Source organism: Kineococcus gynurae (genome assembly GCF_042433995.1).
In the GTDB taxonomy this organism is placed as follows: Bacteria; Actinomycetota; Actinomycetes; order Actinomycetales; family Kineococcaceae; genus Kineococcus; species Kineococcus gynurae.
Genome location: NZ_JBHLUI010000003.1, coordinates 452565 through 508727 on the forward strand (window position 1 = coordinate 452565; position 56163 = coordinate 508727).

The 56163-nt window shown below is 73.3% G+C and carries 53 protein-coding genes, 3 tRNA genes and 1 riboswitch (2 of these 57 running past the window's edge); of the genes, 29 read left to right on the forward strand and 27 right to left on the reverse strand.

Going from position 1 to position 56163, the window contains the following annotated elements:
• Both ACFFKU_RS03525 and ACFFKU_RS03530 read right to left on the reverse strand, forming a co-directional pair.
• On the reverse strand, positions 1 to 896 hold the 5' portion of the coding sequence (locus ACFFKU_RS03525; protein ID WP_380135690.1) for an AtzH-like domain-containing protein. 724 nt of this gene lie to the left of the window's left edge; only the first 896 of its 1620 coding nucleotides appear in the window; its start codon is at positions 894 to 896; the stop codon falls past the left edge of the window.
• A complete protein-coding gene (locus tag ACFFKU_RS03530; RefSeq protein ID WP_380135691.1) occupies positions 893 to 1978 on the reverse strand; it encodes an acetamidase/formamidase family protein in 1086 nt (361 codons plus the stop codon). The genes ACFFKU_RS03525 and ACFFKU_RS03530 overlap by 4 nt, the downstream gene beginning before the upstream one ends.
• A 129-nt stretch (positions 1979 to 2107) precedes the next feature.
• On the opposite strand from ACFFKU_RS03530, the gene ACFFKU_RS03535 reads away from it, so the two are divergent.
• The 6 genes from ACFFKU_RS03535 (at position 2108) to purL (ending at position 8730) form a co-directional block, all read left to right on the forward strand.
• Positions 2108 to 3298 (forward strand): (S)-ureidoglycine--glyoxylate transaminase, encoded by a 1191-nt coding sequence (locus ACFFKU_RS03535; RefSeq protein ID WP_380136110.1) that lies wholly within the window; start codon positions 2108 to 2110, stop codon positions 3296 to 3298.
• Complete coding sequence (locus tag ACFFKU_RS03540) at positions 3295 to 4554, forward strand: allantoate amidohydrolase (protein WP_380135694.1); 1260 nt, start codon at positions 3295 to 3297, stop codon at positions 4552 to 4554. The genes ACFFKU_RS03535 and ACFFKU_RS03540 overlap by 4 nt, the downstream gene beginning before the upstream one ends.
• Positions 4555 to 4556: 2 nt before the next feature.
• Positions 4557 to 5396, forward strand: a complete 840-nt coding sequence (locus tag ACFFKU_RS03545; protein WP_380135696.1) for a MurR/RpiR family transcriptional regulator — start codon at positions 4557 to 4559, stop codon at positions 5394 to 5396.
• An 81-nt stretch (positions 5397 to 5477) separates the two neighbouring features.
• Positions 5478 to 5735 carry a phosphoribosylformylglycinamidine synthase subunit PurS gene (purS, locus tag ACFFKU_RS03550; RefSeq protein ID WP_380135699.1) on the forward strand — a complete coding sequence of 86 codons (258 nt, stop codon included), beginning with the start codon at positions 5478 to 5480 and terminating at the stop codon, positions 5733 to 5735.
• Positions 5732 to 6409: a phosphoribosylformylglycinamidine synthase subunit PurQ gene (gene purQ / locus ACFFKU_RS03555; RefSeq protein ID WP_380135701.1), complete on the forward strand. Its 678-nt coding sequence runs from the start codon at positions 5732 to 5734 to the stop codon at positions 6407 to 6409. Before purS ends, purQ begins: the two co-directional genes overlap by 4 nt.
• Complete coding sequence (gene purL / locus ACFFKU_RS03560; protein WP_380135704.1) at positions 6406 to 8730, forward strand: phosphoribosylformylglycinamidine synthase subunit PurL; 2325 nt, start codon at positions 6406 to 6408, stop codon at positions 8728 to 8730. The genes purQ and purL overlap by 4 nt, the downstream gene beginning before the upstream one ends.
• A 75-nt stretch (positions 8731 to 8805) precedes the next feature.
• On the opposite strand, the gene ACFFKU_RS03565 is transcribed toward purL, so the two are convergent.
• Positions 8806 to 10200: a GntP family permease gene (locus ACFFKU_RS03565; protein ID WP_380135706.1), complete on the reverse strand. Its 1395-nt coding sequence runs from the start codon at positions 10198 to 10200 to the stop codon at positions 8806 to 8808.
• Complete coding sequence (locus tag ACFFKU_RS03570) at positions 10197 to 10745, reverse strand: gluconokinase (protein ID WP_380135708.1); 549 nt, start codon at positions 10743 to 10745, stop codon at positions 10197 to 10199. The genes ACFFKU_RS03565 and ACFFKU_RS03570 overlap by 4 nt, the downstream gene beginning before the upstream one ends.
• 147 nt (positions 10746 to 10892) lie before the next feature.
• On the opposite strand from ACFFKU_RS03570, the gene ACFFKU_RS03575 reads away from it, so the two are divergent.
• Positions 10893 to 11606, forward strand: a complete 714-nt coding sequence (locus ACFFKU_RS03575) for a FadR/GntR family transcriptional regulator (protein WP_380135711.1) — start codon at positions 10893 to 10895, stop codon at positions 11604 to 11606.
• A 34-nt stretch (positions 11607 to 11640) separates the two neighbouring features.
• On the forward strand, positions 11641 to 13242 hold the full coding sequence (locus ACFFKU_RS03580) for a gamma-glutamyltransferase (protein ID WP_380135714.1): 1602 nt from the start codon (positions 11641 to 11643) through the stop codon (positions 13240 to 13242).
• Here the strand turns inward: ACFFKU_RS03580 and ACFFKU_RS03585 are convergent.
• The 3 genes from ACFFKU_RS03585 to ACFFKU_RS03595 are packed head-to-tail and all read right to left on the reverse strand — an operon-like array spanning position 13224 to position 15548.
• Positions 13224 to 13718: a GNAT family N-acetyltransferase gene (locus tag ACFFKU_RS03585; protein WP_380135717.1), complete on the reverse strand. Its 495-nt coding sequence runs from the start codon at positions 13716 to 13718 to the stop codon at positions 13224 to 13226. The two genes, ACFFKU_RS03580 and ACFFKU_RS03585, sit on opposite strands and share 19 nt — an antisense overlap.
• A gap of 13 nt (positions 13719 to 13731) precedes the next feature.
• Positions 13732 to 14751, reverse strand: a complete 1020-nt coding sequence (locus ACFFKU_RS03590; protein ID WP_380135719.1) for a Gfo/Idh/MocA family protein — start codon at positions 14749 to 14751, stop codon at positions 13732 to 13734.
• Positions 14752 to 14810: 59 nt separating this feature from the next.
• Positions 14811 to 15548, reverse strand: coding sequence for a GntR family transcriptional regulator (locus tag ACFFKU_RS03595; RefSeq protein WP_380135722.1), 738 nt, complete (start codon positions 15546 to 15548; stop codon positions 14811 to 14813).
• Positions 15549 to 15785: 237 nt separating this feature from the next.
• Here ACFFKU_RS03595 and iolC point away from each other — a divergent pair, with 237 nt between their 5' ends.
• The 8 genes from iolC to ACFFKU_RS03635 all read left to right on the forward strand — a co-directional run bounded on the left by iolC (position 15786) and on the right by ACFFKU_RS03635 (position 25022).
• Positions 15786 to 16715, forward strand: coding sequence for a 5-dehydro-2-deoxygluconokinase (iolC, locus tag ACFFKU_RS03600; RefSeq protein WP_380136111.1), 930 nt, complete (start codon positions 15786 to 15788; stop codon positions 16713 to 16715).
• Complete coding sequence (locus ACFFKU_RS03605) at positions 16708 to 17601, forward strand: Cgl0159 family (beta/alpha)8-fold protein (protein ID WP_380135725.1); 894 nt, start codon at positions 16708 to 16710, stop codon at positions 17599 to 17601. The genes iolC and ACFFKU_RS03605 overlap by 8 nt, the downstream gene beginning before the upstream one ends.
• 38 nt (positions 17602 to 17639) lie before the next feature.
• Positions 17640 to 18539, forward strand: a complete 900-nt coding sequence (gene iolB, locus ACFFKU_RS03610; protein WP_380135727.1) for a 5-deoxy-glucuronate isomerase — start codon at positions 17640 to 17642, stop codon at positions 18537 to 18539.
• A gap of 40 nt (positions 18540 to 18579) precedes the next feature.
• Positions 18580 to 20514 (forward strand): 3D-(3,5/4)-trihydroxycyclohexane-1,2-dione acylhydrolase (decyclizing), encoded by a 1935-nt coding sequence (gene iolD / locus ACFFKU_RS03615; RefSeq protein ID WP_380135730.1) that lies wholly within the window; start codon positions 18580 to 18582, stop codon positions 20512 to 20514.
• A 493-nt stretch (positions 20515 to 21007) separates the two neighbouring features.
• Entirely contained in the window at positions 21008 to 21991 is a 984-nt protein-coding gene (locus ACFFKU_RS03620; protein WP_380136112.1) for an ABC transporter permease, read from the forward strand.
• 14 nt (positions 21992 to 22005) lie between these two features.
• Positions 22006 to 22860, forward strand: a complete 855-nt coding sequence (locus ACFFKU_RS03625) for an ATP-binding cassette domain-containing protein (protein ID WP_380136113.1) — start codon at positions 22006 to 22008, stop codon at positions 22858 to 22860.
• A 4-nt stretch (positions 22861 to 22864) separates the two neighbouring features.
• The gene (locus ACFFKU_RS03630; protein WP_380135733.1) at positions 22865 to 23884 is read left to right on the forward strand and encodes a Gfo/Idh/MocA family protein; all 1020 of its coding nucleotides are present in this window, start codon (positions 22865 to 22867) and stop codon (positions 23882 to 23884) included.
• Positions 23885 to 24014: 130 nt separating this feature from the next.
• Positions 24015 to 25022: a substrate-binding domain-containing protein gene (locus tag ACFFKU_RS03635; protein WP_380135735.1), complete on the forward strand. Its 1008-nt coding sequence runs from the start codon at positions 24015 to 24017 to the stop codon at positions 25020 to 25022.
• 76 nt (positions 25023 to 25098) lie between these two features.
• Here ACFFKU_RS03635 and ACFFKU_RS03640 read toward each other — a convergent pair whose 3' ends face one another.
• Positions 25099 to 26139 (reverse strand): FAD-dependent monooxygenase, encoded by a 1041-nt coding sequence (locus tag ACFFKU_RS03640; protein ID WP_380135738.1) that lies wholly within the window; start codon positions 26137 to 26139, stop codon positions 25099 to 25101.
• 17 nt (positions 26140 to 26156) lie between these two features.
• Here ACFFKU_RS03640 and ACFFKU_RS03645 point away from each other — a divergent pair, with 17 nt between their 5' ends.
• The gene (locus tag ACFFKU_RS03645) at positions 26157 to 27173 is read left to right on the forward strand and encodes a DUF2332 domain-containing protein (RefSeq protein WP_380135740.1); all 1017 of its coding nucleotides are present in this window, start codon (positions 26157 to 26159) and stop codon (positions 27171 to 27173) included.
• 176 nt (positions 27174 to 27349) lie between these two features.
• On the opposite strand, the gene ACFFKU_RS03650 is transcribed toward ACFFKU_RS03645, so the two are convergent.
• The gene (locus tag ACFFKU_RS03650) at positions 27350 to 28348 is read right to left on the reverse strand and encodes a sugar phosphate isomerase/epimerase family protein (protein WP_380135742.1); all 999 of its coding nucleotides are present in this window, start codon (positions 28346 to 28348) and stop codon (positions 27350 to 27352) included.
• Between the two features lie 39 nt (positions 28349 to 28387).
• Positions 28388 to 29596, reverse strand: a complete 1209-nt coding sequence (locus ACFFKU_RS03655; RefSeq protein ID WP_380135744.1) for a Gfo/Idh/MocA family protein — start codon at positions 29594 to 29596, stop codon at positions 28388 to 28390.
• 107 nt (positions 29597 to 29703) lie between these two features.
• Here ACFFKU_RS03655 and ACFFKU_RS03660 point away from each other — a divergent pair, with 107 nt between their 5' ends.
• The 6 genes from ACFFKU_RS03660 to purM all read left to right on the forward strand — a co-directional run bounded on the left by ACFFKU_RS03660 (position 29704) and on the right by purM (position 35488).
• Entirely contained in the window at positions 29704 to 30741 is a 1038-nt protein-coding gene (locus tag ACFFKU_RS03660; RefSeq protein WP_380135747.1) for a LacI family DNA-binding transcriptional regulator, read from the forward strand.
• 31 nt (positions 30742 to 30772) lie between these two features.
• Positions 30773 to 30879: riboswitch (glycine riboswitch) on the forward strand.
• 85 nt (positions 30880 to 30964) lie between these two features.
• Complete coding sequence (gene gcvT, locus ACFFKU_RS03665; RefSeq protein WP_380135749.1) at positions 30965 to 32071, forward strand: glycine cleavage system aminomethyltransferase GcvT; 1107 nt, start codon at positions 30965 to 30967, stop codon at positions 32069 to 32071.
• Positions 32071 to 32481: a sterol carrier family protein gene (locus tag ACFFKU_RS03670; RefSeq protein ID WP_380135750.1), complete on the forward strand. Its 411-nt coding sequence runs from the start codon at positions 32071 to 32073 to the stop codon at positions 32479 to 32481. Before gcvT ends, ACFFKU_RS03670 begins: the two co-directional genes overlap by 1 nt.
• Positions 32478 to 32828 (forward strand): hypothetical protein, encoded by a 351-nt coding sequence (locus tag ACFFKU_RS03675; protein ID WP_380135752.1) that lies wholly within the window; start codon positions 32478 to 32480, stop codon positions 32826 to 32828. Before ACFFKU_RS03670 ends, ACFFKU_RS03675 begins: the two co-directional genes overlap by 4 nt.
• Before the next feature lie 48 nt (positions 32829 to 32876).
• Positions 32877 to 34358, forward strand: a complete 1482-nt coding sequence (purF, locus tag ACFFKU_RS03680) for an amidophosphoribosyltransferase (protein WP_380136114.1) — start codon at positions 32877 to 32879, stop codon at positions 34356 to 34358.
• Positions 34359 to 34366: 8 nt separating this feature from the next.
• Entirely contained in the window at positions 34367 to 35488 is a 1122-nt protein-coding gene (purM, locus tag ACFFKU_RS03685; protein WP_380135754.1) for a phosphoribosylformylglycinamidine cyclo-ligase, read from the forward strand.
• A 64-nt stretch (positions 35489 to 35552) separates the two neighbouring features.
• On the opposite strand, the gene ACFFKU_RS03690 is transcribed toward purM, so the two are convergent.
• Positions 35553 to 35789 carry a DUF3073 domain-containing protein gene (locus ACFFKU_RS03690; RefSeq protein ID WP_380135756.1) on the reverse strand — a complete coding sequence of 79 codons (237 nt, stop codon included), beginning with the start codon at positions 35787 to 35789 and terminating at the stop codon, positions 35553 to 35555.
• 166 nt (positions 35790 to 35955) lie between these two features.
• Here ACFFKU_RS03690 and xylB point away from each other — a divergent pair, with 166 nt between their 5' ends.
• Entirely contained in the window at positions 35956 to 37362 is a 1407-nt protein-coding gene (xylB, locus tag ACFFKU_RS03695) for a xylulokinase (RefSeq protein ID WP_380135757.1), read from the forward strand.
• 33 nt (positions 37363 to 37395) lie between these two features.
• On the opposite strand, the gene ACFFKU_RS03700 is transcribed toward xylB, so the two are convergent.
• The 7 genes from ACFFKU_RS03700 to ACFFKU_RS03730 form a co-directional block, all read right to left on the reverse strand.
• Positions 37396 to 38277, reverse strand: coding sequence for a GGDEF domain-containing protein (locus ACFFKU_RS03700; protein WP_380135758.1), 882 nt, complete (start codon positions 38275 to 38277; stop codon positions 37396 to 37398).
• Complete coding sequence (locus tag ACFFKU_RS03705) at positions 38270 to 39031, reverse strand: GAF and ANTAR domain-containing protein (protein WP_380135759.1); 762 nt, start codon at positions 39029 to 39031, stop codon at positions 38270 to 38272. The genes ACFFKU_RS03700 and ACFFKU_RS03705 overlap by 8 nt, the downstream gene beginning before the upstream one ends.
• 225 nt (positions 39032 to 39256) lie before the next feature.
• Positions 39257 to 39775, reverse strand: a complete 519-nt coding sequence (locus tag ACFFKU_RS03710; RefSeq protein WP_380135761.1) for a hypothetical protein — start codon at positions 39773 to 39775, stop codon at positions 39257 to 39259.
• The gene (locus ACFFKU_RS03715) at positions 39772 to 40806 is read right to left on the reverse strand and encodes an iron-containing redox enzyme family protein (RefSeq protein ID WP_380135763.1); all 1035 of its coding nucleotides are present in this window, start codon (positions 40804 to 40806) and stop codon (positions 39772 to 39774) included. The genes ACFFKU_RS03710 and ACFFKU_RS03715 overlap by 4 nt, the downstream gene beginning before the upstream one ends.
• Positions 40803 to 41009: a CDGSH iron-sulfur domain-containing protein gene (locus ACFFKU_RS03720; protein ID WP_380135764.1), complete on the reverse strand. Its 207-nt coding sequence runs from the start codon at positions 41007 to 41009 to the stop codon at positions 40803 to 40805. Before ACFFKU_RS03720 ends, ACFFKU_RS03715 begins: the two co-directional genes overlap by 4 nt.
• On the reverse strand, positions 41006 to 41650 hold the full coding sequence (locus tag ACFFKU_RS03725; RefSeq protein ID WP_380136115.1) for a HemK2/MTQ2 family protein methyltransferase: 645 nt from the start codon (positions 41648 to 41650) through the stop codon (positions 41006 to 41008). The genes ACFFKU_RS03720 and ACFFKU_RS03725 overlap by 4 nt, the downstream gene beginning before the upstream one ends.
• A gap of 151 nt (positions 41651 to 41801) precedes the next feature.
• Positions 41802 to 42875: a LacI family DNA-binding transcriptional regulator gene (locus ACFFKU_RS03730; RefSeq protein ID WP_380135765.1), complete on the reverse strand. Its 1074-nt coding sequence runs from the start codon at positions 42873 to 42875 to the stop codon at positions 41802 to 41804.
• A 231-nt stretch (positions 42876 to 43106) separates the two neighbouring features.
• Between ACFFKU_RS03730 and ACFFKU_RS03735 the strand changes: the two genes are divergently transcribed.
• From ACFFKU_RS03735 to ACFFKU_RS03750, 4 genes are all read left to right on the forward strand, one after another.
• Positions 43107 to 44354 carry a sugar ABC transporter substrate-binding protein gene (locus tag ACFFKU_RS03735; protein ID WP_380135766.1) on the forward strand — a complete coding sequence of 416 codons (1248 nt, stop codon included), beginning with the start codon at positions 43107 to 43109 and terminating at the stop codon, positions 44352 to 44354.
• Positions 44355 to 44376: 22 nt separating this feature from the next.
• Positions 44377 to 45483: a carbohydrate ABC transporter permease gene (locus tag ACFFKU_RS03740; protein ID WP_380135768.1), complete on the forward strand. Its 1107-nt coding sequence runs from the start codon at positions 44377 to 44379 to the stop codon at positions 45481 to 45483.
• Complete coding sequence (locus ACFFKU_RS03745; RefSeq protein ID WP_380135769.1) at positions 45480 to 46370, forward strand: carbohydrate ABC transporter permease; 891 nt, start codon at positions 45480 to 45482, stop codon at positions 46368 to 46370. Before ACFFKU_RS03740 ends, ACFFKU_RS03745 begins: the two co-directional genes overlap by 4 nt.
• A gap of 70 nt (positions 46371 to 46440) precedes the next feature.
• A complete protein-coding gene (locus ACFFKU_RS03750) occupies positions 46441 to 48402 on the forward strand; it encodes a glycogen debranching N-terminal domain-containing protein (protein WP_380135771.1) in 1962 nt (653 codons plus the stop codon).
• Here the strand turns inward: ACFFKU_RS03750 and ACFFKU_RS03755 are convergent.
• The 5 genes from ACFFKU_RS03755 to ACFFKU_RS03775 all read right to left on the reverse strand — a co-directional run bounded on the left by ACFFKU_RS03755 (position 48374) and on the right by ACFFKU_RS03775 (position 51175).
• Positions 48374 to 49438 carry a GGDEF domain-containing protein gene (locus ACFFKU_RS03755; protein ID WP_380135773.1) on the reverse strand — a complete coding sequence of 355 codons (1065 nt, stop codon included), beginning with the start codon at positions 49436 to 49438 and terminating at the stop codon, positions 48374 to 48376. The two genes, ACFFKU_RS03750 and ACFFKU_RS03755, sit on opposite strands and share 29 nt — an antisense overlap.
• A gap of 76 nt (positions 49439 to 49514) precedes the next feature.
• On the reverse strand, positions 49515 to 50705 hold the full coding sequence (locus tag ACFFKU_RS03760; RefSeq protein ID WP_380135774.1) for an MFS transporter: 1191 nt from the start codon (positions 50703 to 50705) through the stop codon (positions 49515 to 49517).
• A gap of 73 nt (positions 50706 to 50778) precedes the next feature.
• Positions 50779 to 50854, reverse strand: a tRNA-Phe gene (locus tag ACFFKU_RS03765).
• 30 nt (positions 50855 to 50884) lie between these two features.
• A tRNA-Asp gene (locus ACFFKU_RS03770) sits at positions 50885 to 50958 on the reverse strand.
• A 144-nt stretch (positions 50959 to 51102) separates the two neighbouring features.
• A tRNA-Glu gene (locus ACFFKU_RS03775) sits at positions 51103 to 51175 on the reverse strand.
• A gap of 92 nt (positions 51176 to 51267) precedes the next feature.
• Here ACFFKU_RS03775 and ACFFKU_RS03780 point away from each other — a divergent pair.
• Positions 51268 to 52302, forward strand: coding sequence for a PHP domain-containing protein (locus ACFFKU_RS03780; protein WP_380135776.1), 1035 nt, complete (start codon positions 51268 to 51270; stop codon positions 52300 to 52302).
• A 19-nt stretch (positions 52303 to 52321) separates the two neighbouring features.
• Here the strand turns inward: ACFFKU_RS03780 and ACFFKU_RS03785 are convergent, their stop codons facing one another.
• From ACFFKU_RS03785 to ACFFKU_RS03800, 4 genes are all read right to left on the reverse strand, one after another.
• On the reverse strand, positions 52322 to 52582 hold the full coding sequence (locus ACFFKU_RS03785; protein ID WP_380135778.1) for a hypothetical protein: 261 nt from the start codon (positions 52580 to 52582) through the stop codon (positions 52322 to 52324).
• Positions 52583 to 52654: 72 nt separating this feature from the next.
• Positions 52655 to 53704 carry a lipoate-protein ligase LplAB gene (lplAB, locus tag ACFFKU_RS03790; RefSeq protein ID WP_380135780.1) on the reverse strand — a complete coding sequence of 350 codons (1050 nt, stop codon included), beginning with the start codon at positions 53702 to 53704 and terminating at the stop codon, positions 52655 to 52657.
• A gap of 12 nt (positions 53705 to 53716) precedes the next feature.
• Positions 53717 to 55714 carry an acyl-CoA dehydrogenase family protein gene (locus ACFFKU_RS03795; protein ID WP_380135783.1) on the reverse strand — a complete coding sequence of 666 codons (1998 nt, stop codon included), beginning with the start codon at positions 55712 to 55714 and terminating at the stop codon, positions 53717 to 53719.
• A protein-coding gene (locus tag ACFFKU_RS03800; protein ID WP_380135785.1) for a TetR/AcrR family transcriptional regulator crosses the window boundary here: on the reverse strand, positions 55711 to 56163 show its 3' portion. The gene runs 219 nt beyond the window's last position; only the last 453 of its 672 coding nucleotides appear in the window; its start codon lies beyond the right edge, outside the window — the gene reads right to left on this strand; the stop codon is at positions 55711 to 55713. The genes ACFFKU_RS03795 and ACFFKU_RS03800 overlap by 4 nt, the downstream gene beginning before the upstream one ends.

Consider the following 56163-nt stretch of genomic DNA (forward strand, 5'->3'; position numbering starts at 1 on the left):
GCGAGCAGGCCGACCGTGTCGAAACTCGGCGCGAGCGGGAGGACCCCCTCGACGTCCACCGCCCCGTGGGTCGGCCGCCAGGCGTAGAGGCCGCAGAACGACCCCGGCACCCGCAGCGACCCGGCGGTGTCGGTGCCGATCCCCAGGTCGGCCGCCCCGACCGCCACGGCTGCGGCCGGTCCGCTGGTGGAACCCCCGGTCGTCCGCCCGGGGGCCGCGACGTTCGCCGGCGTCCCGTAGTGCGCGTTCGTCCCCATCAGGGAGAACGCGAACTCGTCGGTCTGCGCGATCCCCGTCACGTCGGCCCCCGCGTCGAGCAGGGCCCGCAGGGCGGGAGCGGTGCGCGTGGCCGGGACCGCCCGCTCCAGGTGGGCGGGGACCCCGGCCCCGACCCGGTGGCCGGTCAGGTCCACGAGATCCTTGACCGCGACGCGCACCCCGGCGAGCTCGCCGTGCCCGGAGCCGCGGACCAGCGCCCCTCCGTCGGGGCCGCGCTCCCGCCACGTCGCCCGGTCCGGTCCCGGGGCGACGGTCGGCACGGGGGCCGCGGGTGCCCCGGAGACGTGGGCCGCGATGATGCGCCATCCCTCGCCGCGTCGTTCCCAGACCTGGGTCTGCAACCCGGACCCGCCGTCGACGCGTTCGGTCTCCGAGACGGTGACGGCGTGCCCGGGGGCCGGTTCGCGGACGTGGACCCGGCGCAGGTGGCGCACCGGGGCCCCACCCCGGCGGGCCCGGTAGTCCGAGATCTCCCCGTGCCCCACCAGGGCGGTTCCCCCCTCCGCCCGCACCGTCGCGAGGCCGTCGGCGAACCAGGTGTCGAGGGCAGCGAGGTCGTTGTCGCGCAACGCGTTCTCGTACTCGTGCGCGGCGCGGAGCAGTTCGGCGTCGGTCACGAGCCCACCCCTCGGAGTTCGTGCAGGTCGGCCTTGCGGATGAGTCCGTGCACCCCGCACGTGCGGTCGACCACCTGGGAGACGGCGAAGTTCCCGGCCGCGGAGAGGTAGGCGTAGGCGTGCGCCCGCTCCATCCCCGCGTCCTGCAGCAGGTCCAGCGCCGTCCGGACCGCCTGGCGCATCGCCTCGTCGAGGTCCGGGTCCAGGCCGATGGGCACCAGCAGTTCCGGGGTCTCCGCCCAGATCCGGTCGCGCAGCCGCACCGCCGCCGCCGGGACGAGGTCGAGGCGCAACCGGGCCCGCAACGGGGCCTCGAACGCCGTCAGCGCGACCTCGCCGTCGCCCTGGGCGAAGTGCGGGTCACCGGTGTAGACGAGGGCGCCCTCGACCTGGACGGGCAGGTGCAGCGTGGACCCGATGCCGAGGACGGAGACGTCGATGTTGCCCCCGTGCGCCCCCGGTGGGACGGAGTGCTGCCGCCCGGGCCCCGGGGTCGCGACGCCGACCAGACCCAGGAACGGATTCAGCGGGAACCGGACGCGGGCGTCGCTGCCCGGCCGGGCCGGCAGGGAACCGCGCAGCTCGACCGGGTCCCCGTCGACGCGGGCCAGGATGGAGACCGGACCCACCCCGTCGAGGGGGAACTCCCCGGGCAACGCCCCGCGGCCGTGCCGGTTGGAGACGATCCCGTAGTCGGTGCGGAGGTCGAGCGCCTCGACCGTGACGCTCACGACGTCCCCGGGGCGGGCGCCGCGGACCGCGACGGGGCCGGTCACCACGTGCGGCCCGACCCGGGCCGGGTCGTGCTCGACGTCGCGGGCGACGCGCACCGCGTCGGTGAGCACCTCCGCGGCGCCGAACCCGTGCCCGGCGAAGAAGGTGACGGGGTCGCGGCCCTGGTCCTCGAGGATCCCCTCGTGGCTGACGGTGTCGACGAGCACGCTCGCGCCCGGGTCGACCTCCAGGACCGGGGTGTCCGTGCCCACGGGCAGGTCTCCCCAGCGCACCGTCCCCGGCCCGGCCGGGACGTAGGCGGCTCCGGCGACGGGGGCGCCGAGGGGGATGGAGAGGGGTTGCAGCACGGGCACTCGCGGACCTCCACGCCTGAGGGCTTCACGGATGGAACGATCGTTGCATAGAATGAAGCCGTGGAACAGTCGATTCATCAGCGGTCCGTCCTCGCCCCGTTGTCGCCGCCGCCGCGCCTGCTCATGGGCCCCGGGCCGATCACGGTCGACCCCCGGGTCCTGGCCGCGATGTCGACGCAGCTCGTGGGCCAGTACGACCCCGTGATGACGGGCTGGATGAACGAGACGATGGCCCTCTACCGCGAGGTGTTCCGCACGGACAACCGGCAGACGTTCCTGGTGGACGGGACGTCGCGCGCGGGGATCGAGGCGGCCCTGGTGTCCCTCGTGAAGCCGGGCCAGCGGGTGCTCGTGCCCGTGTTCGGTCGGTTCGGGCACCTGCTGCGCGAGATCGCCGAGCGCTGCGGGGCCGAGGTCCACGTGCGCGAGGTCCCCTGGGGCGAGGTGTTCACGCCCGAGCAGATCGAGGACGCCGTGCGCGAGGTCCGCCCGGCCGTCGTCGCTATGGTCCAGGGCGACACCTCCACGACCATGAACCAGCCGCTGGAGGGGATCGGGGAGGTCTGCCACCGCCACGGCGCGCTGCTCTACGTCGACTGCACCGCCTCCATCGCCGGGAACACCTTCGAGGTCGACGCCTGGGGCGTCGACGCGGCCACCGCGGGGTTGCAGAAGTGCCTCGGCGGGCCGTCAGGAAGCTCTCCGATCACGCTGTCACCCGCGGCGGTCGCGGTGATCGACGGGCGGCGCGCCATCGAGGCGGGGCTGCGTCCCGACCCGGACGCCGACGAGGACGAGGCGGACCTCCCCGACCGCATCCGCTCGAACTACTTCGACCTGGCGATGGTCATGGACTACTGGTCGGAGAAGCGGCTCAACCACCACACCGAGGCGGCCACCATGCTCTACTGCGCGCGCGAGTGCGCCCGGCTCCTGCTGGAGGAGGGTGTGGACGTCGCCGTGGAACGTCACCGTCTGCACGGGGCCGCCATGCTCGCCGGGGTGCAGGCCCTGGGCCTGACCGTGTTCGGCGACGTCGCGCACAAGATGAACAACGTCGTGGCCGTCCGGATCCCCGAGGGGATCGACGGCGAGGCGGTGCGGTCCATCCTGCTGCACGAGTGGAACATCGAGATCGGTACCTCCTTCGGCCCGCTGGCCGGCAAGGTCTGGCGGATCGGCACCATGGGCTACAACGCCCGCCGCGACGCGGTGCTCGTCACGCTCGCGGCGCTGGAGAGCGTGCTGCGGCAGTTCGGGGTCGCGGTGGAACCGGGTGGCGGGGTGACGGCGGCCCAGGAGGTCTACCGGTGAGCGCGACCCCTGCCGCGCAGACGCTCGTCGACGCGCGTCGGGTCATGGACCGGTGCGACGCCCTGGCCCGGGTCAGCGCCTCCGCCACGGCGCTGCAGCGGTTCCACCTCACCCCCGAGCACGACCGGGTGAACCAGCTCGCGGCGCGGTGGATGGTCGAGGCGGGGCTGCGGACCTGGCGCGACCAGGCCGGGAACCAGTGGGGGCGGCTGGAGGGCCGGGAACCGGGATTGCCGGCGCTGGTGCTCGGTTCGCACCTGGACACGGTGTCCGACGCAGGCCGCTACGACGGGATGCTGGGGGTGCTCTCGGCCGTCGAGGTGGTGCGGCGCATCCGGTCCCGGGGAGTTGCGCTGCCGTTCGCGCTCGAGGTCGTGGCCTTCGGCGACGAGGAGGGCGCCCGGTTCGGGACGGCGCTGCTGGGGTCGTTCGCGGTGGCCGGGCTCTGGCGCGAGGAGTTCTGGTCGCGCACCGACGAGGCCGGGGTCAGCGTCGCCCAGGCCCACGAGTCGTTCGGTCTGCGCCCCGAGCGCATCGCCGAGGCCGCCCGCCGTCCGGAGGAGCTGGTGGGCTACCTGGAGCTGCACATCGAGCAGGGCCCCTACCTGGAACGCGCCGACCGCCCGCTGGGGCTGGTCACGTCCATCGCCGGGGCCCGGCGGTTCACGGGCCGGGTGGTGGGGGAGGCCCGGCACGCCGGGGGGACCCCGTACGCCTCGCGCCGCGACGCACTGGTCGGGGCGGCCGACATCGTCCTCGCGGCCGAGCGGATCGCGGTCGAGACCGGGGGGATCGCCACCGTCGGCCGGTTGCAGGCCTACCCGGGCGCGGTGAACGTCGTCCCGGGTCTGGTGGAGTTCACCCTCGACACGAGGGCCGAGCTCGACAGCACCCGCGACGACCTCCTGGCCAGGCTGCTCGAGCACGGCCGGCAGTTCTGCGCCGAGCGCGACATGACGTTCGAGCTGACCGAGACCCACCGCGCCGACGCCTCGTTCTTCGCCGGTGATCTGATGGAGAGCGTGCAGACGGGAATCGGTCGGGCGACCGGCGACACGGATCCGCTGCGCCTGTGGAGCCGGGCGGGTCACGACGCCATGGCGCTGTCGGCGGTCACCGACGTCGGCATGCTCTTCGTCCGCTGCCACGACGGGATCAGCCACCATCCGGGGGAGTCGGTCCTCCTGGAGGACGTCGCCCGCGGCCTCGACGCCTTCGAGACCACCGTGCTCGAGGTCGCCCGGCGGCGGTCCTGATGGTGAGGGTCGACCTGTCGCTGCCCGGCCGCGTCGAGGCGGTCTACGCCGACCTCGGCCCGGCCGAACGGCACATCGCCGACCTGCTGCTGCAGGACCCGCTCGGGCTCGCCACCACCACCACCACGGAGCTCGCCGCGGGGTCGGGGTCCTCCAAGGCGACGGTCAGCCGGTTCTTCCGCCGGCTGGGCTTCGACTCCTTCGCCGAGGCCCGGGCCAGCGTGCGCGACCTGCGCACCTCGGGGGTCCCGATCGGTTCCCGGTCCGGCCGGGACGGGCTGTGGGCCCGGCACCGGGCCGCGGAGGAGCGCAACCTGCGACGGACGGCCGAGGCCGTGCCGGAGGAGCTGCTGGCGGCCGTGGGGGCGGTCGTCGCCGACGCCCGGGACGTCCTGGTGCTGGGCTTCCGCAACTCCTACCCGGTGGCCCTGCACCTGCGGGAGCAGCTCGTCCAGGCCCGTCCCCGGGTCCAGCTCGCGCCGCTGCCGGGGCAGAGCCTGGCCGAGGAGCTCGCCGCGCTCGGTCCCGGCGACGTCGCCCTGACGGTGGGCTTCCGCCGCCGCCCGGCCGCGTTCGGGGAGGTGGTCCGGGCGTGCGCCGGCACGGGGGCCGACGTCGTGCTGCTCGCCGACCCGGGGGTGCGGCGTCTGCGCCTGCCCGTCACCCACCGCCTCGAGGTCCCGGTCGACGGCGTGGGGGCCTTCGACAGCTACGCCGCCGCCCACACCGTCGTCTGCCTGCTGGCCGAGGCCGTGCTGGAGCGCCGGGGGGCGGCCGGACGCGAGCGGGTCCTGCGCCTCGCGGCCCGGGCCGAGGAGCTGGGGGAGCTCGAGGCCCGCTGACGTCCAGGGGGGCGGGCCGCGCCCGGTAACCTGACCCTGCTGGAACTCCCGCCCGCCCCCCTCTTCGAAGGAGCGCCGCGCATGGGTCGCGTCGTCATCGACGTCATGCCGAAACCCGAGATCCTCGACCCCCAGGGCAAGGCCGTCGTCGGCGCCCTGCCGCGGCTGGGCTTCGACGCCTTCGTCGGCGTCCGCCAGGGCAAGCGGTTCGAGCTCGAGGTCGAGGGGGAGGTGACCCCCGAGGTGCTGGACCAGGCCCGCGCCGCGGCCGAGAAGCTGCTGTCCAACCCCGTGATCGAGGACGTCGTCTCCGTCCGGGCCGCCGAGGCCCAGGCGTGAGGGTCGGGGTCGTCACCTTCCCGGGTTCCCTCGACGACGGCGACGCGCGCCGCGCGGTGCGCCTGGCCGGGGCCGAGCCGGTCGCCCTCTGGCACGCCGACGCCGACCTGCACGGGGTCGACGCGGTCGTCCTGCCCGGCGGCTTCTCCTACGGCGACTACCTGCGCTGCGGCGCCATCGCCCGGTTCGCCCCCGTGATGATTGAGGTCGTCGCCGGCGCCGAGCGGGGGATGCCGGTCCTCGGCATCTGCAACGGGTTCCAGGTGCTCTGCGAGTCGCACCTGCTGCCCGGCGCCCTGGTCCGCAACGACCACCAGAAGTTCGTCTGCAAGGACCAGCGGTTGCGGGTCGAGAACGCGTCGACCGCCTGGACCTCGCAGTTCGCCGCGGGGGACGAGATCGTCGTGCCGCTGAAGAACGGTGAGGGCGGTTTCGTCGCCGACACCGAGACGCTCGACCGCCTCGAGGGCGAGGGGCGCGTCGTCTTCCGCTACCTCGACGGCAACCCCAACGGCTCGCTGCGCGACATCGCGGGCATCACCAACGAACGTGGGAACGTCGTGGGGCTGATGCCCCACCCGGAGCACGCCGTCGAGGAGCTGTTCGGCCCCGGCCTGGACGGTCTCGGCCTGTTCACCTCCGTGCTGAGCGCCGGACTGGAGGCCCTCCGATGAGCACGACCACCCCCACCTCGCTCGACACCGTCGAGCGGGCGGTGCAGACCCCCGAGCAGGAGCAGCCCTGGGCCGAGCTCGGCCTGAAGGCCGACGAGTACCAGCGCATCCGCGAGATCCTCGGCCGCCGCCCGACCGGCGCCGAACTCGCGATGTACTCGGTGATGTGGAGCGAGCACTGCTCCTACAAGAGTTCCAAGGTCCACCTGCGCACGTTCGGGAACCACCTCACCGAGGAGATGAAGCAGCACCTGATGGTCGGCATCGGCGAGAACGCCGGCGTCGTCGACATCGGGAACGGGTGGGCCGTCACCTTCAAGGTGGAGAGCCACAACCACCCCTCCTACATCGAGCCCTACCAGGGGGCGGCGACCGGTGTCGGCGGGATCATCCGCGACATCATGGCGATGGGCGCGCGTCCGATCGCGGTCATGGACTCGTTGCGCTTCGGGGCGATCGACCACCCCGACACCGCCCGTGTGGTCCCGGGCGTGGTGTCCGGCGTCGGTGGGTACGGCAACTGCATCGGCCTGCCCAACATCGGCGGGGAGGTCGTGTTCGACCCCTCCTACCAGGGCAACCCGCTCGTCAACGCGCTCTGCGTGGGCGCGCTCAAGCACGAGGACCTGCACCTGGCCAACGCCCGCGGGGTGGGGAACCTCGTGGTGCTGTTCGGCGCCCGCACCGGCGGCGACGGCATCGGCGGGGTCTCGGTCCTGGCCAGCGAGACGTTCGACGACGAGGGCCCGACCAAGCGTCCGGCCGTGCAGGTGGGGGACCCGTTCGCGGAGAAGATCCTCATCGAGTGCTGCCTGGAACTGTTCCACGCGGGCCTCGTCGAAGGGATCCAGGACCTCGGCGGCGCCGGGTTGTCCTGCGCCACCAGCGAACTCGCCTCGGCCGGGGACGGCGGGATGCTCGTCCACCTGGACCGCGTCCCGTTGCGCGACCCCTCGCTGCGGGCCGAGGAGATCCTCATGAGCGAGTCGCAGGAACGCATGATGGCGGTCGTCACCCCGGCCAACATCGACGCGTTCCTCGCGGTGACGGCCAAGTGGGACGTCGAGACCGCGGTGCTCGGCGAGGTCACCGACGGCGAGCACCTCGTCGTGCAGTGGCACGGGGAGACCGTCGTGGACGTCCCCCCGCGCACGGTGGCCCACGACGGCCCGGTCTACCAGCGCCCGTTCGCCCGACCGGAGTCCCAGGACGCCCTGCAGGCCGACGTCCCGACCGCGCAGCGGCTGGCCCGACCCGACGGGGCCGACGCCCTGCGCGCCACCCTGCTGCGGATGGTCGCGAGCCCGAACCTCTGCTCGCGGGCGTGGGTCACCGACCAGTACGACCGCTACGTCATGGGCGGCACCGCGCTCGCCACCCCGGACGACGCCGGCGTGGTCCGCGTCGACGAGGAGACCGGTCTGGGGGTGGCGCTCAGCCTCGACGGCAACGGTCGCTACACCAAGCTCGACCCGCGCACGGGGGCCCAGCTCTCCCTGGCCGAGGCGTACCGCAACGTGGCCGCGGCCGGGGCGAAACCCCTCGCCGTCACCGACTGCCTGAACTTCGGCTCGCCCGAGGACTCCGGGGTCATGTGGCAGTTCGCCGAGGCCGTCCAGGGCCTGGCCGTGGCCTGCGAGCAGCTCGGGGTCCCGGTCACCGGGGGCAACGTCTCCCTCTACAACCAGACGGGTGACCGCGGTCTGGACTCGGCGGTGCTCCCCACCCCGGTCATCGGGGTCCTCGGGGTGCTGGACGACGTCACCCGGCGCACCCCGTCGGGATGGCGGGAGTCCGGGCAGAACATCTACCTGCTCGGGACCACGGCCGAGGAGTTCGGCGGCTCGGAGTGGGCCTGGGCCGAGCACGGTCACCTCGGCGGGCTCCCGCCGAAGCTGGACCTGGAGCGCGAGAAGCTGCTGGCCGACATCCTGGTCCAGAGTTCGCGCGACGGTCTGGTCGACGCCGCTCACGACCTCTCCGACGGCGGTCTGGCCCAGGGGCTGGTCGAGTCGGGTCTGCGCTTCGGTGTCGGTGCCCGGGTGTGGCTCGGTGAGCTGTGCGACCGTGACGGCGTCGACGTGTTCACCGCGCTGTTCGCCGAGTCGGCCGGCCGCGCGATCGTCAGCGTCCCGCGCGAGGAGGAGGTGCGGTTCACCGACATGTGCACCGCCCGCGGCCTGCCGCACGTCCGCATCGGGGTCACCGACGACGCGGCCGGGGGACCGGCCCAGCTGGAGGTCCAGGAGCTGTTCTCGGTGCCGCTGGACGAGCTGCGCGCGGCGCACACCGCGACCCTGCCGCGGCACTTTGCCCACTGAGCGGGCCGCAGCGACGACGAACCCCCGTCGGATCCTCGGATCCGGCGGGGGTTCGTCGTGCGGCGGGGATCCGGGTCAGAGCACCAGCGAGAGCAGCAGGACGCAGACCAGCGAGACCACGGACAGGACGGTCTCCATCAGCGACCACGTCTTGAACGTCTGCCCCACGGTCATCCCGAAGAACTCTTTGACCAACCAGAACCCCGCGTCGTTCACGTGGGACAGGAACACCGACCCGGCCCCGATCGCCAGGACCAGCAGCGCGGTGTGGGTGTCGGTCAGGCCGCCGGCCAGCGGGACCATGATCCCCGCCGCGGTCGTCGTGGCCACGGTCGCGGAACCGGTGGCCAGGCGGATGAGGACCGCGACCAGCCATCCGGCGACGAGGGTCGGGATGCCGGCCTGCGTGATGCCGTCGGCGATCACGTCACCGATGCCGGAGAGCACCAGGGTCTCCTTGAACCCGCCACCCGCCCCGACGATGAGCAGGATCCCGGCGATCGGGCCGAACGACGATCCGACCCGGTCGCCGATCGCGGAGCGGTCCAGGCCCAGCTGCGAGCCGAGGACGACGAGGGCCAGCAGGGTGGTGATGAGCAGCGCCACCAGGGGGGTCCCGACGAACACCAGGGCCTGCCCGAGCCCGGACTCCTCGAAACCGAGGGTCTCCGCCAGGGTGCGGGCGAGCATGAGGGCGACGGGCAGCAGCACGACGACGAGGGAGATCCCCACCCCGGGCCGACGCGTTCCCGGGGCCAGCTCCGGGCCACGGTCGAAGGTGTCCGGCGCCGGGATCGGCACCCACCGGCGCATCGGGATCGCCAGCAGCGGACCGGACACGATCACGGTCGGGATCGCGACCAGCAGCCCCAGGCCGAGGGTGAGGCCGAGGTTCGCCCCGAGGGCCTCGATGGCGATGAGCGGGCCGGGGTGCGGCGGGACCAGGGCGTGCAGGGCCGAGAGCCCGGCCAGCGCCGGGATGCCGAGGGCGATGACGGGCAGCCGGGCGCGGCGCGCGGCGATCATCACGACGGGGATGAGGATGACGACCCCGACCTCGAAGAACAGCGGGATGCCGATGACGAACGCGACGAGCGCCAGGGCCCACGGCAGCCACCGCGTCGGGGTGCGGGCCAGGACGAAGTCGACGATCGCGTCGGCCCCGCCCGAGGCGATGAGGAACGTCCCGATGACGGCGCCGAGGGCGACGAGCAGCCCGACCCCGGACATGGTCTTGCCGAAACCGGAGGTGAAGGCGTCGAACGACTCCAGCAGCGGCAGTCCCGAGACCAGCGCCATCGTGACCGACCCGAGGGTCAGGGCCAGGAACGGGTGGATCTTCAGCCAGCTGATGAGCACGACGATGGCCGCGATGCCGAGGACGGCGGCGACGACGAGCTGTCCGGTCCCGGCCGTCGGGGCGACCACGTCGGCGCTCGCGAGGGCCGCGGGGGCCAGGGTGGGGATCACCGGGTGCTCCTGCTCGGGGTCGGGGTGAGGGCGAAGCGGTCGAGGACCGCGGTCGCCAGGTCGTCGGGGGTGGCGCCGATGTCGAGCGTGGCACCGTCCTCGTCGTCCGCCAGCGGTTCCAGCGTCGAGAACTGCGATGGCAGCAGCGCGGGCGGCATGAAGTGCCCGGTGCGCCCGGCCATCCGCTCGGCCACGAGGTCGCGCGACCCGGAGAGGTGCACGAAGACGACGCGCCCGCCGGCCTGCCGCAGGGCGTCGCGGTAGCGCCGGCGCAGGGCCGAGCAGGTCAGCACGGTCGTGTCCCCGGCCGCGTGCCGGTCGTCCATCCAGGTGCGGATCGACGCGAGCCAGGGTTCCCGGTCGTCGTCGTCGAGCGGGGTGCCCGCCGCCATCTTGGCGACGTTGGCGGCGGGGTGGAACTCGTCGGCCTCGGCGACGGTCCAGCCGAGGCGCTCGGCGAGGACCCCGGCGAGCGTGGTCTTCCCCGAGCCGGCCACCCCCATCAGGACGAGGTGGTCCGGTGAATGGTCCCTGTGGTGCGTCATCGCTGACCCTCCGAGTTCCGACAGCCGTGTCGAGGGGCGGGTGCCCCGGTCGGGTCGAGGGTGACACAAAGGAAGTATCTTTGACAAGCATTGAGATGACCTTTGCCGTCCGGAGGCGGCCCCGGGTGGGCCGGTAGCCTCGGCGGGATGAACCTCGAACCCGCGCCCGTGCTGCACACGGGCGTCGCCGAGGTGCTCGGTCGGGAGATCGTCGACGGTGTCGTCCCGCCCGGTTCGGCGTTGACCCTGGAATCGCTGCAGGAGCGGTTCGGGGTGTCCAGAACCGTTGCCCGCGAGGTGGTCCGAGCCCTCGAGGCGATGGGTCTGGTGAGTTCCAAGCGCCGGGTCGGCATCCTGGTGCGGCCGGTGCAGGACTGGGACGTGCTCGACCCCACGGTGATCACCTGGCGGCTCCTCGGACCCGGTCGGGCGGCCCAGCTGCGGTCGTTGACCGAGCTCCGGGCCGCGGTCGAGCCGTTCGCGGCGGGGTGGGCCGCCCGCCGCGCGAGCGAGGAGGTGCGCGCGTCCTTCGTCCCCCTCGCGCAGGAGATGCGCGCGCTGGGGGAGGCGGGGCGGCTGCACGAGTTCCTGGCCCTCGACCAGGAGTTCCACGACCGCCTGCTCCGGGCCTCGGGGAACGAGATGTTCGCCGCGCTCACCGACGCCGTCGCCGCCGTGCTCGCCGGGCGCACCGGGTTGGGACTCATGCCGCCGCAGCCCGTGCCCGAGGCGTTGGACGCCCACGAGGCCGTGGCCCGGGCCATCGCCGCGGGCGACCCCGCGGGAGCGGAGGCGGCGATGGGTCGCATCACCAGCGAGGTGCGGGCCGCGTTCTCCCACCTCGCCGCGACCTCGGACTGAGTGCTCGCGCGTCATCGGTGCCACCATGGCGCGCATGACCGTCGTGCGGACCCTCGCCGGTGAGGACGTCCCCCTCGTCGCGCCGGGGTGCGCCGTGGCCGGGCCGAACCTCGCGAGCGCGGAGGCCGGCGAGGAGCTGGCCGAGGCGGGCGGCAACGCCGTCGACTGCGCTCTCGCCGCCATCGTGGCCGCGCTGGTCAGCGAGCCCGGCATCGCCTCCCTGGGCGGTGGCGCGTTCGTCACCGTGACCGGCCCGGGCATCGAGCCCGTCACCGTCGACGGCTCCGTGGCCATGCCGGGGCTCGGCCTGCCGCCCGAGGCGTTCGGGCACGGTCTCGATCCCGTGCACCTGCCCGGTTACGGGGACACCCGCACCGAGGTCGGCCCCGGTTCGGTCGCGACCCCGGGGACGCTGCGGGCCCTGGAGCTCGCCTCGCACCGCTTCGGGCGGCTCCCGTTCGCGTCCGTCCTGCGCCCCGCGGCCCGCATCGCCCGCGAGGGGTTCACCTTCGGGCGGGCGGCCGACTACTACCTCGGGCACGCCCGGGAGTCGATCTTCGAGCGCGACCCGGCGGTCCGCGCGGTCCTCACGGGGGAGGACGGGCCGGCGGCCGCCGGCGACCGGCTGCGCCTGCCGGAGCTGGGGGACTTCCTGGACGAGGTGGCCCGGGAGGGGTCCCGGGTCCTGCACGAGGGGGAGGTGGCCGTCCGGCTGGTCGAGGGGCTGCGGGCCGGCGGCGGGATCCTGACCCTGGAGGACCTGAGCGCGTACACGCCGGTCCTCCGGCCCGCCCTGCGCATCCGCACCGGGGGGTGGGAGTGGGCGACGAACCCCCCGCCCTCGGTGGGCGGGACCATGCTCGCGGCGATGCTGCTGCTGGCCGACGGGGTGGACCGGGACGCCGGCTGGGACGACCGGGACCTCGTCGCGGTCGAACGGGCCGTCCTGGCCCGGCGGATCCCCGAGCTGGACCTCGCCCGGGACCGGACCGCGGCCGCGCAGGCCCTCATCGACGACATCGCCGCGCACGGCCCGGAGTGGCTGCACACCTCGCCCTCGACCGTTCACGTGTCGGCGGTGGACAGCGACGGGACGGCCTGCGCGGTCACCGCCTCCAGCGGCTACGGCTGCGGACTCGCCGTGCCCGGCACCGGGATCTGGTTGAACAACTGCCTGGGCGAGCGGGAACTGAACCGGCGCGGGGTGCACGCGCTCGCCCCGGGGGAACGCCTGGTCTCGAACATGACCCCGACGGTCGGGCGGCGCGCGGACGGGACCGTCCTGGCGATCGGCAGCCCGGGCGCCGACCGGATCGCCACGGCGGTCTTCCAGACGTTGCTGGCCCTGGGGTCCGGGGCCGACCTCGACGCCGCGATCGGCCGCCCCCGGGTGCACGTGACCTGCACCGAGGACGGAACCCCGCAGTTCCTGGAGGCGGAGGCCGACGTGAGCCTGGCTCCCGAGGACGCCGACGGTCTGCCGGTCCGGCGGCACGCCCCGCACTCGATGTTCTTCGGCGGCGTCGCCGCGGCGCGCCGCGGTCCCGACGGGAGGATCGGTGCGGCCGCCGACCCGCGCCGCGAGGGGGCCGTGGCGGTCGCCGGTCCGGGCGGGGTTCAGAACTCCCCGACGTAGCAGAGCATCCGGTCGGTCCGTCCGGCCTCGACGTTCACGAAACCGTGCCTCTCGTAGAAGCGTCGGGCGTCCACGTCGACCTCGTCGACGTTGATCTGCATCTCCGGCCCACCCCGTCGGCGCAACTCCTCGACGGCCCGGACCAGCAGCGCGGAACCGGAACCGGCCCCGCGCCGGTCCGGGGCCACCCACAGTTCCTCCAGCTGGGCGATCGGCCCGTCGGAGTAGGGCGTGGGCCGGAAGGTCAGGAACGCGAAACCGTGCGGGTCGTCGCGGCCGTCCGGACCTTGAGGATCGGCCGGTCCGGTGGCCAGCAGGACGAGCACGTCGTCCCGCTCCAGCAGGACACCGAACCGACGGCCGAACTCCGCGGCCGTCGGGCCCGGGGTGTCGAACTCGTCGTCGAACCGGCGCAGCAGCCGTCCCACCACCTCGCCCTGGAGCGGGGTGGCCGGGACGACCACGACGCCGGTCACGTCCGGGGGTCCCTCAGGACAGGTCGACCGCGATCGCACGACCCTCGGCCGCCGAGCGGGTCGCGGCATCGGCCAGCAGCAGCGCGGCGCGTCCGTCCTCGAAGTCCGGGGAACCCGCGTCCTCGCCGCGGACGGTGGCGACGAAGGCGGCCAGTTCCAGCGAGTACGCGGCCTTGTAGCGCTCGAGGAAGAACCGCTGGAACGGCGACCCGGCGCTGGCCAGGGTCTGGGTCGAGGCACGGACGATGTCGTCGGCGACGTTGTCCACCTGGAGCAGACCGTCGGGTCCGAAGGCCTCCAGCCGCTGGTCGTAACCGTAGGCGCTGTGCCGGGAGTTGGTGATGACGACCGACTCGCCGCCGGCCGCGCGCATGGTCACGACCGCCGCGTCGTAGTCGCCGTGGCTCTTGATGACGTCGGAGAACTGCGAGAACCCGACCGCGGTGACCTCGACGATGTCGGGCAGGAAGGCCCGGGCCATGTCGAAGTCGTGGATGGTCATGTCCCGGAAGATGCCGCCGGACACGGCGATGTACTCACCGGGGGCGGGCTCGGGGTCGCGGCTGGTGATGGCCAGGTGCTCCAGGCGACCGATCTCACCGGCCCGCACCCGGGCGCGCAGCGCGGCGAAGTGCGGGTCGAAACGGCGGTTGAAACCCAGGACGACCGGGGTGGAGGAGGCCCGGACCTTGTCGCGCACCGCGTCGACGCGCGTGATGTCGAGGTCGATCGGCTTCTCGCAGAGCACCGGGACGCCGGCCTCGACGCACGCCTCGATGAGGTCGACGTGGGTGGGGGTCGGGGAGGCGACGATGACCGCGTCCACGTCGTCGGCGGCGATGGCGGCCAACGGGTCGGAGGTGGCCCGCCCGCCGTAGACGCCGACGGTCCGTTCGGCACCCTCGACGAAGGTGTCGCACGCCACCTGCAGGACGGCGTCGGGCGAGGCGGCGACGCTCGCCGCGTGGACCTGGCCGATCCGGCCGGTGCCGAGCAGGGCGAAGCGCAGCGGGGTGGGGCTGGGCAGGGTCATGGGTCGTTCCTCGGGTGTCCGGTTCCGATGGGGAGGGCAGGGCTGCGCGGCGGAGCCGCTCAGCGATCGACGAGGGTGACCTCGAAGGCGTAGTGGCTGGCCCGGTAGACGTGCCGGCCGAACTCGACGACCCGGCCCGAGTCGTCGTGGGTGGTGCGCTCGGCGGTCAGCAGGGGGGAGGCCCGCCGTTCACCCAGCAGGGTGCACTCCTCGGCGGTGCCGCGCCGGGCGCCGATGCGCTGGCGGGCCACCCGCATCCCGACCCCCCGCGAGCGGAGCATCTGGTAGAGCCCGCGCTCCTCCAGCTGCTCGGCGGTGATGTCCACGAAGGGTTCCGGCAGCCAGTTCTCCATGATGGCCAGCGGCTCGTCCTGGGAGTAGCGCAACCGGCGCACGTGCAGCACGCGGGCGCCCGCCGAGAGGGCCAGCACGGCCGCGACCTCGTCGCTGGCGCTGAGGACCTCGTGCTGCAGGACGCGCGTGGTCGGGGCCTGGCCGTGGCTGGAGAGGTCGTCGTGCAGGCTGGTCAGCTCGACGGGCCGGGTCACCTGGCCGTGCACGACCTGCGTCCCGACGCCGCGCTTGCGCACCAGCAACCCCTTGTCGACCAGGGACTGGATGGCGCGGCGCATGGTCGGGCGGGACAGGCCCAGGCGGTCGGCCAGGTGGATCTCGTTGTCCAGGCGCGAGCCCGGGGGTAGCTTGCCCTCCTCGATGGCGACCTCGATCTGCCGGGCGACCTGGAAGTACAGGGGCACGGGGCTGGAGCGGTCCAGATCCACGAAGAGGTCGCTCACGAGAGGCTCCGGATTCTCAGGGGGTGGCGTCGCGACGGTGCGGTGCCGAGCCCTCATCGTACCCACTCGACGTGCTCACGTCAGTATGGCTATTTGTCCTGACATACTCTTGACACACGCCCGGATCGGGGGCAGTCTCGACCACGTTCCGCGCCGACGCGGCCGGGACCCCGTGCCCGGTCGCGACGACCCAGGAGGACTTTCGTGGATACCCGAGCCGCGTTCGACGTGGTGACGATGGGCAGGGTCGGTGTCGACCTGTACCCGTTGCAGGACAACGTCGGTCTCGAAGACGTCGAGACCTTCGGCAAGTACCTCGGGGGGAGCGCGACCAACGTCGCCGTCGCCGCCGCCCGGCACGGGCGCTCGTCGGCCGTGATCACCCGGACGGGCAACGACGCCTTCGGCACCTTCGTGCACAAGGCGCTCAAGGAGTTCAACGTCTCGGACGAGTTCGTGAGCGGCGTCGAGGGCCTCAACACCCCCCTCGCCTTCTGCGAGATGTACCCGCCGGACCACTTCCCGCTGCTCTTCTACCGGTTGCCCTCCGCGCCGGACCTGCAGATCCGGGCCGACGAGCTGGACCTGGACGCCATCCGCGACGCCGGGGTGTTCTGGTCCACCGTCACCGGGCTGTCCGAGGAACCCAGCCGCAGCGCCCACCACACGGCGCTCGAGGCCCGGGCCCGCCGCCCGCTCACGGTCCTCGACCTCGACTACCGGCCGATGTTCTGGTCGGACCCGGCCACCGCGACCGCCGAGGTGCGCCGCGTGCTGCCCCAGGTGACCGTCGCCGTCGGCAACAAGGAGGAGTGCGAGATCGCCGTCGGCGAGACCGAACCCCGCCGGGCCGCCGAGGCGCTGCTCGACGCCGGCGTCGAGATCGCGATCGTCAAGCAGGGGCCCAAGGGCGTCCTGGGGATGACCCGCGACACCGTGGTCGAGGTCCCGCCCACGCCCGTCTCGGTCATCAACGGCCTGGGCGCCGGGGACGGTTTCGGTGGCGCCCTCTGCCACGGGCTGCTGTCCGGCTGGGACCTGGAGACCATCCTCCGTTTCGCCAACGCGGCCGGGGCGATCGTCGCCACCCGCCGCGAGTGCTCCACCGCCATGCCGACGACCGACGAGGTCGAGGCCCTGCTCGAGGAGGTCGCGTCCCGTGGTTGAGACGTCCCTGCCGGCGGCGGACTACGCCGCCGTCTCCGAGATCCGGGCCCGTCGGCCCGAACTCGTCGCCGAGGCCCTCGGGGCCCGTCGCCGCCGCGAGCTGCTCGGCCAGGACGGCCGCCTCATGCTCGTGGCCGCCGACCACCCGGCCCGCGGGGCGAACGGGGTGGGCAACCGCCCCATGGCGATGGCCAGTCGGGTCGAGCTGCTGGACCGTCTGCAGACCGCCCTGGCCGTCCCCGGCGTGGACGGGCTGCTGGGCAGCGCCGACATCATCGAGGACCTGGCCCTCCTCGGCGCGCTCGACGACAAGGTCGTGATCGGGTCGATGAACCGCGGTGGGCTGCAGGGCGCGAGCTTCGAGCTCGACGACCGGTTCACCGGTTACGACGCGCGCTCCATCGCCGAGTCCCACCTCGACGGCGGGAAGTTCCTGACGCGCATCGCGCTGGACGACGACGGGACCCTGCCGACGCTCACCGCGTCGGCCGACGCCATCAGCGAACTGGCCGAGCGCCGCCTCATGGCGATGATCGAACCGTTCTGGTCCTCGCGCGGCCGCGACGGCCGGGTCAGCCACGACCTCAGCCCCGAGGGCGTCATCAAGTCGATCAACGTGGCCCAGGCGCTCGGTCGGACCACGGCCTACACCTGGCTGAAGATCCCGGTGGTGGACGACATGGAGCGGGTCATGGAGTCGACCACGCTGCCGACGCTGCTGCTCGGTGGCGACCCGACCACCTCGCCCGAGGAGACGTTCGCGACGTGGAGCAAGGCCCTGGCCCTGCCCGCGGTCCGCGGCCTCGTCGTGGGTCGTACGCTGCTCTACCCGCCGGACGACGACGTGGCCGGGGCCGTGCGCACCGCGGTGTCCCTCGTCCGCTGAACCACCTGCTGCACCGTCGACCCATGAGGAGATCCGCCGTGGCGGAACAGTTGTACGTCCCGGCCGGCAGCGCCGCCGGGGAGGGTTTCGACCTGGTGGTGACCCCGGAGTCGGCGGGGTGGGGGTTCTCGTCGCTGCGCGTCCTGACCCTTCCGGCCGGCGGCTCGCACACCTTCGCGACGGGGGAGGACGAGCTGATCGTGCTGCCCCTGCAGGGGGCGGCCGAGGTCGAGGTCGAGGGTGAGACGTTCGCCCTGACCGGGCGGACCTCGGTGTTCGACGGGGTCAGCGACTTCGCCTACGTGGGTCGTGACTCGACCCTGACCGTCCGCAGCCGCGAGGGGGCCACGCTCTCCTTCCCGGCGGCGCGGGCCACCCGGCGACTGCCGTTCCGCTACGGGCCGGCCGCCGGGGTCCCGGTGGAGCTGCGCGGGGCGGGGCAGTGCAGCCGCCAGGTGAACAACTTCGCGACCCCGGCCGCCTTCGAGACCGACAAGCTCATCGCCTGCGAGGTCATCACCCCCGGCGGGAACTGGTCGAGCTACCCGCCGCACCGCCACGACCGCACCAGCGAGGTCGAGTCGGACCTCGAAGAGGTCTACTACTTCGAGTTCCGGGCCCGGGCGCCCGAGGGCACCCCCCTCGTCCCGGGCGGCGTCGGGTACCAGCGGGTCTACGGGGAGCAGGAGCGCCCGATCGACGTCCTGGAGGAGGTCTCCTCCGGGGACGCGATCCTGATCCCGCACGGATGGCACGGCCCCTCGATCGCCTCGCCGGCCTACGACATGTACTACCTCAACGTCATGGCCGGCCCCGAGGCGGAGCGGGCCTGGAAGATCTGCGACGACCCCGCCCACGGGTGGGTCCGCAGCACCTGGGAGGAGCAGTCCGTCGACCCGCGCCTGCCCTTCTACTCCGCCCCCGAGCCCACCGCCTGAGAACCGCCGTCCACGGTCTGACCCGATCGGAGCCGATCGCATGAGTGCCATCCCCAACCCCGCCCAGCGGACCGTCCGGCTGACGGTCTCGCAGGCCGTCGTCCGGTTCCTCTCGGCGCAGTTCAGCGAGCGCGACGGGGAACGGCAGCCGTTCTTCGGCGGTGTCCTCGGCATCTTCGGCCACGGGAACGTGGCCGGAATCGGTCAGGCGCTCCTGGAGGCGGAGCTCGGGGCCGAGGTGGGCGACGGGTGGACCCCGCCGGCCGCGCTGCCCTACATCACCGGTCGCAACGAGCAGGCCATGGTGCACACCGCGGTCGGGTACGCGCGGCAGGCCGACCGGTTGCAGACCCTGGCCGTCACGGCGTCCGTGGGCCCGGGTTCCTCCAACATGCTCACCGGTGCGGCCCTGGCCACGATCAACCGCATCCCGGTGCTGCTGCTGCCGAGCGACATCTTCGCCACCCGGGTCTCCTCCCCGGTGCTGCAGGAGCTGGAGCAGGACTACGGCTACGACGTGTCGGTGAACGACGCCTTCCGTCCGCTGTCGCGGTTCTTCGACCGGGTGTGGCGGGCCGAGCAGCTGCCGTCGGCGCTGCTGGGGGCGATGCGGGTCCTCACCGACCCGGCCCAGACGGGGGCGGCGACCATCGCCCTGCCCCAGGACGTGCAGGCCGAGGCCTTCGACTTCCCGGTGGAGCTGTTCGCCGAGCGCACCTGGCGCATCGCGCGACCGGTGCCGGAGAGGGCCGCGATCGCCGAGGCCGTGGAACTCATCCGTTCGGCGAAGACGCCCCTGGTCGTGGCCGGCGGCGGGGTCACCTACTCCCGCGCCGACGCGGCGCTCAAGGAGTTCGTCGAGGCCACCGGCATCCCCGTGGGCCAGTCCCAGGCCGGCAAGGGGACGCTGCCCTACGACCACCCGCTCTGCCTGGGGGCGATCGGGTCCACCGGGACGACCGCGGCCAACGTGATCGCCGCCGAGGCGGACGTCGTCATCGGGATCGGCACGCGCTACTCCGACTTCACGACCGCCTCGCGCACCGCGTTCCAGAACCCCGACGTCCGGTTCGTCAACATCAACGTGGCCTCGCTCGACGCCGTCAAGCACGCCGGTGTCCCCGTGCAGGCCGATGCCCGCGAGGCGTTGGCGGCGTTGACCGCTGCCCTGCAGGGCTTCTCGATGCCCCAGGAGTACCGCGACCGGGCGGCCCGGCTGAACCGCGAGTGGGACGCCGTGGTCGAGAAGTTCTACAACTCCGGAATCGGCGAGCAGACCGGGTTGCTGGCCCAGGCCGAGGTGCTGGGAGCCGTCGACGAGGTCGCGGACGCCCGCGACGTCGTGGTCTGCGCCGCCGGGTCGCTGCCGGGCGACCTGCACTGCATGTGGCGGACCCGGGACCCGAAGGGTTACCACGTCGAGTACGGCTACTCCTGCATGGGCTACGAGATCCCCGGGGGCATCGGCATCAAGATGGCCGCCCCCGACCGGGACGTCTTCGTGACCATCGGCGACGGGTCCTACCTGATGATGCCGACCGAACTGGTCACCGCGGTCCAGGAGGACGTCAAGATCATCGTGGTGCTCCTGCAGAACCACGGGTTCGCCTCCATCGGGGCCCTGTCGGAGTCGCTGGGCTCGCAGCGACTGGGCACGCGCTACCGCCACCGCAACGCGGAGTCGGGCCGTCTGGACGGCGACAAGCTCCCGGTGGACCTGGCCGCCAACGCCGCCAGCCTCGGTGTGCGCGTGGTCCGGGTGGAGACCCGGAAGGAGCTCGTGGCCGCGCTGCAGGAGGCCAAGGCCGCCCCGGACTCCACGGTGGTGCACGTGGAGACCGACCTCTACTCCGAGGCGCCCGACGGGGGCGGCTGGTGGGACGTGCCGGTGTCGGAGGTGTCGCACGTGGAGTCCACCACGAGTGCGCGGACCACCTACGAGCAGCACAAGTCCCGTCAGCGACCCCTCGTCTGACGTCAGGGACCGTCCCCGAAGCAGTCCTCCGACGCACCCGTCCGGCTCGTCCGGGCGGGTGCTTCGGCGTCTGGGGAGCACCTCGTGAACTAACAATCATGTAACGGCCGACGCTCTGACCTGGGCTTCTGCCTCACCCGGCCGGTTCTGAGGGGTCGAAGAGGTGAGTATGTCCAGACAATTGCTTGACGTGGTCCGGGTCACGAGGCAGGCTGTTCGCAACACCCGGCTGCGGCGCCGGGGAGCGGTCGGGTCCCACCCGCCCACCCCCGAACCCGATCGGCCCGGAGGATCAGAACCGGCCTTCTGGCAGGGTCCCGGCGAGCCCGGACCCATGAGAAAGGATCGAGTCGATGACGATTCGCCCGACGTTCCCGGCGGTGGCCCTGTGAGTGTGCAGACGCCGTCCGCCACGCCCAGCGGGAAACCGCCGGCGACGACCCACGCGGGGACCGCGGCCACCAGTGCCGACGACCGTGTCACCACCCGCCCCATCCTGTCGGTGATCCTGTCCCGCCCGGAGATCGGCTCGCTCATCGGGGCGATCGCGCTGTTCGTGCTGTTCCTCAGCGTGGCTCCGGTCATGCGGGGCAGCTCCAGCCTGCTGACCACCCTCTACTCCAGCTCGACCATCGGGATCATGGCGGTGAGCGTCGCGCTGCTGATGATCGGCGGCGAGTTCGACCTCTCCGCAGGTGTCGCGGTCACCACCGCCTCGCTGACCGCGGCGACGACCGCCTACCAGCTCCACCTGAACATCTGGGTGGGTGTCCTGCTGGCCCTGGCGCTGGCCCTCGCGGTCGGCTTCTTCAACGGGTGGCTGTTCTCCCGCACCGGGTTGCCCAGCTTCATCATCACCCTGGGCACGTTCTTCATGCTGACCGGTCTGAACCTCGGCGTCACCAAGGTCCTCTCGGGTGGCGTCTCCTCCCCGCCCATCTCGGACATGGCCGGGTACGACTCGGCCCGGGCGTTCTTCAACTTCGTGCTGCCGATCGGCAACGGGGTCCGCGTCCCGATCATCTTCTGGCTGGTCCTGGTGATCCTGGCGACCTGGATCCTGCTGCGGACCCGGGTCGGCAACTGGATCTTCGCCTCCGGCGGCGACCCGGCCGCGGCCCGCGCCGTCGGTGTGCCGGTGAAATGGACCAAGATCGGCCTCTTCATGGGCGTCGGGTTCACCGCCTGGCTGCTGGGGATGCACAACCTCTTCGCCTTCGCCAACGTCCAGTCGGGCAACGGGGTCGGCAACGAGCTGCTCTACATCGTCGCCGCGGTCGTCGGCGGCTGCCTGATGACCGGTGGGTACGGCTCGGCGATCGGGGCCGCGATCGGCGCCCTCATCTACGGCGTCGTCACCAACGGCATCGTCTACGCCGGGTGGAACGCGGACTGGAACCTGCTGTTCCTGGGCGCGATGCTCGTCATCGCCACCGTCGTGAACCTTGTCGTCAAGAACCAGGCTGCGAAGAGGTGAATGACATGGTCGACATGGGCATGCTCGGAACGACGAACTCCACCACCCCGAACCAGGAGATCCTGCGCCTGGACGACGTGGGCAAGCGCTACGGCAACGTCCACGCCCTGCGCGGGGTGACGCTGTCGGTGCGCCAGGGCGAGATCACCTGCGTCCTGGGGGACAACGGCGCCGGCAAGTCGACGCTGATCAAGATCATCGCCGGGTTGCACTCGCACTCCGACGGGACCTTCACGGTCAACGGCGAGGAGGTGCACTTCAGCTCCCCGCGCGAGTCGCTGGCCCGCGGGATCGCCACGGTGTACCAGGACCTCGCGCTCGTCCCGCTGATGTCCATCTGGCGCAACTTCTTCCTGGGCCAGGAGATCACCCGCGGGTTCGGTCCGTTCAAGCGGCTCGACGTCAAGCGGATGATGGAGATCACCGGCGAGGAGCTCGCCAAGATGGGGATCTCGGTCCCCGACCTGGACCGTCCGGTGGGTGCGCTCTCCGGTGGGCAGCGGCAGTGCATCGCGATCGCCCGGGCAATCTACTTCGGGGCCAAGGTGCTCATCCTCGACGAGCCGACCGCGGCGCTCGGGGTCAAGCAGTCGGGCGTGGTGCTGAAGTACGTCGCCAAGGCGCGCGACGCGGGCCTCGGGGTCATCTTCATCACCCACAACCCGCACCACGCCTACCTCGTCGGCAACCACTTCACGATCCTCAACCGCGGCAACGTCTCCCTGGACTCCACCCGGGCCGACATCACCCTCGACCGGCTCACCAACGAGATGGCGGGCGGTGCGGAGCTCGAGGCCCTGAGCCACGAGCTGAACAACATCCAGGAGACGCCGGAACCGGCCGCCGTCCTCGCCGCGCAGGACAAGTGACCGGATGAGCACCAGTTCCTCCGCCGCTCCCGCGCTGCGGGTCGCGGTGCTCGGGGTCGGGATGATGGGGCAGGACCACGCCCGTCGACTGGCCTCGGTCATCAACCGGGCCGAGCTCGTCGCCGTCAGCGACGTGGACGCGGCGCGGACGGACGCGGTGGCCGCCGAGTTCGGCGTCCGGGCGATCCACGACCCGATGGCGGCCGTGGCCGACCCCGAGGTCGACGCCCTCGTCATCGCCACCCCGGGGTTCACCCACGAGGAACTGGTGCTCGCCGCGTTGGCGGCCGGCAAGCCGGTGCTCTGCGAGAAGCCGCTGACGACGTCACCGGAGAGCTCGCGGCGCATCGTCGAGGCCGAGGCGGCGCTGGGCCGGCAGCTGGTGCAGGTCGGGTTCATGCGTCGGTTCGACGCCGAGTACGTGCAGCTGCGCGGACTCATCGCCTCGGCGGAGCTGGGCCGGCCACTGTTCCTGCACTGCGTCCACCGCAACGCGAGCACCCCGCCGAACTTCAACTCGGCGATGCTCGTGCTGGACTCGGTCGTGCACGAGGTGGACATCGTGCGTTACCTGACCGGCGAGGAGATCGTCGCCGTCCGGGTGCTCGCCCCGCGGTCCACCTCGGCCGCACCGGAGGGCCTGCTCGATCCGCAGTTCGTCATCCTGGAGACCGAGAGCGGGATCCTGGTCGACGTCGAGATCTTCGTGAACACCACGATCGGCTACGAGGTCCGCACGGAACTCGTCGCCGAGCGCGGCACCGCGAGGACCGGTCTCGGGGTCGGGATGGTCACGCAGACGACCGCAGGGTGGGGCGGGCGCATCCCGGCCGACTTCAAGGAGCGGTTCGAGTCGGCCTACGACGTGCAGGTGCAGCGGTGGGTGGACGCCGTGCGCGCCGGCACGATCGACGGTCCCGGGGTCTGGGACGGGTACGCGGCCGCGGCCGTGTGCGCGGCCGGGGTCCGGGCCCAGCAGACCGGGGAACGCGTCGAGATCGCACTCGGGGCCCGGCCCGCCTGAACGGGCCGGCCCCACCACGAACGACCGCACCCCCTCCCGGGGGATCGCGGAAGCAGGGCCGGTAGGACCCGGCCGACCCAGAGTCGCTGCCCGTCGTGGGCAGCACCTGTCGAAGAGGATGGGACACGCAATGTTCAAGAACCGCGGACGCGTCCGGGTCACGGCCGCTCTGTTCGGCGTTCTCGCCCTCGGCATCGCCGGCTGCAGCAGCACCGGTGGGGCCGAGGACACCGGTGGCGACGGAGGCAACACCGGTGGTGGCGTCAGCACCCCCGAGTACAAGGTCGCCCTCATCACCCACGCCGCCGCCGGCGACACGTTCTGGGACATCATCCGCAAGGGTGCCCAGGCCGCGGCGGACAAGGACAACATCGACCTGCAGTACACCAACAACGACGACGCCACCCAGCAGGCGACGCTCATCCAGAACGCGGTCGACGCCAAGGTCGACGCCATCGCCGTGACCGCGCCGAACGCCGACGCGATCCAGGGCGCGCTGGCCAACGCCACCGCCGCGGGCATCCCGATCATCGGCCTCAACGCCGGGTACGGGACCTGGAAGGACCTCGGCATGATCGGCTACTTCGGTCAGGACGAGACCATCGCCGGGACCGCCGCGGGTGAGCGTCTGGCCGAGGACGGCGCCAAGAAGGTCCTCTGCGTCATCCAGGCCCAGGGTCAGAGCCAGCTCGAGGCGCGCTGCGACGGCGTGACCAAGGGCCTCGGCTCCGCCGGCACCGTCGAGCGCATCTACATCAACGGCACGGACTCCTCGGCCAGCGAGACCACCATCACGGCCAAGCTGCAGGAGGACCCCTCCATCGACCACGTGATGACCCTGGGCGCCCAGTTCGGCCTGATCGCCGTGCAGGCCAAGGACACCGCGGGCAGCAGCGCCAAGATCGCCACCTTCGACACCTCGGGCGAGCTCGTCCAGGCCATCAAGGACAAGAAGGTCGAGTGGGCGATCGACCAGCAGCCCTACCTGCAGGGTTACGAGGCCATCGACTCGGCGTGGCTGTACCTGACCAACGCCAACACCATCGGTGGTGGCCAGGCCGTCAACACTGGTCCGGCGTTCATCGACTCCACCAACATCGACGCGGTGTCCGAGTACGCCGCGAAGGGCACCCGCTGACCGTAGGTCCCCTGCACGACGGCGCCCCGTCCTCCGACCGGAGGGCGGGGCGCCGCGCGTTCCCGGGGTGGGCCGGTCAGCGCCCCGGTACCTGCAGCCCGAGGGACCGGCGGACGCGACGGGCGGCGGGGTGGGGGCTGTGGGCGAGGCGCCCGGCGGCCCGGGAGACGAGCTGGACCGTCCGCACGCGGCGATGCCGGGCGGAGCGGTACCGGCGGGTCACGCCGTCGAGACCGTCCGCGAGCGACCGGACGAGGGCCACGGCGTCCTCGATCGCGAAGGCCGCACCCAGCCCGGTGTTCGGGGTCATGGCGTGCGCGGCGTCCCCCAGGAGCAGGACCCGTCCCGTTCCCCAGACCGGTCGGTCAAGCTCGAGCAGGTCGTGCCGCAGCAGCTCCGCCGGGGGGAGCGCCTGCAGCGCACGGACGGCGGCCGCCTCCCGGCCGGGTACCCCGGGCACCGGGCTCAGGTCCGGCGGTCCCGGGTCGACCGGTCGGACCACGAAGACGTAGCTGCGTCCGGCCGTCAGCGGCACGATCCCGACGCGGTCGCGGCCCGTCCAGAGTTCGCTGGCCCGGTCCCCGAACTCGTGGTGGACGATCCCGCGCCAGCACACCTGCCCGGCGGACCGCAGGGGGACGGTCGGGTCGACGGTCCTCCGGACGGTCGAGCGCAGACCGTCGGCCCCGACGACCAGGTCGACCCGGTGCTCGCGCCGGGCCCCCTCCGGACCGGAGACGCAGACGACCCCGGAGCCCTCGGGGTGCAGTCCGGTCAGGGCTTCGCCGAGCCGGACGTCGACCAGACCGTCGAGGCCCTCGGTCAGGTGGGCCGCGAGGTCCGGACGCGTGAGCGCGGACCGTCCACGGACGCCACCGCGACCGCGCCCGTCGGGGCCGGTCAGCTGCAGGACGGGCAGGGCGCGGGCCGCCGGCCGGACGTCGACCCCCGCCGCGGCGAGCGTCCGCAACGACGTGTCGGTGAGGACGAGCCCGGCCCCGGGGGCGCCCCCGCCGGAGGCCCGCTCGAGGAGGGTCACCCGGTGCCCGGCCCGGGCCAGGAGCCTGGCGACGGTCGTGCCGCCGATCCCGGCCCCGGCGACGAGGATGTCGACCACACCCGCACACTAGTGACGTGGATCGTGGGGGTCGTCGACGACCCGGGACGGACACGCAGGAGCTCTACCGGCGTTTCGGCGCGGAGCAGGCGGCGGGTTCCTCACCCACCTACGAACGGTTGGCCGTCGCGGTCGCGGACGACGAACCGCTCCGGCGGCGCCTCGAGGAGGTCGCCGCACCGGCGCGGCAGCCCAACCTGCTGTTCGGTGCCGTCCGTCACCTGGGCGGGCCGGTCGACGACCCCCGCGCGTTCCTCGCCTTCGTGGAGCGGGAGTGGGAGTCGGTCTCGCAGATCCTGCGGACCCGCACCACCCAGACCAACGAAGCGGGTCGGTGCGCGCCCCTGCTCCCCGTCCTGGCCGCGATCCCGGGTCCGCTCGCGCTGCTGGAGGTGGGTGCCTCCGCCGGTCTCTGCCTCTACCCGGACCGCTACTCCTACGTCTACGACCTGTCACCGACGGTGCGGCTGGGTTCCGGCCCGGTCACCCTGGCCTGCCAGGTCCGGCACGCCCACGTCGCCCGCCCGCCGCTCCCGGACCGCCTGCCCGACGTGGTGTGGCGGGCCGGCGTGGACCTGAACCCACTCGATCCTTCCGACCCCGACGACCTCCGGTGGTTGCTGTCCCTCGTCTGGCCGGAGCACGCGGACCGCCGGCGACGTCTGCTCGCCGCGGCGCGACTCGTCGCCGAGGAGCCGTCGCCGGTGGTCGCCGGCGATCTGCTCGCAGCGTTGCCGGAGCTGGTGGCGCGAGCCCGGCGGGAGGCGCCCACCGCCACGGTGGTGGTGTTCCACAGCGCCGTCCTGGCGTACCTGGAACCGGACGACCGGGACCGCTTCACCGGGCTGGTCCACGAGCTCGGGGTGCGGTGGGTGTCGAACGAGGGTTTCCGGGTGCTGCCACGGGTCCGGGACCGGCTCGATCCCGGCATGACCGCGCCCGTGGGCGGTTTCCTCCTCGCCCTCGACGGCCGGCCGGTGGCCTTCACCGACCCGCACGGGCGATGGCTGCACTGGCTGGCGCCGCACCGGTGAGGTGGACCCCCGCGCCTCGGAGAGGGGAACCGAGGCCGAGGAGCTGGGCGGACCCGCCCGACCCAACCCTCCCGTGATCAAGGAATTCCCGGGTGGAATTCCTTGATCACGGGAGGGGTGGGGGGCGCGGTGGGGGAGGGGCAAGGGGTGGGGTGGCACCCCCCGCCCGGATCGACTCAGACGCCGGCGTCGCGCGCGGCGGCGCGCAGCACGCCGGCGGCCACCTCGAGGCCCTCGACCCGACCGAGCGAGACGTCCTCGTGCTCGATGTTCACCAGCATGTCCGGGTCGACCTCGGCCAGCGCCCGCAGGAACTCGGCCCAGAAGGCGGTGTCGTGGCCGCGGCCCAGGGCCACGAAGTCCCAGGCCGAGTCCTTGGGCCACTCGTTGACCCACTCGTCCCCACCCAGGTTCGTGCGGTCCTCGCTCGGGTCGAGGCGGCGGAACCGGTTGTCCAGGACGCCGTAGATCGCGGCGGCGGGGTTGACCCGCACGTCCTTGGCCGCGGCGTGCAGCACCAGGGGGCCGAGGTCGCGGACGACGGCCACCGGGTCCATCTGCTGCCAGAACAGGTGCGAGGCGTCCAGTTCGACGCCGAGGTGGGTGGACCCGGTGCGCTCGACGAGTTCCCGCATGCCCGCCGGGTTGAACACGAGGTTCTGCGGGTGCAGCTCGAGGGCGATCTTCACGTCGAGCTCCCGCCCGAGCGCGTCCAGCTCCGTCCAGAACGGCGTGGCCACCTCCCACTGGTGGTCGAGGACGTCGAGCGCCGCCGAGTTCCACGCGTTGACGACCCAGTTCGGCCGCGTCGCACCGGGTTCCCCACCGGGAAGGCCGGACATGGTCACGACCCGGTGCTGCCCGAGCCGGTGGGCCAGGCGGACGGAACGGCGGACGTCCTCGGCGTGCTTCTCGCCGACGACCGGGTTCGGGTGCAGGGGGTTGCCGTTGCAGTTCAACCCGGCGATCTCGACGCCCGTGCCCTCGAACAGGCCGAGGAAGTCGTCGCGGGCGGTGTCGCTGACGAGGATGTCGTCGAAGGTCGGGATGTGGGTCGCGGGGAGGAAACCGCCGCTGTTCAGTTCGATGCCCTGCAGGCCGAGGCCGGAGATCACCTCGAGGGCCTCGGGCAGGGACCGGTCGTGCAGGATCGCGTTGTAGACGCCGAGTTTCATGACGGGGCTCCGGTTCTCGTGCGGGGGTTCTCGGGGAGGTCAGTCGGCGGGGACGGTCTCGACGGATCCGGCGGCGGCGCGGGTCACCGCGTCGATCACCCGCAGGTTGTGCAGGCCGTGCCGCAGCGGCGGCACCACGGGGAGGTCGCCGATCGGGGTGCCGACACCGCCGGCGACCTCGTTGAGGAAGGCGCGGCACTGGAACACGAAGAAGTCGTTCTGGCCGTGGCCGACCGAGGGGAAGTCCATGGCCAGGCCACCGGCCACGTAGGGGTGGGCGGGCCCGACGAGGACGTCGCGGTAACCGTTGACGACGCCCGGGGCGGTGGAGTCGGCGATGCGGAACTCACCCGTCCGGTTCAGGTCGAAGCTCGCGGCCCCGTTCTCGGTGAAGATCTCGAACCCGAGGCCGTTGGGTAGGCCGTGCGCGATGCGGGACACCGAGAAGGTTCCCGTCGCTCCCGAGGCGAAGGTCGCGGTGAAGGTCACGAGGTCCTCGTTGCCGACCTCGCCGAACTCCTCGGTGACCTCGGCCAGCGCGTGCCCGACCACGACCCCGCTGGGCTTGGGCCGGCGGGTCGTGACGGTCGAGAAGACCGTGCCGCGCACCGACTCCAGCGGCCCGCACAGGAACTCACCCAGGTCGATGACGTGGCTGCCGATGTCGGCCAGGGCCCCGGACCCGGGCCCCCCCTCGTAGCGCCAGCTCATGGGGGCGTCGGGGTTCGTCGCGTAGTCGCACCAGTAGTGCCCGTTGAAGTGCCGGACCGCGCCCAGATGCCCGTTGGTCAGCTGCTCGCGGATCGCGGTGATGGCCGGGGAGCGGCGGAAGGTGAAGCCGACGGCGGCCACCTGGTCCGGGTGCGCGTCGGAGGCCGCCACCATCGCCTCGGCGTCGGCGACGCTCGGGGCCAGGGGTTTCTCGCAGAGGACGTGCTTGCCCGCGGCCAGCAGGCCCTCGACGATCTCGCGGTGCAGGTGGTTCGCGACGACGACGCTGACGGCGTGCACGTCCTCGTTCTCGGCCACGGCCTGCCAGGTGGTCTCGGCGCGTTCGTAGCCGTAGCGACGGGCCGCGGCCACCGCGAATGGCTCGTGGGCGTCGGCCACGGCGACCAGGCGGACCTCGGTCAGGTCGTCCCCGAAGGGGCCGCCGGCCAACGTCGAGGCGGTGCGGTAGCCGGCGATGTGGGCACGTCCGGCCATGCCGGCGCCGATGACGGCCACGCCCAGGGGGGAGGAGGTCATGAGGGATCCTTCGGGGGGAGGTGGACCGGCTGCGGCGTCCGACCCTGGACGAGCGCTTTTAAACCGGTTTAAAGTGGCGTCACCAGCATGCGAGGAGGGAGCGTCGGGTGTCAAGCACCGAATCCGGACCCGGGGGCTCGTCGGCCCGCCGCCCCACGATCAACGACGTCGCCCGGCACGCGGGGATCTCCAAGGGCACCGTCTCGCTGGCCCTGCGCGGCGCCCCCGGTCCGAGCGCCGAGACCACCGCGCGGGTGCTGCGCGCCGCGGAGGAGCTGGGCTACCGGGCCAGCCGGTCGGCGAGCCTGCTGGCCCGGCGCCGCACCAACCTGCTGGGGCTCACCCTGACCCTGCGCAACGCCTTCCACGCGGAGCTGGCCGAAGGGGTGCAGGCCGCGGCCGACGAGGCCGGGTACGAGCTCGTCCTGAGCCCGGTCACCGCGGCCCGGGCCGAGGCGCGGGCGGTCGAGACCCTCCTCGACTCCCGGTGCGAGGCCGTGCTGCTGCTCGGCCCGGAACTACCCGCGGCCGATCTGGACGACCTGGCCGCCCGGGTCCCCGTCGTCGTGGTCGGGCGGGCGGTGGAAGGGGTCGGGCTGGACGTCGTCCGGACCTCCGACGAGGCGGGGATCGCGCTGGCCGTCGAGCACCTCGTCGGGCTGGGGCACCGCGCCCTGGCCCACGTGGCCGCCGGCCGCGGGCCCATCGGCACCGCCCGTACCGAGAGCTTCCGGGCCGCGGTCCGCCGGGCGGGGGTGGCCGAGGCGTCGCTGGTCGTCGAGGCGGGGGAGTTCTCCGAGACGGCCGGCGCACGGGCCGGTGCGACCCTCCTCGACGGCCCGGTGACGGGGATCGTCGCCGCCAGCGACCGCATCGCCCTGGGGGTGCTCGACGCCCTTGGTCGGGGCGGCCGGGCGGTCCCGGACGAGATGTCCGTCGTGGGCTACGACGACAGCCCGTGGGCCCGGCTCGGGCACGTGCAGCTGACCTCGGTCAGCCAGGAACCCGCAGAACAGGCCCGGGCCGCGGTCCGGGCCGCGGTCGACCGTCTCGACGGCGGGCCGCGCCCGCCGCGGGAGACGGTCCTGCGCCCCCGGCTGGTGACGCGGGCCACCAGCGCCCCGCCCCCGTCCGGGGGACGCTGAGGGGTCGGATGTGGCAGGCTCGTCCCGGCCACGAACCACGGCGGGAGAGCCCCTGGACCGGCGCGCGAGCGCCACCTCCGGGGCACCGAAGGAGCAACCGCCCCGGAACCTCTCAGGTCGACGGACCGCCGTGGGACGGCCGCTCTGGAACCCGCCGCCGGGTGACAGAGGGGGTGACGTCCGGGCCGCGCGAGGCGGCCCGACCGACCCGGAAGGTGCTGCCGTGAGCGAGAACTCCCCCCTCCACGAGGTCCACGCCGCCCTGGGCGCGGCCTTCACCGACTTCGCCGGCTGGTCGATGCCCCTGCGCTACTCCTCCCAGCTCCTCGAGCACGCCGCCGTCCGCGAGGCGGCCGGGGTCTTCGACCTGTCGCACATGGGCGAGCTCACGGTCACCGGCCCGGCGGCCGGTGCCGCCCTCGACGCCGCTCTCGTCGGGCGCGCCTCGGACCTGCCGCTCGGTCGGGCGGCCTACGGGATGGTCGTCGACGAGCAGGGACTCGTGCTCGACGACGTCGTCGTCTACCGGCTGGGTGACGAGGAGTTCCTCGTCGTGGCCAACGCGGCCAACGCCGACGTCGTCGCCGGACTGCTCACCGAGCGGGTCCGGGGCTTCGACGCGACGGTCCGCGACGACGGTCGCAGCACCGCGCTGGTCGCGGTGCAGGGGCCGCAGGCCGCCCCGGCGCTCGCGCCGCTGCTCGACGTGGACCTGGACGGGCTCGGGTACTACCGCTGCCGCCCGGCTCGGCTGAGCACCGGGGCCGGACCGGTGGACGTCCTGCTCGCGCGGACCGGGTACACGGGCGAGGACGGCTTCGAGCTGTTCTGCCCGGTCGCCGACGCGGTCGCGGTCTGGGACGCGGCGCTCGCCGCCGTCGAGCCCCTCGGCGGGGTGCCGGCCGGTCTGGCCTGCCGCGACACGTTGCGGCTGGAGGCGGGCATGCCCCTCTACGGCCACGAGCTGACGGCGGCCCGCTCGCCCTACGAGGCCGGGCTCGGCCGGGTGGTCAAGCTCGACAAGGCCGACCCCTGGATCGGGGCGGAGGCGTTGCGGCGCATCGCGGCCACGCCGACGGCCGAGGTGCTGGTCGGCCTGCGCGGCGAGGGGCGTCGGGCCCCGCGGCAGGGGTACCGGGTGCTGGCGGACGGCGCGGCGGTCGGCGAGGTCACCAGCGGGGCGCTGTCGCCGACGCTCGGCCACCCCGTGGCCATGGCCTACGTCGACGTGGCCCACTCCGCGGTGGGCACCGCGTTGGAGGTCGACGTCCGCGGGACGCGCCTGCCCGTCGAGGTCGTGCCGCTGCCCTTCTACCGTCGGGCCCGGTAGTGCCGCCCCGGCGCCGGACGGACCCCGCCGCGGGACGGGCCGCGGCGCTCGCCGCGGCCGCCGACCTGGCCGCGGGTCGGACCCCGGAGCGCAGCCGGCTCGCGACCGCGGTGCGGTGGTCGCTGGAGGAGCTGAGCACCCGTCACCCCGGCAACCACGTCGAGGTGCGGGTGCCCCCGTTCGGGGCCGTCCAGGTGCTGCCCGGGCCCCGGCACACCCGGGGTACGCCCCCCGCCGTGGTCGAGACCGACGGCGTGACCTGGCTGCAGGTGGTCGTCGGGGAACGCGGGTTCGGTGCCGCTCTGGACGAGGGACGGATCCGGGCCAGCGGGCTGCGCGCCGACCTGTCCGACCTGCTGCCGCTGCTGCGCACGGGTGAACCCTCCGGTGACGTACCGTCGTCCCCGTGAGCAGCACGACCCCTGAACCCGCGCAGTCCGAGCAGCCCGGGCCGCCCGAGGACGAGGCGACCGAACCGGAGGGCACCGGGTTCGTGCAGGTGACCCGGCGTCGGGCCCCGCGCTACCGGAGCTTCATGGTGACCGGCGCCCTGATCGCGCTCGCCATCTCCGGGGGCATCGCGCTCACCACCCCGCCCAGCGGCGGGTACAGCCAGCAGGCCCTGTTCGGCTACCTCCTGGTGAGCCTCGGGTTCTTCTTCGTGCTGCTGGGCGGCCTGCTCGCGGTCCTCAGCGAACGGCGGGCGATCGGCCGGGCGCCGAGATCACGACGGGCGGGGCGACGTCGCCGCGTGTGACACACTTCTGACGTGGCCCGCGGTGACGGACGTCTGAACCACGACCTCATGCCCGGAGAGAAGGGACCCCAGGACGCGTGCGGCGTCTTCGGGGTCTGGGCTCCCGGGGAAGAAGTCTCCAAGCTGACCTTCTACGGTCTCTACGCCCTGCAGCACCGGGGGCAGGAGGCCGCCGGCATCGCCGTGAGCAACGGTGAGCAGATCCTCGTCTTCAAGGACACCGGGCTCGTCTCGCAGGTGTTCGACGAGTCGGCGCTGGAGTCTCTGCAGGGCTCGGTGGCGGTGGGCCACACGCGCTACTCGACGACCGGGGGCAGCACCTGGGAGAACGCGCAGCCCACGCTCGGGGCCACCTCGGCCGGCACGGTCGCCCTCGCCCACAACGGGAACCTCACCAACTCGTTCGCCCTGCGCGAATTGCTGGCCGAGCGCACCCGCGCCACCGAGGGCGAGCCCGGTGGCCGTCCCGGCGGACGCGGTGAGATCGCCCGCGGCAACACCACCGACACCGCGCTGATCACCGCGCTCTTCGCGGGCGACCCGGACCGGACGCTCGAGGCCACGGCGCTGGAGATCCTCCCGCACGTCGAGGGCGCGTTCAGCCTGGTCTTCATGGACGAGCACACCCTGTACGCCGCCCGCGACCGGCACGGGATCCGCCCGCTCGTGCTCGGACGGCTCGACCGGGGCTGGGTCGTCGCCAGCGAGACGGCCGCCCTGGACATCGTCGGGGCCAGCGTGGTCCGCGAGATCGAACCGGGCGAGCTCATCGCCATCGACGCCGACGGGTTGCGGTCCTCGCGCTTCGCCGAGGCGAAGCCGACGGGGTGCGTCTTCGAGTACGTCTACCTCGCCCGGCCGGACACGACCATCAACGGCAAGGTCGTGCAGGAGGCCCGCGTCGAGATGGGCCGGGCCCTCGCCCGGGAGCACCCCGTCGTGGCCGACCTGGTGATCCCCACCCCGGAGTCGGGGACCCCGGCCGCCATCGGCTACGCCGAGGAGTCGGGCATCCCCTACGGGCAGGGCCTGGTCAAGAACGCCTACGTCGGGCGGACGTTCATCCAGCCCAGCCAGACCATCCGCCAGCTCGGCATCCGGCTGAAGCTGAACCCGCTCAAGAACGTCGTGCACGGCAAGAAGCTCGTCGTCGTCGACGACTCGATCGTGCGCGGCAACACCCAGCGGGCCCTGATCCGGATGCTGCGCGAGGCCGGCGCGGCGGAGGTGCACGTGCGCATCTCCTCCCCGCCCGTGACCTGGCCCTGCTTCTACGGCATCGACTTCGCGACGCGGGCCGAGCTCATCGCCACCGGGCTCGGGGTCGAGGACGTCTGCAAGAGCATCGGCGCCGACTCCCTGGGCTACATCTCCGAGGACGGGATGATCACCGCGACCGAACAGCCGCGCGAGCGGCTGTGCACGGCGTGCTTCAGCGGCACCTACCCGGTGGCCCTGCCGGACCTCGAACGCCTCGGCAAGCACGCGCTGGAAGCGCCCAAGATCCCCATCACCCCCGTCCGGAAGTGACCGCACCCGTGAGTTCCTCGCCGTCCCCCGTCCGCAGCACCACCTACGCCGACGCCGGGGTCGACGTCGTCGCCGGGGACCGGGCCGTCGAGCTGATGAAGGCCTCCGTGGCCCGCACGCACGCCGCGCCCGCGCTCGGTGGGGTGGTCGGTGGCTTCGGCGGGTTCGCCGGTCTGTACGACGTGTCCGCGCTGCGGGACTACCGCCGTCCGCTGCTCGCCACCAGCACCGACGGGGTGGGCACCAAGGTCGCGGTGGCCCAGGCCGTCGACAAGCACGACACCATCGGGTTCGACCTGGTGGGCATGGTCGTCGACGACATCGTGGTCTGCGGGGCCACGCCGTTGTTCATGACCGACTACATCGCCTGCGGCCGGGTCGTGCCCGAGCGGATGGCGGCCATCGTCGACGGCATCGCCCGTGCGTGCGAGGAGGCCGGGGTCGCCCTGGTCGGCGGGGAGACCGCCGAGCACCCGGGGCTGCTCGGGGCCGAGGAGTACGACGTGGCCGGCGCCGTCACCGGCGTGGTCGAGGCGGACGAGCTCCTCGGGGCCGAGCGGGTCGTCGCCGGGGACGTCCTGGTGGCGATGGCCTCCTCGGGCCTGCACTCCAACGGCTACTCCCTGGTGCGCCGGGTCTTCGCCGACGCCGGCTGGTCCTACGACCGCCACGTCGAGGAGTTCGGCCGGAGCCTCGGCGAGGAGTTGCTCGAGCCCACCCGGGTCTACGCCCGACCGGCGCTGGGCACCCTCGCGGTGGGCGGCGTGCACGCCATGACCCACGTGACCGGGGGCGGGCTGGCCGCCAACCTGGCTCGCTGCCTGCCCGAGACGCTGACCGCGGTCGTCGACCGGGCGACCTGGACCCCGGGCGCGGTCTTCTCGACCGTCCGTGACCTGGGTGGGGTGCCCGCGGGCGACCTCGAGCGCACGCTGAACCTGGGGGTCGGCATGATCGCCGTCGTCGCGCCCGAGAGCGCCGACGCGGTCGTCGCCTCGATCGAGCGCTCCGGCATCCCCGCCTGGGTGTGCGGCGAGGTGCGGGAGCGGCAGGACGCGGACGGCGCCAGCAACGGCAAGAGTGTGGCCGGGGGCGTCGCCCTCCTCCGAGGAACCCACCAGGGCTGGTGAGTCGGGAGGAGTGGCCGGCCCCCGGCCGGGTGCTCAGAGCATCAACGTCGAGTGACCCGGAGGGTCAAGCCCGACGCTGCGACGGCCAATCGTCGTCGTCGTCCTCGGCGGCGTACCGCGAGTAGTACTCGTCGTCCTCCGTCGACTCCGACTCGTCGGTCGCGGCGGGCCGCGTCGACGGGTTGAAGCGGTCTGGCCCGTGCAGCTCGCGTTGCAACGCGTTGTAGTCGGTCTCAGGGCTGAAGTACTTCAGCTGCCGAGCGACCTTCGTCTGCTTGGCCTTCTGACGGCCGCGCCCCATGGCGTCGACCCCCTCGCGCGTCGGCCGGGGCGGCAGAGCGGCCCCGGAGTAGCTGTCATCTCTCCGTGGCCTCAACGGTACATGTTCAAGGAGGCTTCCGGCATCCCGGTCAGGTCGGGCCCGGCCCGACCGCGCCGCCCGGGTGGCGGTGGTGTTGAGTACGGCCATGCCGACCGTCGCCGGAATCGACTCCTCGACGCAGTCCTGCAAGGTCGTCGTGCGCGACGCCGAGACCGGGGACCTGCTGCGCGAAGGGCGGTCCCGCCATCCGGACGGGACCGAGATCGACCCCGAGCACTGGTGGCGGGCGCTCGACGAGGCCGTCGAGGACGCAGGCGGCCTCGACGACGTGGACGCCGTCTCGGTGGGTGCGCAGCAGCACGGCGCGGTCCTCCTGGACGAGAGCGGCGAGGTCGTCCGCCCCGCCCTGCTCTGGAACGACGGGCGCTCGGCCCGGGCCGCGCTCGACCTGACCGAGGAGCTCGGGGGCCCGGCCGCCTGGGCGGAGCAGGCCGGCAGCGTCCTGGTCGCCTCCTTCACGATCACCAAGCTGCGCTGGGTAGCCGAGCACGAGGCCCAGGTCAGGGACCGGACCCGGCGGGTGTGCCTCCCGCACGACTGGCTCACCTGGCGCCTGGCCGGGGCGGGGTCGGCGCCGCTCACCACCGACCGGGGCGACGCCAGCGGGACCGGGTACTTCTCCCCGGCGACCGGGGAGTACCGGCCGGACCTGCTCGAACGCGCCTTCGGGGCCCGGCCCGAGCTGCCCCGGGTCCTCGGCCCCGCAGAGGCGGCCGGGGAGGCGGCCGGTCCCCACGCCCGCGGTGCCGTGCTCGGCCCCGGGACCGGCGACAACATGGCGGCCGCGCTGGGTGTCGGAGCCCGGGTCGGGGACGTCGTCGTGTCCATCGGGACCTCGGGGGTGGTCAGCGTCGTCAGCGAGCGCCCGACGGCCGACCCCACGGGGGCGGTGGCCGGGTTCGCCGACGCCACCGGGCGCTTCCTGCCGCTGGTGTGCACCCTCAACGCCGCCCGGGTGCTCGACGCGGCGGCCCGTCTCCTGGGCGTCGACCACGCGGAGCTGTCCCGGCTCGCGCTGCAGGCCCCGGAGGGATCGGACGGATTGGTCCTGGTGCCCTACCTGGAGGGTGAGCGGACCCCGGTCCGGCCCGACAGCACCGGGGCGCTGCACGGTCTGACGCTGCGCAGCTCCACCCCCGCGCACCTGGCCCGCGCCGCCGTGGAGGGGCTGCTCTGCGGCCTGGCCGACGGTCTCGACGCGCTGGTCGACCAGGGGGTGGAGATCGGGCGGGTGCTGCTGGTCGGGGGCGGGGCCCGGTCGGAGGCGGTGCGCGCGCTGGCCCCCGCCGTGCTGGGCCGACCCGTGGTGGTGCCCGAACCGGGGGAGTACGTGGCCGACGGGGCCGCCCGCCAGGCGGCCTGGACGCTCCTCGGGGGGGCGGAGGCGCCCGAGTGGTCGCTGCGCCCCTGGGCGACCGTGGAGGGCGCGCCCACCCCGCACGTCCGCGAGCGCTACGCCGAGGCTCGCGACCTCACCGTGCCGACCCGCTGAACGGTCGGTGCTGCGCGGAACCGCCGGGGGTGGTCAGCGCCGGTGCGCGCGCTTGTCGCGGTACATGTGCGCGTCCGCGCGGGCCAGCAGGTCGGCGGGTGCGGACACCAGGTCGTCGGGCACCCATCCGACGCTGAGGCGCAACCCCGCCCCGTCCCCCTCGCCCGCCGGTAGGCAGGTCCGCAGTCGATCGGCGAACCGCTCGGCCGGGTCGACGGGGCCGGAGGGGTCGGCGAACGGTGCGGGGGCCAGCGCTCGCTCCACCAGGAGCCCGAACTCGTCACCCCCGATCCGGGCGACGACGTCTCCCGGACGGACGTGCTGGCGCAGCATGCTCGACACCGCTCGGATCACGGCGTCGCCCGCGGCGTGGCCGTGCCGGTCGTTGACGGCCTTCAGGCCGTCCACGTCGCAGAGGTAGACCTCGACGCGGCCCCCGTCCCGACGCGTCCGCTCGCGGGCCCGCCGCCACCGGTCCTCGAACACGGCCCGTCCCGGCAGACCCGTGAGGGAGTCGTGGGTGGCCCGGTGGGCCAGCAGGCGCAGGGTGGCCTCGCGACGCGTCATCTCCCGCAGGGCGACGTGGACGCGCCGGGGGGCGGGCGGTTCGGCCCGCAGCCGGGCCTCCCAGGACCGGTCGGGCGCGTGCGCGAAGCGCAGGTCGACGGGTCCCACGTCGACCCCGGGCCCGGCCGTGGCCGCGGCCACCGCCTCCCGCCACCGGGCCCGGTGGCGCGGGACCAGCAGCGACTGCACCCCTCCCGCCCCGGGGGTCGTCGTCGCCCCGAGCAGGCACCGGGCCACGGGGGAGCCGCTGACGAGACGGTCGTCCTCCAGCACCCCGAGGACGAGACCCGGCAGTCCCCGGACCGTGGAGTGTGCGGAAGGGCCCTCCGCGGTGATCTTCTCAACCATGACGGCTCACACCCTCCACCACCTCGGCCGCGATGTCGCGGAGTTTGCGGTTGTGGCGCTGCGACCGTCGCGAGAGGTGCTCGAACGCCTCGTCGGCGGTGCAGTGCAGCGTGGCCATCAGGACGCCCTTGGCCTGCTCGATCGTGGCCCGCGTCTGCATGGCGATCCGCAGGTTCTCGGCCTGGTCGACCGAGATCGCGTAGAGGGTGGCGTTCGCCAGGGCCACGGCGGCGTAGCCGGCGAAGGTCTCGACGAGCGCCTGCGCGGACGGCGGCAGGGGGCCCGCCGAGGTCCGGTAGACGTTGATCGCCCCCACGAGGTCCATCGGCATGGGCAGCGGCACGCTGGTCACGCCGTGCACCCCGTGCCGCACGCCGAGGGCGGCGAAGTCGGTGTAGACGTCCTCGGCCCGCGTGTCGGCGATGACGACGGTACGACCTGTCTGCGCGGCGTCGACGCAGGGTCCGAAACCGGAGGCGTACTGCCGCTCGTCCAGGACCGCGGCCCGGCTCCCCGAGAACGCGGCGGAGTAGGGCCGATCCCGGTCGATCAGGGTCACCGAGACCTCGTCGGCCCCGGGGACGCTGGCCACCACGAGGTCCGCCACGCGCTGCAGCACCTGGCCGAGGGGTTCTCCGAGGAAGATGCGGGAGAGTTGCGCGATCGCGGCGGCCGGGGTGAGGTCGCTCGTCGCCGGGAGACCGGGGCCACCAGCAGGGGCGGCGGCGGGGTCGGGCTGGTCGGGGTCGGGCACGGGGTTCCGATCGAGTGGCCCGGGTCGTTCCTCCCGGTGGTCGACCGGCGGGGCGCAGCTCGGGATACGACGCCGCCCCCTCAGCGGGGAGGGCATGCGCTGGGCTGTCTTCTCAACCCGGTCGGGGCGTCCAGGCGTGCTTCCCGGGATGCCCCTACGCAGTGATCCGACGCTACCGCACCGGCCGCCGCCACGACCCATGATCATTGCGCGGCAAGGACTCCCTCAGGGACGGGCCCCGGTGAAGACCTCTCGGGCCGCCTCCCGGTGCAGTTCCTCCAGCGTCTCGGCCTGCCTGTCCGCGCGGGCGATCAACCCGTCCAACCGCTCGACCGGGAGCCGGGGTTCCGCCGCCGCGAGCTCGCGCAGCGTCCGCCAGCCCGCGGCCTTGCCCCGGACCCCGAGCAGCAGGCCCTCGAGCTCCACCAGCGGCCGCAGCGGGGAGGGGCGCACCAGGCGCCCGTTGGGTTTCAGCGCGCCGAGCGCCTCGCCGACCCGCGCGGCCAGCAGCAGGCGGTGCCGCGGCCTCACCTGCAGGTCGGCGAGGAGGGAGCGCAGGGAGGCCCGGTCGTCGGCGACCTCGCGGCTCATCGTCGCCAGCACCGCGGCGGTGGGGGTCCCGCGCAGCGCGCGGGTGGTGCGCCGGAAACGGGCCAGCCCCGCGGTGGCGCCGGCGAGGTGGTCGTTCAGGTAGACGGCGAGCAGGTCGTGGTGCCCGGTCGCGACCGTCCGGTCCCGGCTCACGGGTGCGGCGCGGGGGACAGGGCGCGCAGGGCGCTGCGGCCCTCGCGCCAGGCATCGAGGACGGCCGCTCCGACGTCGGCGTCGAGGACGGTCGCCGCCTGGACCCCGAAGACGACGTCGGCGGCCAGGGCCGGTTCCGCCCGGACCAGGGGAGCGATCAGGGCGTGCCGCACCAGCTGCTCGTGGACGGCGTCGGCCTCGACGTGCTCGGCGTAGAACTCCACGCTCGCCGGGCCGCACCCCAGCCGTTCGGCGGCCCGGACCAGGCGGGCCGAGCCGGGCGAGGACGTCAGCTCCACCACCGCGAACTGCCCGACGAGCGCGCCGCGCAACGAGCGCCGCAGTCCGCACAGGGACATCAGGTTCACCTCGGCGAGCACGGCACCGGGGGCCCGGTCGAGGTGCGCGCCGTACCCCGCGTCGAGCCCCAGCTCGCGCATCATCTCCGCGAACAGGTGGGCGTGCATGCGTTCCGGCCGCCCCGCCCCGTACTCGTCGTGCTCGACCGTGACCAGCGCGGCCTTGGCCGCACCCTCCAACCGGGGGATCACCCAGGCCTGCGGATCGGCCTCCTTGAGGTGGTAGATCGAACGCAGGGCGACGTACTCGCGGAACTGTTCGATCGAGGCCCGGCGGGCGAGGTGGTGGGAGATCCCTTCCTCCCCGGACTCCTGCAACAGGGCCGCCAGCGCCGCGTCCACGTCGGCGCCACCGGGGACCCGGGCCCGCAGCCCGGCCAGGAAGATCTCCTCGAGATCGCGGCGCAACCGGATCAGCTCCGGGTCCCACTCGAGATCGGCCGGAACGTCGGCGAAACCCCGGTAGTGCAGCTCGTAGGCCACGTAGAGCGCGAGGTGCAGGTCCTCCCCGAACGGGTCGGTCCCGGCGTCCGCGAGGTCGTCGACGCCGAGACGGCGGAGCGCGTCCGGGTCGGGTTCGCGCAGGTACGCGAGGACCGCGGCGCTGATCGGCCCGCGGTCGGCGGGGCGGGCCGGGCCCACGGGACCGCGGGACAGGGTCGACAGGCTCATGGGTTCTCCTCCGGGCGACGTCGGCGCCGATGACTCGTGTCGCAGAACGGGGGACGGGCGCTGAGGCCGCAGACGCACAGGCCGGTCACGGCTCGCCGGGAGACGACGACCCGCCCGTCGGGCAGTTCGACCTCCACCGGCCCGTGCACGAGCAGCGGACCGTCGTCGGTCACGACCACCCGGGTGGGGTTCCGTCCGCTCATCGCCGGGCCTCCACGACGACGAGTTCCTCGTGGTCCTGGTCGGGCCGCAACAACCCCCGGGAACGCAGCAACGCGGCCCGTCGCCGCATCACCGGCCCGAACGGTTCGGGGGCGCGGTCCACGACCGCGGCGCGGAAACCCCGGTCGCGCAACCGCTGCACGGTCCGGTCCTCGTCGGCCAGGGCGGAATGGACCATGAGGAGCCGACCCCCGTCGACGAGCACCGCGGCGACGTCGTCGCAGATGCGCTCGATCACCGCACGACCGTCACGCCCGGCGTCCCAGGCGCGCCCGGGGCCCCTGCGCGGGAGGACGTCGCTCCGGCTCGGGACGTAGGGCGGGTTGGCCAGGACGAGATCGAAACGTCGCCCCCGGACGGGGTCGAACAGGTCGCCGTGGCGGAGCTCCACCCGGGCGCGGTGCAGCAGGCTGTTGAGGCGCGTGGTGATCAGCGACAGACGCGAGAGGTCCACGGCCGTCACCGAACGGGCTCCGGCGCGGACCGCCGAGAGGGCCAGTGCCCCGCCACCGGTGCCCACGTCGAGGACCCGGCAGCCCTGCGCGCCACCGCTGCGGCGCAGGGCGCGGATCAGCAGGAAGGTGTCTCCCTGAGCCCGGTAGGTTCCCGGGAGTCGCAGCATCACCCGCCCATCCTCGACGCGGGAACCGTTGCCCACCAATTGATCTCGAAACCGCATGATCCGCGTCGGGGATCCTCGGAGATCGTGTGGGGCGGTCGCGGACCCTCTCCCGACGTCCGTCCGGGCCCCGCCCGCGGGGCCCCGGGCGGCGCTAGCGCGGAGGGTCGGTGGGGCCCTCGGCGCGGGCCTCGGGATCGGCGGGCACGAAACGCAGGCCGCCGTCGCGCCAGGAGACGAGGGGCCGGACGAGTTCGTGGTTGCCGGTCGGAGGGGAGGGATCCTCGACCAGGCCGAGGAGCCGGAGCGCCGCGGTCGCGATCCTCGCGACGGGTTGCTGCACGCTGGAGAGACCGATCGCGGCCGCGACCGGGGTGTCGTCGAAACCCACCACGGGGATCCGTCCACCGGTCGCCATCGACGCCCCCAGGGCGAGGGTGTCGCTCGCGCACACGACGGCGTCGGGGATCGCCCCGGCCGTGAGCAGCGCCTCGACCGCGGCGGCCGCGTTGCCCACCGAGTCCTCGACGTGCAGGTCGAGCCGGGCCCGCGCGGCCGGGGGGAGCACGTCCGCCATCACCGCCGCCCAGCCGGCGCGACGCTCGTCGCCGACCCCGGAGCCGGCCGGCCAACCCAGGTAGGCGACCCGGCGACCGACCCGGGTCAGGAGCTCGGCGGTGACCTCGGCCGTCCCGGCGCGTCCGTCCACGTCGACCCAGCGCCGCGCGGGGTCGTGCAGGTCGCGACCCCACGGGCGACCGAAACTCACGAAGTCGGCCCCCTGCTCGACCAACCAGTCGATCCGCGGATCGTCCACGGTCGTGGACGTGAGGACGAACGCGTCGACGTCGGCCCCGTCCACCAAGCGGCGGAACTGCCGGATCTCGTCCTGCTGGTCGGTGGCGGTGTAGAGCGTGACGCGCAGCCCCACGGCGTCGGCCTGCTCGGTCAGGGCGTGCAGGAACCGGTCCAGGACGGCTCCGGAGATCCCGTTCTGCACCGGGTCCAGCCGGACCCCGAGGGTGGAGCTGCGCCGCGTGCGCAGGCGCCGGGCCGAGGCGTGCGGGCGGTAGCCGAGCCGGGCGATGGCGTGCTCGACCCGGGCGCGGGTGTGGGGCGCGACGACGTCGGGGGAGTTGAGCACGTTGGAGACCGTCTGCCGCGAGACCTGCGCCAGGGACGCGACGTCGGTGACCGTGGGCAGGCGGGGGGACGGATCGGACGGCACGGTCCCTCCCTCCTCGGCTCGCCGGGACGCCGGCGCGGCCCGATCATGCTCGCGATCCGGACGATCGACATGGTGACCGCCCATCATCACCCCCTCGGTCGCCGGACGTGCGGACGGGCGCCGGTCCGGGGGTCGTGAGGCGGCCCGGTTGACACGTCCCGGGGGCCGACCTACCGTGATCGCGCTGCATTTGAACGATCAAATCAACCGACTCGAAGGAGAGCCGCCCCCATGCACCGACGCATCCGACGCGCCGCGTTCGCCGTGGCGATCGTGTCCACCGTGACCCTCACCGGGTGCGGGTCCGGCTTCTCCGACGCCCCCGCGGGCGAGGACGGACAGCTCAGCACCGGTGACGGCGCGCTCACCGTCCTCTACGGCCCCAGCGGTCAGGCCGAGATCGACGCGATGACCGAGGCGGTCGACGCGTGGTCGAAGGACTCCGGGACGGCGACGAACCTGGTGGCGGCGAGCAACCTCGACCAGCAGCTCTCCCAGGGCTTCGCCGCCGGGAAACCGGCCGACGTGTTCTACCTGTCGACCGACTCCCTCGCCGGGTACGCCGAGAACGGGTCCCTGCTCGCCTACGGCGACCAGCTGCCGAACAAGGACGACTTCTACCCGGGGCTCGTCCGGTCCTTCACCTACGACGGCACGTTCTACTGCGCGCCGAAGGACTTCTCGACGCTGCAGCTCGTCATCAACACCGACCTCTGGACCGCGGCCGGCCTGACCGACGCCGACGTGCCCACCACCTGGGACCAGTTGCGCACCGTCTCGCAGCGGTTGACCACGCCCGAGCACGTCGGGCTGGGGGTCTCGGGCGAGTACGCGCGGCTGGGGGCGTTCATGGTGCAGGCTGGCGGGAACCTCATGAACGCCGAGGGGACCGAGGCGACGGCCGACAGCCCCGAGAACGTCGAGGCGCTGCAGTACGTCAAGACCATGCTGGAGGGCGGCGAGGCGAAGTTCGCCAAGGACCTGGGGGCCGGCTGGGGCGGGGAGGCCCTGGGCAAGGGGCTCGCGGTCATGACCATCGAGGGCAACTGGATCACCGGGGCCCTGAGCAAGGACTACCCCGACGTGAAGTACAAGGTCGTCGAGCTGCCCGCCGGTCCGGCCGGCAAGGGAACGCTGCAGTTCAGCAACTGCTGGGGCATCGCCGCCGACAGCAAGAACCAGAAGGCGGCCCTCGACCTGGTCGAGCGTCTCACCTCCGCCGACCAGCAGCTGGCGTTCTCGAAGGCGTTCGGTCCGATGCCGTCCATCCGGTCCGCGGCCGACGCCTGGCGCAGCGACAACCCGGACCTGGTGCCGTTCCTGGACGGGGTGGACTACGCGCAGGGGGTGCCCACCGTCAAGGGTTCCGCCGACGTCGTGACCGACCTGAACAGCAAGCTGGAGTCGCTGGCGACCGGTGACCCGGCGGAGATCCTCGCCCAGACCCAGACCAACCTGCAGGCCCTCACGGGCCGCTGAGCCGCGGAGGGAGGAAGCCGTCATGGTCTCGACCAGCACGCCGTCGCGGCCGCGGACCACGCGGTCCGGGGTCAGGTCCGGTCAGGCGCTCTCCGGGTGGTTGTTCACGGCCCCCGTCGTGGTGCTGCTCGGTCTGTTCCTCGGGATCCCGGTGCTCATGGCGCTGTGGGTCAGCGTCTCCGACTGGACCGGCCGGGGCAGCCCCTTCTCCTCCGGGGTGGAGTTCGTCGGGTGGAAGAACTACTCCGACCTGCTCACCGGGGGCGGTCTCGCGACCCAGGACTTCGGGACGTCGTTGCGCAACAACGCCTGGTACGTCCTGCTGGTGGTGCCGACCCAGACCGCGGTGTCCCTCGGGCTGGCCGTGCTCGTCAACCGGGCGGCCCTGCGCGGGCGCGGGTTCTTCCGCACGGCGTTCTACTTCCCGTCCGTGACCAGCTCGGTCGCGATCACCGTCCTGTGGCTGTTCCTCTTCTCGGCCTCGGGGGCGGTCAACCGCGTGCTGTCCTGGGTGGGGCTGAACGGTCCGAACTGGTTCAACGACCCGACCGGCGTCGTGCACGCCCTCCTCGGGGCCGTCGGGCTGGGGTCCGGACCGTCCGGTCTCACCGAGAACCGGTTCCTCGGCGTGAGCTGGTGGGACTGGTTGGGCGGGCCGTCCGTGGCGATGTCGGCGTTCATCATCATGGCGGTCTTCACCACCAGCGGGACCTTCATGCTGCTGTTCGTCGCGGCCCTGCAGAACCTGTCGGGGGAGGTCGCCGAGGCGGCCGTGATGGACGGGGCGAACGGGTGGCAACGGTTCTGGCGGATCACGCTGCCGCAGCTGCGACCCACCCTGTTCACGGTGCTGACGCTGGGTCTCATCGGGGCCTGGCAGGTCTTCGACCAGATCTACACGGGGACCCAGGGTGCGCCCGGCAAGACGACCCTGACCCCGGCCTACCTCTCGTACCAGAGTTCCTTCGTGAACCAGGAGTGGGGGCAGGGCGCGGCCATCGCGTTCATCCTCTTCGTGATCATCGTCGCGCTGACGCTGTTCCAGCGGGCCCTGCTGCGCGAGCGGGACGTCCCCGTCCGCCGTCGCCGTGCCGCGGCGGTCCTTCCCCCCACCGGAGGTTCGCGATGACGTCCACCCCCACGGCGGTCGCCACCGCGGCCACCGCCTCTGCTCCCGCGCGCCCCCGCCGCTCCTGGCGGGCGACCTCCGGGCCCGTCTACCTCGTCCTGGTGCTGCTGGCCGTCGTCTACGTCGCCCCCTTCCTGATCCAGGTCGCGACCGCCGTCAAGACCGACGCCGACGCGGCCGCGAACCCGGTGTCGCTGGTGCCGCACCCGTTCTCCACCGCGGCCCTGGAACGGCTCCTCGCCAACTCCGACTTCCCCCTGTGGTTCGGGAACTCGGTGGTCATCACGGTCGCGGTGACGCTGGGCCGGGTCTTCTTCGCCTCGCTGGCGGGCTACGCCCTGGCCCGGCTGCGGTTCCCCGGCCGGGGACTGGTGTTCGCGGCCATCGTCGCCGTCATGTCCGTCCCGGCGGTCGTGCTGCTCATCCCCAAGTTCCTCGTCATCAACCAGCTCGGCATGTACGACTCCTACGCGGGGATGATCGTCCCGCTCCTGGTGGACGCGGCCGGGGTCTTCATCATGAAGAACTTCTTCGAGTCGATCCCGGTGAGCGTCGAGGAGCAGGCCCGCATCGACGGGGCGGGGACGTTCCGCATCTTCTGGTCCGTCGTGCTGCCGATGGCCCAGCCGGCCCTCGTCACCGTGACCATCCTGTCCTTCCAGGGTTCCTGGAACGAGCTCGCGCACTTCATCGTCGCGGCCCAGGACCCGGCGCTGACCCCCCTCACCAAGGGGGTGGCCGGGTTGGCCAGCGGTGGGTTGTCGCAGGGGACGCAGTACCCCCTCAAGCTCGCGGCCGCCGCGCTCATGACCATCCCCGTGGCCGTGCTGTTCTTCGCCTTCCAGCGCCGCATCCTCAACACCAGTGACGGTGCCGTGAAGGAGTGAGGCCCCGGCCTCCGCTCCCCGCCCGTCCCCGACCTCGATCCGAGCCCGAGCCCGACCCCAGGAGTCCCCCGTGCCCGAGACCGTCCTGAACGACGCCCCCGCCCGGACCGCGACCGTCCCGGTCCCGTTGCAGCCGTTGCTGTCCGGGGAGACCGTCGTGCTCGCCGCCCCCGTTCAGGCCTGGAGCGCGGCCGACGCCACCATGGGCTCCGCCGCGATCCACGGGATCTGGGTCGGTGACACTCGGGTGGTCTCCGCCCTGGCGACCGCGGTCCGGGGCAGTGCGGTGGAGACCATCTCCTCGGCCGTGCGCGGGGCGGGACGTCTGCAGGTCGAGGGCCTGCTGCGCGGGCTGGACGACCCCGGGGCCGATCCCGACGTGCGGATCTCGCGGCGACGCACGGTGGACCCGCGGGGCTGTTCGGAAGAACTGTCCGTGACGTCGCGACGCCGCGAGGAGTTCCGCACCACGGTGGAGGTGCGCCTGCGGGCGGACGCCTCGTCGATGGAACTGGTGAAGGCGGGCCTCGGGGCGACCCCGCCGGCGCACGTCGACGTCGCGGGGGACGGGCTGCGGTGGAACGGCGGAGGCGCCGAGAACCACCTGCGGGCCCCCGGTGCCGACGTCACCGTGGACGGGGTCGACGTCACCCTCGCGTGGTCGCTCCCGGTCCCCGCCGGGGGGACGGTCACGGTCGGCTGGCGCCTCGACACCGACCTCCCGGAGGCCGTCGTGCACGCGGCCCGCGGTCCGGCGTCCTGGTCGACAGCGGGGTTGCGCAGCGGGGACGACCGTCTCGACCGGTGGGCCGCCCGGGCGCTGGACGACCTGGCGGCCCTCCGGATGACGGTCCCGGACCGGCCCGAGGACGTCTTCCTCGCCGCCGGCGCCCCCTGGTTCTTCACGTTGTTCGGTCGGGATTCGATCTGGGCCGCCCGCCTGCTGCTGCCGGTCGACCACGCGGTGGCCGCCGGGACGCTACGGATCCTCGCCGATCGGCAGGGCACCCGGTCGGTGGCCGGGACCGCCGAGCAGCCGGGGAAGATCATGCACGAACTGCGCCGCGAACCCCTGTCGATCCCGGGGGAGGGGGTCACCCTGGCCCCGCTCTACTACGGGACCATCGACGCGACCCCGCTCTGGATCTGCCTGCTGCACGACGCCTGGCGGGCCGGGATGGCCGACGTGGAGGTCGCCGAGCTGCTGCCGAACCTGGAACGGGCGTTGACCTGGATGGTCGAGTTCGGCGACTCCGACGGCGACGGTTTCCTGGAGTACGTCGACGAGACCGGGCACGGTCTGGCGAACCAGGGGTGGAAGGACTCCGGGGACAGCGTGCAGTTCCGCGACGGGCGGTTCGCCGACGGGCCCATCGCCCTCTGCGAGGTGCAGGCCTACGCGCACGAGGCGGCGCTCAAGGCGGCCGACCTCCTGGAGCACTTCGGTCGGCCCGGGGCGGACCGCTGCCGGGAGGAGGCCGCCCGGTTGCGATCGGCGTTCCGGAACTCGTTCTGGGTCGAGGACGAGGAGGGGCCCTACCCGGCCATCGCCCTGGACGTGCACAAGAACCCCGTGAACTCCCTCACCAGCAACATCGGGCACCTGCTGGGGACCGGTCTGCTCGACCGCGAGGAGGAGGAGCGGGTCGCCGCCCGGTTGGTGTCGAGCGCCATGAGCAGCGGTTTCGGGGTGCGGACGATGTCCACGACGGACCGCGGGTACTGGCCGCTGAGCTACCACCGCGGCAGCGTGTGGACGCACGACACGGCCATCGCCATCGCCGGGTTGCTGCGGTCGGGGTTCGCCGCGGAGGCCCGGCAGCTCGCCGAGGGGCTGCTCGCGGCCGCGGTGGGGTTCGGGTTCCGGATGCCCGAGCTGCACTCGGGGGACGCCGCCGAGGAGGTCGGCCGGCCCGTGCCCTACCCCGCCGCCTGCCACCCGCAGGCGTGGTCGGCGGCCGCGGTCGTCCCGGTGTGGACCGCCCTGGCCGGGGCGTGGCCGCTCACCCCACCCGGTCCGGCGCGGTCCTGACGTCGACGGTCCGGCGCCGTCGCTCCTTGTCGGCGTACATCGCCCGGTCCGCGCGGTCCATCAGCCCGTCGAGGTCGGCGGCCTCGTCCGGCCAGGTCGCGCAGCCGCCGCTGACCCCGAGGTCGGGCAGCCGGGCGCGGACCCGGTCGAGGATCTGCCGGCCCAGGGCGTGGTCGGCGGGCGGGGCGGGCACGTCGCAGAGCAGCACCGCGAACTCGTCCCCGCCGAGACGGACGACGTGGTCGTGCGGTCGGAGCGTCCGGAGCAGGGCGTCGGCGAGCCGGCGCAGCGCGTCGTCGCCGTGGGCGTGCCCGAACCGGTCGTTGAGCTGCTTGAAGTGGTCGAGGTCCAGCAGCAGCAGCGTGTGTCGGCTCGCTCCGGGGCGGGGGTCGCGCAGGAGGCGGGTGGCGAGCCGGTCGAGCTGACGCCGGTTGCCCACCCCGGTGAGCGGGTCGACCAGGCTCAGCCGTTCCTGACGGGCGTGGGCCCGCCGGCTGAGGACCAGACCGGTGAGCATCAGCAGCAGCATGGCGGCGACCAGGGCCTGCAGGACCGGCCGTCGCCACCGCAACGAGGCGAGGTCGGCGGGGTCGGCCACCGTGAGCCGGATGCGGTAGACCGCCCCGGGGGAACCGTCGACGGTGGGCGCCGAGATCGTCTTCTCCGGCAGGTCGCGGGGCCGGGTCCGCGCGTCGCGGGCGCGAGCGGGAGGGGCGACGACCTCGGCGCCGTCCCGGGTGATGCGGACCGAGGTGACGACCCCGGCGTCCAGGAGCTTGTCGGCGTCGATGCGGAGCTGCTCGTCCAGGGGCACGAGCGACGGGCGCTCGGCCAGCTGCTGCGGGGTCGGGGCGTGCTCGACGTCCTCGATGAAGATCTGGGCCAGGTCGTCGACCGGGTTCCCGGCCGCCGGCCGCGGGCTGGTGAGGATGAGTCCCGCGCAGGCCAGTCCGAGGGCGACCACGACCGCCACCAGGACCTGGTAGATCCCGGGGCGGGCCGGGAACCACCGCCGCGGTCGCCGGTCGAGTCGCACGCCGCACCTCCTGCTCGCTGACCAGAAGCGATCATAAGGACACTGAACGTGACCACACCGGTTCAGGAGTGGCGGGTCAGCGCCGCCTCGACGCCAGGACGGCCACCGCCACCCCGACGACGACGAGCACCCCGTACCCGTCGGCGATGCGCTCGACCGAGAACGTCGTCGTCAGCCGACCCGCCACCAGGCTGGGGAGGGCCGCGCTGGCGTAGTTCACCAGGAACACCGTGGCCAGCAGACCGGCCCGGTCGGCCGCCGGGGTGGCCTGCAGCAGCAGTCGCATACCGGCGCTGACGGCGGCGCCCTGGACGACACCGGTGACCAGACTGACGGCCAGGAACGGACCGATCCCCCCGCGCCCGAGGGCCAGCAGGATCCCGGCGACGCACACCGCGTAGACGATCGCGCCGAGGCGCAGGGTCGTCAGGGGGGACCATCGCGCGCTCAGGGGACCGCCGAGGATGCTGAGCACGGTGAAGGACCCGAACACCGCGGCCGAGGCCGAGGCCGCGGTCGACCCCAGCTGGTCGGCGGCGATGGTCGGGCCGAAGGCCTGGTAGAAGCCCCCCAGCGACCAGGTGGCGAGGATCAACCCGCTCATGGCGAGCATCGGTCGGCGCGCCCCGTCGGGGACCCGGACCTGGGGGTGCAGCGAACCCGCCAGGCGTCGCGGGTCGGGGTGGGGGACGGTCTCCGGGACCCGGGCGACGGCCACCGCGGCCAGCAGCAGCAGGCCGATCACCAGGCCGTACACGAGGTGCCGGGGCGCGGGGCCGGTGTCGACGAGGACGCCCGAGACGAGCGCACCCGCCGGGATGCCGAGCATGGGGGCGGCGCTGGTCACCACCGCGGGCAGCCACCGCGGGCGGGGTGGGGCGGAGTCGACGGCGAGCGCCCCCAGAGCGCCCGCGGACAACCCGGTCGCCAGGCCCTGCAGCGAGCGGCCGACGACCAGCGGGGCGAGGCCGTCGACCCCGAGGAGGACCACCAGCCCGGCGGCCGAGCTGAGCAGCGCGGCGATGCCGACGGGGCGCCGTCCCAGGTGGTCCGACGCCCGGCCGAGGACGAGCAGCGACGTCGCGGCGGCCATCAGGTAGGCGGCGGTCGCGACCGTCAGGTCACCCGTGCTCAGCCCATCCTCGCGGCGGTAGGTGTTGTAGAGCGGGATCGGGGTCCCGGCCGCGACGAAGATGAGGACGAACGCCAGGGCCGCGGCGAGGAAGGCCGCCCGTCCACCAGGACGGTCCGAACGTCTGGACGTCATGTGCTCCCGCCCGACAGGCACTCGGAGACGGAGAAGGCCCTGATCCGCATCCGCTGATCAGGGCCTCGTGCGTTGGTGGCCAGGAGCGGGGTCGAACCGCTGACCTTCCGATTTTCAGTCGGACGCTCTACCAACTGAGCTACCTGGCCGTGCCGGGCCGGTGGAACCGGCACGACGAGCGACCCCGACGGGACTCGAACCCGCGACCTCCGCCGTGACAGGGCGGCGCGCTAACCAACTGCGCTACGGGGCCTGGAAACAGGCCGTTCTGCTGCTCTTGCGAGCTGTCCTGCTGTGGTGCGTGACCAGCGTACTAGAGGCTGGGGGGTGCTCGTGACACCCTCCGGCACCCCGCTCGACCGGCCGCCCCGCTGCCGGAGCCCGAGGCCCGACCGCGTACCCCCAACGGGATTCGAACCCGTGCTACCGCCTTGAAAGGGCGGCGTCCTAGGCCACTAGACGATGAGGGCGCACCCCGAAGGGCCCGCCCAGCATACGGGGTCACGAGCGGGCCGGGAGTCCATGGGGCACAGTGGGCCGGGGCGAGGAGAAGGGTGCGGCGATGGATCCGGTGCAGGCGCTGCGGCGCACGGCGTTCCTGCTCGAACGGGGTCAGGCCAGCAGCTACCGGGTCGAGGCGTTCCGCAAGGCCGCGGCGGTGCTGCTCGCGCTGGACGACGGCGAGTTCGACGACCGGCTGCGGGCCGGCACCCTCACCGAGCTCAAGGGCATCGGGAAGTCCTCGGCCGAGATCGTCCAGCAGGCCGCGGCCGGCGACGTCCCCGACCGGCTGGCCGCGCTGGAGGCGGAGGCCGGCCCGCTGGTCGCGGGGGGCGAGGAGCTGCGTGCCGCGCTGCGCGGCGACCTGCACACCCACACCGACGCCAGCGACGGGGGCAGCCCGCTCGCCGAGATGGCCTTCAGTGCGGCCGAGCTGGGGCACGACTACATCGCGGTGACCGATCACTCGCAGAACCTCAAGGTCGCCAACGGCCTGTCCCGCGCCCGCCGCGAGGCCCAGCTGGAGCAGATCGCGGCCCTCACGGCCCCGCTGGCCCCGTTCCGGCTGCTCGCCGGGATCGAGGTGGACATCCTCAAGGACGGGGCCCTGGACTGCGAGGACGATCTCCTCGACCGGCTCGACGTCGTCGTGGCCTCGGTCCACTCCGACCTGCGGATGCCGGGCGACGCCATGACCCGTCGGATGCTCGCCGCGATCCGCAGCGGCCGGATGGACGTCCTCGGGCACTGCACCGGGCGGATGGTCAAGGGCGGGCACGGCCGGGTGGGGAGCAAGGGTCGCCCGCCCAGCGACTTCGACGCCGAGGCGGTGTTCGCCGCCTGCGTCGAGCACGACGTCGCGGTCGAGATCAACGCCCGCCCCGAGCGGCTGGACCCGCCGAGGGCCCTGCTGCGCCAGGCCGTCGAGGCCGGCTGCCGGTTCACGCTGTCCACCGACGCCCACGCCCCCGGACAGCTGGACTGGCAGCCCCACGGCTGCGCCCGGGCCGAGGAGTGCGGGGTCCCGGCCGAGCGGATCCTCACCACGTGGCCGGTCGAGGACCTGCTCGCCTGGCGTCGCGACCGGCGCCCCTGACGCGTCGGTCCCGGGGTCCTCAGCCCTCGCGGGAGGGGACCGGGAGCAGGGCGGTGCCCAGCAGGGCCAGCAGCTCCACGGTCGCCGCGCGGTCGAGACGCAGCGTGGACACGCAGGTCTGCTGCTCCCAGAGCGACAGGACGACCCGGCCGTCGGCACCGTGGTCGGGGTGCGCACTGACCCGGAGCGCCCGCCCGGCCCGGTCGGCGTCGCGGACCACCCCGATCCCGGCCGGGATCGTGCGGACCGCCTCGTGCACCTGCTCGACCCCGTCGTCCATCTCCGCAGTGTGCTCCGCCCCCACCCGGCGGGGAAGGCGAACCCCGAAGATCGCGGCGACGGCGTCACCCGGTCAGGGGATTCGCTCGAGCCACGCGCGGGTCGCGAACTTGTCGCGGACCAGGTCCTCGGCGCGGCGGACCTCCTCCGCGGACAGGTCGGAGTCGGCGAGCCCGTACTGCCCGCGGAAGGTGGCGACCATCGCGTCGACGACCTGCTCGCGGGGAAGTCCCGTCTGCCGCCGCAGGGGGTCGACCCGCTTGGCGGCGCTCGCCAGCCCCTTGCCGCGCAGCTTCTCCCGGCCGATCCGCAGCACCTGCAGCATCTTCGCGGCGTCGATGTCGTAGGCCATGGTCACGTGGTGCAGGACGGTCCCGTCCGCCAACCGCTTCTGGGCGGCCCCGGCGATCTTCCCCGCCTCGGTCGCGATGTCGTTGAGCGGTTGGTACCAGGCCTTGACGCCGAGCTCGCCCAGCGCCACGAGCACCCAGTCGTCGAGGAAGGCGTAGGACTCCGCGAACGAGAGGCCCTCGACCAACGAGGCGGGGGCGTAGAGCGAGTAGGTGATGGTGTTGCCCGGTTCGACGAACATCGCCCCGCCACCCGAGATGCGGCGGACGACCTCGACGCCGTGCGCGGCGGCCCCGGCCGGGTCCACCTCGTTGGCCAACGACTGGAACGACCCGATGATGACGGCCGAGGACGCCCAGTCCCAGACCCGCAGCGTCGGGGGGCGTCGCCCGGCTCCGACCTCGCGGGCCAGGACCTCGTCGAGGGCCATGTGCATGAGCGGGGACTGGGGTCCGGTCCGGACCAGCTGCCAGTCGTGGTCGTCCCACCCGCTCGCCCCGCCGACCGCGCGGCGCACCGCGATCGCGACGCTGTCGGGGGAGAACCCGAGCAGCGTGGCGCCCGCGGGCAGCGCCTGCCGGACGGCGGCCGCGAGCCCCGCGGCGTCCTCGTCGGCCGACCGTCCGGTGAGGGCCGCGTCGACCGCGGCCAGCGCCTCGTCCGGTTCGAGGAAGAAATCACCCGAGATCCGGACCCGGCTCAGCCGCCCCTCGTCGATCTCGACGTCGGCGGCGACGAGTTTCCCGCCGGGGACCTTGTACTCACCGTGCATGGAGGAACCTTCTCAGGGGCGCACGTCCAGCGGGCGGGAGGGGACGTCCAGCGTCCGACCGACGATCCACTCCTCGGGGATGCCGAAACCCCCGATCAACTCCTCCGCGCGGCCCCGGAGGGTCCGGCAGAGATCGTTGACCGCGTGGGTCAGGGCCTTGGCCCGGACCGTGGTCATCCGGCGGTGCTCCAGGAACCACCCCTTCTCGCGTTCGAGCAGGGCGAGGACGTGCAGGTCGCACACCTCCTGCAGCAACGCGGCCACGGCCGGGTCCTCGGCGCGGGCGATGGCCGCGGTGAAGGCCTCGGCGACGACGACGTCCATGTGCGCGCGCCCGGCCAGGATCACGTGGTCCTGCAACGCGTCGACGGCCGCCAGGGCCGTCTGCTCCTGCTGCTGACGAGCCTTGCGCATGCGCTTGGCCAGGGAGCCCACGACGTGCCGGCGTCGTTCCTCGAGCATCCGCAGCTGCCAGGCCCGGTCGCGCAGCTCCCCGGAATCCCGTCCGGAGTCGACGAGCTCGGCCACGAAAGACGTCGCGGGACTGCGCCCGGCCAGGGTGGAGACCAGGTCGCGCGTGGCGAACCGGGCCATCCCCAACGAGTCGAGCGCGCTCACCTGCTGGGAGAACGAGGTGAGCACCCCCTTGGCCACCAGTTGCAGGAGGACGACGTTGTCACCCTCGAAGGTGGTGAACACGTCGGTGTCGGCCTTGAGCTGGGGCAACCGGCTGTCGGCCAGGTACCCGGCCCCGCCGCACGCCTCGCGGCAGGTCTGGATGGTCGCCGTCGCGTGGGCACTCGAGGTGGCCTTCATCCCGGCGGCCAGGGTCTCGAACTCCCGCTGACGGCGGGCGTCGGGTTCGGCGCCGGAGAGGGACACCTTGAGCAGCTCGTCCATGGTCTGCATCAGCTCGTCCTGCGCGAAGCTCAACGCGTAGGTCGTCGCCAGCGGGATCAGCAGCCGGCGCTGGTGGCTCAGGTAGTCCAGCAGCAGGGTCTCGGTCGCGTGCGGCACGCGGGCGAACTGCCGGCGGCCGAGCGCGTGCCGGACGGCGATGCTCAGCGCCACCTTGGTCTGGCTGAGGGAACCCCCGGAGACGCTGACCCGCCCCTTCACCAGGGCCCCGAGCATGGTGAAGAACCGCGCGGTGGGTTTCTCGATCGGGGAGGTGTAGGTGCCGTCGGCGGCGACCTGGGCGTAGCGGTCCAGCAGCGCGGTCCGCGGCACCCGGACCCCGTCGAAGGACAGCCGGCCGTTGTCGACCCCGTTCAGGCCCATCTTGCGACCGCAGTCCCCGATCTCGACCCCGGGTCGAGGCCGACCGTCCTCGCGGATCGGGACGAGCAGGGCGTGCACCCCGTGCCGTTCCCCACCGGTCACGAGCTGGGCGAAGACGACCGCGAGCTCCGCGCTCTCGGCCGCCCCGCCGATGTAGTCCTTGCGCGAGGCCGGGTCCGGGGTGTCGATCACGAACTCCTCGGTGACCGGGTCGTAGGTCGCGGTGGTCCCGAGCGAGGCGACGTCGGAACCGTGACCGGACTCGGTCATGGCGAAGCACCCGAACAGTTCCAGGCGCAGGATGCGGGGCAGGAGCTCGGCGTGGTGGCGTTCGGTGCCGAGCGCCTGCACGGCCCCGCCGAACAGCCCCCACTGCACCCCGGACTTGATCATCAGCGAGGCGTCCCCGAAACCCAGCATCTCGAACTGGGCGACCTGCGCGCCGGGCTCCTCGGTGCCGCCCCACGCCCGCCCGTAGCCCTTCTCGTGCCCGCCGATCCGGGCGATGCGCCGCAACCGGTCCACCGTCACGTCGCGGTGCTCGCGCGTGCCGAGGTGGTCGGTCGGGTCGAAGAAGTCGGCGGGGAACTCGGCGCGGCAGGCCTCGCGCTCGGCCACGAACGCGCCGTCCAGGAACCGGCGCAGCGCGTCGACGTCGAGCGGGGCGACCTCCTCGGCGGCGGGCGCCGGGATCCCGGTCGTGCGGGGGGACTCGCTGACGGCGGTCATCTCTGCTCCTCGAGGACGGTGAGGTGGTCGGGCAGGGCGGCGGAGAGCCCGCCCCAGGCCAGGGCGGTGAGTTCGGCCGCGAGGACCTCGGAACCGGGACGGGCGGGGGTGGACAACCAGCGGTCGGCCGCCGCGCGGATCATCCCGATCAAGCCGTGCGCGAGGGCGTCGATGAGTTCGGAGGTGACCCCGGCCGCCCGCAGGTGGGCGGTCATCGCCCGCGAGGTGGCGTCGGCGATCTCGCTGGAGATGCGTTGCACGGGGTCGCGGTCGGTCGGCCGTTCGAGCAGGGGGTGGGAGACGACGAACCGGTAGATCTCGGGGTCGTGCTCGATGCGCCGCAGGTAGGTCGCGATCATCGCGGACAACGCCTCGCGCGGGGTCGAGGTCAGGTTCACCGCGGCCCGCAGCTCGCGGGTGACGTTGCGGTTCACCCGGGCGGCGACGGC

Bases quoted from the DNA above. Each gene is read 5' to 3' on its own strand.
- purL (WP_380135704.1), top strand. From the start codon at position 6,406: ATGAGCACGACCACCCCCACCTCGCTCGACACCGTCGAGCGGGCGGTG.
- ACFFKU_RS03785 (WP_380135778.1), bottom strand. From the start codon at position 52,582: ATGGACGACGGGGTCGAGCAGGTGCACGAGGCGGTCCGCACGATCCCG.
- ACFFKU_RS03735 (WP_380135766.1), top strand. From the start codon at position 43,107: ATGCACCGACGCATCCGACGCGCCGCGTTCGCCGTGGCGATCGTGTCC.
- ACFFKU_RS03715 (WP_380135763.1), bottom strand. From the start codon at position 40,806: ATGAGCCTGTCGACCCTGTCCCGCGGTCCCGTGGGCCCGGCCCGCCCC.
- ACFFKU_RS03745 (WP_380135769.1), top strand. From the start codon at position 45,480: ATGACGTCCACCCCCACGGCGGTCGCCACCGCGGCCACCGCCTCTGCT.
- xylB (WP_380135757.1), top strand. From the start codon at position 35,956: ATGCCGACCGTCGCCGGAATCGACTCCTCGACGCAGTCCTGCAAGGTC.
- ACFFKU_RS03740 (WP_380135768.1), top strand. From the start codon at position 44,377: ATGGTCTCGACCAGCACGCCGTCGCGGCCGCGGACCACGCGGTCCGGG.
- ACFFKU_RS03690 (WP_380135756.1), bottom strand. From the start codon at position 35,789: ATGGGGCGCGGCCGTCAGAAGGCCAAGCAGACGAAGGTCGCTCGGCAG.
- ACFFKU_RS03700 (WP_380135758.1), bottom strand. From the start codon at position 38,277: ATGGTTGAGAAGATCACCGCGGAGGGCCCTTCCGCACACTCCACGGTC.
- ACFFKU_RS03635 (WP_380135735.1), top strand. From the start codon at position 24,015: ATGTTCAAGAACCGCGGACGCGTCCGGGTCACGGCCGCTCTGTTCGGC.
- ACFFKU_RS03655 (WP_380135744.1), bottom strand. From the start codon at position 29,596: ATGACCTCCTCCCCCCTGGGCGTGGCCGTCATCGGCGCCGGCATGGCC.
- ACFFKU_RS03760 (WP_380135774.1), bottom strand. From the start codon at position 50,705: ATGACGTCCAGACGTTCGGACCGTCCTGGTGGACGGGCGGCCTTCCTC.
- lplAB (WP_380135780.1), bottom strand. From the start codon at position 53,704: ATGCACGGTGAGTACAAGGTCCCCGGCGGGAAACTCGTCGCCGCCGAC.
- ACFFKU_RS03650 (WP_380135742.1), bottom strand. From the start codon at position 28,348: ATGAAACTCGGCGTCTACAACGCGATCCTGCACGACCGGTCCCTGCCC.
- iolD (WP_380135730.1), top strand. From the start codon at position 18,580: ATGAGTGCCATCCCCAACCCCGCCCAGCGGACCGTCCGGCTGACGGTC.
- ACFFKU_RS03720 (WP_380135764.1), bottom strand. From the start codon at position 41,009: ATGAGCGGACGGAACCCCACCCGGGTGGTCGTGACCGACGACGGTCCG.
- ACFFKU_RS03575 (WP_380135711.1), top strand. From the start codon at position 10,893: ATGAACCTCGAACCCGCGCCCGTGCTGCACACGGGCGTCGCCGAGGTG.
- ACFFKU_RS03535 (WP_380136110.1), top strand. From the start codon at position 2,108: ATGGGCCCCGGGCCGATCACGGTCGACCCCCGGGTCCTGGCCGCGATG.
- ACFFKU_RS03580 (WP_380135714.1), top strand. From the start codon at position 11,641: ATGACCGTCGTGCGGACCCTCGCCGGTGAGGACGTCCCCCTCGTCGCG.
- iolC (WP_380136111.1), top strand. From the start codon at position 15,786: ATGGGCAGGGTCGGTGTCGACCTGTACCCGTTGCAGGACAACGTCGGT.
- ACFFKU_RS03625 (WP_380136113.1), top strand. From the start codon at position 22,006: ATGGGCATGCTCGGAACGACGAACTCCACCACCCCGAACCAGGAGATC.
- purS (WP_380135699.1), top strand. From the start codon at position 5,478: ATGGGTCGCGTCGTCATCGACGTCATGCCGAAACCCGAGATCCTCGAC.
- ACFFKU_RS03780 (WP_380135776.1), top strand. From the start codon at position 51,268: ATGGATCCGGTGCAGGCGCTGCGGCGCACGGCGTTCCTGCTCGAACGG.
- ACFFKU_RS03570 (WP_380135708.1), bottom strand. From the start codon at position 10,745: ATGACGCACCACAGGGACCATTCACCGGACCACCTCGTCCTGATGGGG.
- ACFFKU_RS03630 (WP_380135733.1), top strand. From the start codon at position 22,865: ATGAGCACCAGTTCCTCCGCCGCTCCCGCGCTGCGGGTCGCGGTGCTC.
- ACFFKU_RS03590 (WP_380135719.1), bottom strand. From the start codon at position 14,751: ATGACCCTGCCCAGCCCCACCCCGCTGCGCTTCGCCCTGCTCGGCACC.
- ACFFKU_RS03795 (WP_380135783.1), bottom strand. From the start codon at position 55,714: ATGACCGCCGTCAGCGAGTCCCCCCGCACGACCGGGATCCCGGCGCCC.
- ACFFKU_RS03725 (WP_380136115.1), bottom strand. From the start codon at position 41,650: ATGCTGCGACTCCCGGGAACCTACCGGGCTCAGGGAGACACCTTCCTG.
- purF (WP_380136114.1), top strand. From the start codon at position 32,877: ATGCCCGGAGAGAAGGGACCCCAGGACGCGTGCGGCGTCTTCGGGGTC.